The organism is Streptococcus oralis (genome assembly GCF_023611505.1).
GTDB lineage: Bacteria > Bacillota > Bacilli > Lactobacillales > Streptococcaceae > Streptococcus > Streptococcus oralis_CT.
This window is the reverse complement of record NZ_CP097843.1, coordinates 748970-806640: the sequence shown is the minus strand read 5'-3', so window position 1 is coordinate 806640 and position 57671 is coordinate 748970. Positions and strand designations below refer to the sequence as shown.

Annotated in this window: 57 protein-coding genes and 1 other annotated feature (2 of these 58 running past the window's edge); of the genes, 5 read left to right on the top strand and 52 right to left on the bottom strand. The window is 38.5% G+C overall.

The genetic code is table 11. From position 1 onward, the window contains the following. The 7 genes from pezT to M9H69_RS04195 all read right to left on the bottom strand — a co-directional run. Positions 1–758 carry the 5' portion of a type II toxin-antitoxin system toxin PezT gene (gene pezT / locus M9H69_RS04225; RefSeq protein ID WP_250316008.1) on the bottom strand. Its footprint begins 1 nt before the window's first position, so only the first 758 of its 759 coding nucleotides appear in the window; it begins with the start codon at positions 756–758; only part of the stop codon is in view: it crosses the left edge, with 2 bases visible at positions 1–2. After that, positions 758–1234 carry a type II toxin-antitoxin system antitoxin PezA gene (gene pezA, locus M9H69_RS04220; protein WP_000579606.1) on the bottom strand — a complete coding sequence of 159 codons (477 nt, stop codon included), beginning with the start codon at positions 1232–1234 and terminating at the stop codon, positions 758–760. Before pezA ends, pezT begins: the two co-directional genes overlap by 1 nt. Positions 1235–1303: 69 nt before the next feature. Beyond that, positions 1304–1576, bottom strand: coding sequence for a hypothetical protein (locus M9H69_RS04215; RefSeq protein ID WP_000495440.1), 273 nt, complete (start codon positions 1574–1576; stop codon positions 1304–1306). A 37-nt stretch (positions 1577–1613) separates the two neighbouring features. Next, the gene (locus M9H69_RS04210) at positions 1614–1997 is read right to left on the bottom strand and encodes a DUF5945 family protein (protein ID WP_250316007.1); all 384 of its coding nucleotides are present in this window, start codon (positions 1995–1997) and stop codon (positions 1614–1616) included. Continuing rightward, on the bottom strand, positions 1994–2227 hold the full coding sequence (locus tag M9H69_RS04205) for a DUF5965 family protein (protein ID WP_000152421.1): 234 nt from the start codon (positions 2225–2227) through the stop codon (positions 1994–1996). The genes M9H69_RS04210 and M9H69_RS04205 overlap by 4 nt, the downstream gene beginning before the upstream one ends. A gap of 50 nt (positions 2228–2277) precedes the next feature. Continuing rightward, complete coding sequence (locus tag M9H69_RS04200) at positions 2278–3363, bottom strand: toprim domain-containing protein (protein WP_250316006.1); 1086 nt, start codon at positions 3361–3363, stop codon at positions 2278–2280. Between the two features lie 9 nt (positions 3364–3372). Continuing rightward, on the bottom strand, positions 3373–4014 hold the full coding sequence (locus M9H69_RS04195; RefSeq protein ID WP_084889489.1) for a peptidylprolyl isomerase: 642 nt from the start codon (positions 4012–4014) through the stop codon (positions 3373–3375). Between the two features lie 159 nt (positions 4015–4173). On the opposite strand from M9H69_RS04195, the gene M9H69_RS04190 reads away from it, so the two are divergent. Then, complete coding sequence (locus tag M9H69_RS04190; protein ID WP_212576400.1) at positions 4174–4371, top strand: hypothetical protein; 198 nt, start codon at positions 4174–4176, stop codon at positions 4369–4371. A gap of 13 nt (positions 4372–4384) precedes the next feature. Here M9H69_RS04190 and M9H69_RS04185 read toward each other — a convergent pair whose 3' ends face one another. From M9H69_RS04185 to M9H69_RS04160, 6 genes are all read right to left on the bottom strand, one after another. Further along, a complete protein-coding gene (locus M9H69_RS04185; protein WP_000998893.1) occupies positions 4385–4681 on the bottom strand; it encodes a DUF5966 family protein in 297 nt (98 codons plus the stop codon). 13 nt (positions 4682–4694) lie between these two features. Then, positions 4695–4979, bottom strand: a complete 285-nt coding sequence (locus tag M9H69_RS04180) for a DUF5962 family protein (RefSeq protein ID WP_250316005.1) — start codon at positions 4977–4979, stop codon at positions 4695–4697. A gap of 74 nt (positions 4980–5053) precedes the next feature. Beyond that, on the bottom strand, positions 5054–11278 hold the full coding sequence (locus M9H69_RS04175) for a DEAD/DEAH box helicase family protein (RefSeq protein ID WP_250316004.1): 6225 nt from the start codon (positions 11276–11278) through the stop codon (positions 5054–5056). Between the two features lie 47 nt (positions 11279–11325). Beyond that, on the bottom strand, positions 11326–11736 hold the full coding sequence (locus M9H69_RS04170; protein ID WP_250316003.1) for a thrombospondin type 3 repeat-containing protein: 411 nt from the start codon (positions 11734–11736) through the stop codon (positions 11326–11328). Positions 11737–11934: 198 nt separating this feature from the next. Further along, a complete protein-coding gene (locus M9H69_RS04165; protein WP_049525946.1) occupies positions 11935–12576 on the bottom strand; it encodes an ABC transporter ATP-binding protein in 642 nt (213 codons plus the stop codon). A gap of 1 nt (position 12577) precedes the next feature. Beyond that, entirely contained in the window at positions 12578–14599 is a 2022-nt protein-coding gene (locus M9H69_RS04160; RefSeq protein ID WP_250316002.1) for a bacteriocin-associated integral membrane family protein, read from the bottom strand. Between the two features lie 297 nt (positions 14600–14896). On the opposite strand from M9H69_RS04160, the gene M9H69_RS04155 reads away from it, so the two are divergent. Genes M9H69_RS04155 through M9H69_RS04145 form a run of 3 tightly spaced genes read left to right on the top strand, consistent with a single transcriptional unit; the run spans position 14897 to position 15990 of the window. Then, a complete protein-coding gene (locus M9H69_RS04155) occupies positions 14897–15160 on the top strand; it encodes a hypothetical protein (RefSeq protein WP_250316001.1) in 264 nt (87 codons plus the stop codon). 55 nt (positions 15161–15215) lie between these two features. Next, positions 15216–15380, top strand: a complete 165-nt coding sequence (locus tag M9H69_RS04150) for a hypothetical protein (protein ID WP_000201399.1) — start codon at positions 15216–15218, stop codon at positions 15378–15380. Position 15381: 1 nt separating this feature from the next. Next, a complete protein-coding gene (locus tag M9H69_RS04145; RefSeq protein ID WP_250316000.1) occupies positions 15382–15990 on the top strand; it encodes a hypothetical protein in 609 nt (202 codons plus the stop codon). A 34-nt stretch (positions 15991–16024) separates the two neighbouring features. Here M9H69_RS04145 and M9H69_RS04140 read toward each other — a convergent pair whose 3' ends face one another. The 27 genes from M9H69_RS04140 to mecA all read right to left on the bottom strand — a co-directional run bounded on the left by M9H69_RS04140 (position 16025) and on the right by mecA (position 41764). Further along, positions 16025–18838: a phage tail tip lysozyme gene (locus M9H69_RS04140; RefSeq protein WP_250315999.1), complete on the bottom strand. Its 2814-nt coding sequence runs from the start codon at positions 18836–18838 to the stop codon at positions 16025–16027. Positions 18839–18849: 11 nt separating this feature from the next. Then, entirely contained in the window at positions 18850–21207 is a 2358-nt protein-coding gene (locus M9H69_RS04135) for a VirB4-like conjugal transfer ATPase, CD1110 family (protein WP_250315998.1), read from the bottom strand. Then, a complete protein-coding gene (locus tag M9H69_RS04130; protein WP_050078386.1) occupies positions 21158–21517 on the bottom strand; it encodes a PrgI family protein in 360 nt (119 codons plus the stop codon). Before M9H69_RS04130 ends, M9H69_RS04135 begins: the two co-directional genes overlap by 50 nt. 53 nt (positions 21518–21570) lie before the next feature. Then, positions 21571–22431: a conjugal transfer protein TrbL gene (locus M9H69_RS04125; protein ID WP_250315997.1), complete on the bottom strand. Its 861-nt coding sequence runs from the start codon at positions 22429–22431 to the stop codon at positions 21571–21573. Positions 22432–22447: 16 nt separating this feature from the next. Further along, positions 22448–22690, bottom strand: a complete 243-nt coding sequence (locus M9H69_RS04120; protein WP_000627865.1) for a hypothetical protein — start codon at positions 22688–22690, stop codon at positions 22448–22450. Positions 22691–22710: 20 nt separating this feature from the next. Next, a complete protein-coding gene (locus M9H69_RS04115; RefSeq protein ID WP_250316169.1) occupies positions 22711–24588 on the bottom strand; it encodes a VirD4-like conjugal transfer protein, CD1115 family in 1878 nt (625 codons plus the stop codon). After that, complete coding sequence (locus M9H69_RS04110; RefSeq protein WP_250315996.1) at positions 24588–25076, bottom strand: hypothetical protein; 489 nt, start codon at positions 25074–25076, stop codon at positions 24588–24590. The genes M9H69_RS04115 and M9H69_RS04110 overlap by 1 nt, the downstream gene beginning before the upstream one ends. Beyond that, positions 25066–25365 (bottom strand): hypothetical protein, encoded by a 300-nt coding sequence (locus tag M9H69_RS04105; protein ID WP_003042486.1) that lies wholly within the window; start codon positions 25363–25365, stop codon positions 25066–25068. Before M9H69_RS04105 ends, M9H69_RS04110 begins: the two co-directional genes overlap by 11 nt. A gap of 282 nt (positions 25366–25647) precedes the next feature. Further along, positions 25648–26484: a nucleotidyl transferase AbiEii/AbiGii toxin family protein gene (locus M9H69_RS04100; RefSeq protein WP_250315995.1), complete on the bottom strand. Its 837-nt coding sequence runs from the start codon at positions 26482–26484 to the stop codon at positions 25648–25650. Continuing rightward, the gene (locus M9H69_RS04095; protein ID WP_250315994.1) at positions 26484–27074 is read right to left on the bottom strand and encodes a type IV toxin-antitoxin system AbiEi family antitoxin domain-containing protein; all 591 of its coding nucleotides are present in this window, start codon (positions 27072–27074) and stop codon (positions 26484–26486) included. The genes M9H69_RS04100 and M9H69_RS04095 overlap by 1 nt, the downstream gene beginning before the upstream one ends. A 129-nt stretch (positions 27075–27203) precedes the next feature. Beyond that, positions 27204–27791: a CPBP family intramembrane glutamic endopeptidase gene (locus tag M9H69_RS04090; protein WP_250315993.1), complete on the bottom strand. Its 588-nt coding sequence runs from the start codon at positions 27789–27791 to the stop codon at positions 27204–27206. Positions 27792–27793: 2 nt separating this feature from the next. After that, positions 27794–28027, bottom strand: coding sequence for a hypothetical protein (locus tag M9H69_RS04085; protein ID WP_000840776.1), 234 nt, complete (start codon positions 28025–28027; stop codon positions 27794–27796). A gap of 12 nt (positions 28028–28039) precedes the next feature. Next, complete coding sequence (locus M9H69_RS04080) at positions 28040–28420, bottom strand: arsenate reductase (protein WP_048789104.1); 381 nt, start codon at positions 28418–28420, stop codon at positions 28040–28042. After that, a complete protein-coding gene (locus M9H69_RS04075; RefSeq protein ID WP_250315992.1) occupies positions 28413–28862 on the bottom strand; it encodes a hypothetical protein in 450 nt (149 codons plus the stop codon). Before M9H69_RS04075 ends, M9H69_RS04080 begins: the two co-directional genes overlap by 8 nt. Then, a complete protein-coding gene (dcm, locus tag M9H69_RS04070; RefSeq protein WP_250315991.1) occupies positions 28846–30204 on the bottom strand; it encodes a DNA (cytosine-5-)-methyltransferase in 1359 nt (452 codons plus the stop codon). The genes M9H69_RS04075 and dcm overlap by 17 nt, the downstream gene beginning before the upstream one ends. A gap of 98 nt (positions 30205–30302) precedes the next feature. Next, entirely contained in the window at positions 30303–31082 is a 780-nt protein-coding gene (locus M9H69_RS04065) for a replication initiator protein A (RefSeq protein WP_250315990.1), read from the bottom strand. After that, entirely contained in the window at positions 31079–31252 is a 174-nt protein-coding gene (locus M9H69_RS04060) for a hypothetical protein (RefSeq protein WP_000159607.1), read from the bottom strand. The genes M9H69_RS04065 and M9H69_RS04060 overlap by 4 nt, the downstream gene beginning before the upstream one ends. Positions 31253–31453: 201 nt before the next feature. After that, positions 31454–31822: a 50S ribosomal protein L7/L12 gene (rplL, locus tag M9H69_RS04055; RefSeq protein WP_250315989.1), complete on the bottom strand. Its 369-nt coding sequence runs from the start codon at positions 31820–31822 to the stop codon at positions 31454–31456. Positions 31823–31896: 74 nt separating this feature from the next. After that, positions 31897–32397, bottom strand: a complete 501-nt coding sequence (gene rplJ / locus M9H69_RS04050; protein ID WP_001287266.1) for a 50S ribosomal protein L10 — start codon at positions 32395–32397, stop codon at positions 31897–31899. 38 nt (positions 32398–32435) lie between these two features. Next, positions 32436–32571: a sequence feature (ribosomal protein L10 leader region), on the bottom strand. A gap of 62 nt (positions 32572–32633) precedes the next feature. Then, complete coding sequence (locus tag M9H69_RS04045; RefSeq protein WP_250315988.1) at positions 32634–33893, bottom strand: TRZ/ATZ family protein; 1260 nt, start codon at positions 33891–33893, stop codon at positions 32634–32636. Between the two features lie 101 nt (positions 33894–33994). Continuing rightward, positions 33995–35743: an ABC transporter ATP-binding protein gene (locus M9H69_RS04040; protein ID WP_250315987.1), complete on the bottom strand. Its 1749-nt coding sequence runs from the start codon at positions 35741–35743 to the stop codon at positions 33995–33997. A 1-nt stretch (position 35744) separates the two neighbouring features. Beyond that, positions 35745–37469 (bottom strand): ABC transporter ATP-binding protein, encoded by a 1725-nt coding sequence (locus M9H69_RS04035; RefSeq protein ID WP_250315986.1) that lies wholly within the window; start codon positions 37467–37469, stop codon positions 35745–35747. 59 nt (positions 37470–37528) lie between these two features. Then, positions 37529–38467, bottom strand: a complete 939-nt coding sequence (gene msrB / locus M9H69_RS04030; protein WP_250315985.1) for a peptide-methionine (R)-S-oxide reductase MsrB — start codon at positions 38465–38467, stop codon at positions 37529–37531. Positions 38468–38495: 28 nt separating this feature from the next. Further along, positions 38496–38642 carry a hypothetical protein gene (locus M9H69_RS04025; RefSeq protein ID WP_250315984.1) on the bottom strand — a complete coding sequence of 49 codons (147 nt, stop codon included), beginning with the start codon at positions 38640–38642 and terminating at the stop codon, positions 38496–38498. 76 nt (positions 38643–38718) lie between these two features. Further along, positions 38719–39588 carry a homoserine kinase gene (gene thrB / locus M9H69_RS04020; RefSeq protein WP_250315983.1) on the bottom strand — a complete coding sequence of 290 codons (870 nt, stop codon included), beginning with the start codon at positions 39586–39588 and terminating at the stop codon, positions 38719–38721. Between the two features lies 1 nt (position 39589). Continuing rightward, positions 39590–40876, bottom strand: coding sequence for a homoserine dehydrogenase (locus M9H69_RS04015; RefSeq protein WP_250315982.1), 1287 nt, complete (start codon positions 40874–40876; stop codon positions 39590–39592). Positions 40877–41023: 147 nt separating this feature from the next. Next, positions 41024–41764, bottom strand: coding sequence for an adaptor protein MecA (mecA, locus tag M9H69_RS04010; protein ID WP_250316168.1), 741 nt, complete (start codon positions 41762–41764; stop codon positions 41024–41026). Between the two features lie 122 nt (positions 41765–41886). Here mecA and M9H69_RS04005 point away from each other — a divergent pair, with 122 nt between their 5' ends. Beyond that, positions 41887–43365 carry an oligosaccharide flippase family protein gene (locus M9H69_RS04005; protein WP_000789709.1) on the top strand — a complete coding sequence of 493 codons (1479 nt, stop codon included), beginning with the start codon at positions 41887–41889 and terminating at the stop codon, positions 43363–43365. 45 nt (positions 43366–43410) lie between these two features. Here M9H69_RS04005 and M9H69_RS04000 read toward each other — a convergent pair whose 3' ends face one another. The 12 genes from M9H69_RS04000 to aroC form a co-directional block, all read right to left on the bottom strand. Next, positions 43411–46119 (bottom strand): MBL fold metallo-hydrolase, encoded by a 2709-nt coding sequence (locus M9H69_RS04000; RefSeq protein ID WP_250315981.1) that lies wholly within the window; start codon positions 46117–46119, stop codon positions 43411–43413. Between the two features lie 44 nt (positions 46120–46163). Then, positions 46164–46976: a LicD family protein gene (locus M9H69_RS03995; protein ID WP_250315980.1), complete on the bottom strand. Its 813-nt coding sequence runs from the start codon at positions 46974–46976 to the stop codon at positions 46164–46166. Between the two features lie 57 nt (positions 46977–47033). Next, complete coding sequence (locus M9H69_RS03990; RefSeq protein ID WP_250315979.1) at positions 47034–49193, bottom strand: LicD family protein; 2160 nt, start codon at positions 49191–49193, stop codon at positions 47034–47036. A 21-nt stretch (positions 49194–49214) separates the two neighbouring features. Beyond that, positions 49215–50183: a glycosyltransferase family 2 protein gene (locus tag M9H69_RS03985; RefSeq protein ID WP_250315978.1), complete on the bottom strand. Its 969-nt coding sequence runs from the start codon at positions 50181–50183 to the stop codon at positions 49215–49217. Beyond that, a complete protein-coding gene (locus M9H69_RS03980; protein ID WP_001281440.1) occupies positions 50180–51016 on the bottom strand; it encodes a LicD family protein in 837 nt (278 codons plus the stop codon). The genes M9H69_RS03985 and M9H69_RS03980 overlap by 4 nt, the downstream gene beginning before the upstream one ends. Before the next feature lie 145 nt (positions 51017–51161). Continuing rightward, complete coding sequence (locus M9H69_RS03975; RefSeq protein WP_250315977.1) at positions 51162–52457, bottom strand: LCP family protein; 1296 nt, start codon at positions 52455–52457, stop codon at positions 51162–51164. Next, entirely contained in the window at positions 52454–53302 is an 849-nt protein-coding gene (gene pheA / locus M9H69_RS03970) for a prephenate dehydratase (protein ID WP_250315976.1), read from the bottom strand. Before pheA ends, M9H69_RS03975 begins: the two co-directional genes overlap by 4 nt. Then, the gene (locus M9H69_RS03965; protein ID WP_250315975.1) at positions 53299–53775 is read right to left on the bottom strand and encodes a shikimate kinase; all 477 of its coding nucleotides are present in this window, start codon (positions 53773–53775) and stop codon (positions 53299–53301) included. Before M9H69_RS03965 ends, pheA begins: the two co-directional genes overlap by 4 nt. Beyond that, a complete protein-coding gene (aroA, locus tag M9H69_RS03960) occupies positions 53768–55051 on the bottom strand; it encodes a 3-phosphoshikimate 1-carboxyvinyltransferase (protein ID WP_250315974.1) in 1284 nt (427 codons plus the stop codon). Before aroA ends, M9H69_RS03965 begins: the two co-directional genes overlap by 8 nt. A 90-nt stretch (positions 55052–55141) precedes the next feature. Continuing rightward, a complete protein-coding gene (locus M9H69_RS03955; protein ID WP_000065973.1) occupies positions 55142–55480 on the bottom strand; it encodes a YlbF/YmcA family competence regulator in 339 nt (112 codons plus the stop codon). 10 nt (positions 55481–55490) lie between these two features. Next, positions 55491–56594, bottom strand: a complete 1104-nt coding sequence (locus tag M9H69_RS03950) for a prephenate dehydrogenase (RefSeq protein ID WP_250315973.1) — start codon at positions 56592–56594, stop codon at positions 55491–55493. 9 nt (positions 56595–56603) lie between these two features. Continuing rightward, on the bottom strand, positions 56604–57671 hold the 3' portion of the coding sequence (gene aroC / locus M9H69_RS03945; RefSeq protein ID WP_250315972.1) for a chorismate synthase. 99 nt of this gene lie beyond the right edge of the window; 1068 of the gene's 1167 nt are visible here — the last part of the coding sequence; its start codon lies off the right edge, out of view; its stop codon occupies positions 56604–56606.

Here is a 57671-nt window from a genome sequence, read left to right as displayed (position 1 = left end):
CAATTAGTTAAATCTTTCAATCTTTCTTCTCCAGATTTAAGCATCTCTTTCTCCACTTGATTCCATTCTCCAAATAGTAAATCATGAAGAACGGTTGCTGCTGAAGTTGTATTTTCTTTTGAATCATATACACAACTTCTATCTCGTTGGTAAATTTGAATTCTTTCAAAGATAGCTAGTTCTTCCAATTGCCGTGTATTATCAACTAGATGATTTACAATGAAATCATGATGTTCTTTTGGAGTTGCACGTGCTTGATTTGGATTGATAGCGTATAGTTCTTCATATCGGATAAGGGTGCTCAGATAGGACAGCTTAGGCTTTGTCGCAATCAAGGCTAATTGTACTTCATATCCCCTACTTTTCAAGAGTTGTGCTGTTTTCTTTGGAACATCAATCGTTCGTAAAGTTCCCTCTATCAAAAGATTGTATCCCAAATGACTCAATTCTGTTACTAAAGACTCTACCATTTTCCCTGCAAAATCTTTGGTGTATTCTACACTATCTTTGCCATATTCTTGCTGCAGTCCTGAATAGTGTGGATGCTGAGAACGAAAACTATCACCATCTAAGATAACAATATTTCCTTGAAATTCTTTCTGTTTAATACGATGAATTGTAGTCTTACCAGCACCACTTTGCCCTCCAAGCAAAATTGCTATAGGTTGCTTACTGGACTTTTTTCCTCTTGTCAGTGAACGAAGATTCCGTGCTAGAGCATGTTTGAATTCACTACCAGTATAATCTTGGATTTCCATTAGGCTACCATCCGTTTTTCAGACATCTCTAACATACGTTCAATTCCATCCAAATAGCCGCTATACCTCTCAATTTCATCAAAATTTTCTACTAAATAGATATTCGTATGAATCAAGTCAGATAGATCATCACTCATTAAAATCCAAGGATTAGATTCATCATCAATACTAATTCCCTGACTATCTTGATAACGATAGAGTCGAGATAATAGATTAGCACCTCTTTCTTTCACAATTTCAATTTTTAAAGTCAATTCATAATCTTCAACAGGATTGAGCATTTTATCTTCTCCTACAATATCGACATAAGATACATTAAACTTCTGACAAATGATGTCTATTAATTCGGTAGAGACTGAACTCGTTCCATTTTCATAACGACTCAGACTATTTCGTGAAATACCTACAATCCGTGCAAATTCGAGTTGTGTTAAGTCATGTGTTTTACGTAAGGATTTTATGTTCTTTCCAATCATGGCAAACTCCTTTCATTTGATAACACCATTATAACATTTAGAAAAAGTAAATGCACCATTTTTGGTGCATTATTTATTGTTTTTTCTAAATCTCTCTAAATTCTTCTCCAATTGTTCCTTATGAAGTTGATTCTTAGCTTCCTTTAATGTGTCGTCCAATGTTTCTTCCCTATAAATTGATTCTGTTTTTACTTGTTCTGATTCTTGATCTGGAGTGAAAATGATATCTAGCAGTCGGTCTATTTTTTCAAGATCTTGGACAGACATATCAGATAGTCTATGAATTAGCTTCTTAAATACATCACTATTGTCGTGATTTTTCTTAAAAAATGTTGTAAACATCTATAACCTCTCAAAAAAAGCAGCCTATCAGGACTGCTTAGTGTAATTCGGAAATCGCATCATAAATGGACTGCAATTTCTTATTGTCTTTATTCTTAGTGTCAATCAAAGTATGTAGCTCTTCAATTTTCTTTTGACTGCTTTGAATATCACTATTGTTATCCGCAATAAGTCTTTTAAGATGTTGCTGATAACTTGTAGTGATATCTGTCTCTTTTCCTGTTCTAACCTCTGTAACTTTGGGTTTAAAACTAGGATTTGATTCCGTTACAGGTGCTTGTTTGCGCTTTTGAAAAGCTGCTTCATAATTTACATCATTACCTCCTTGATGATTTCCAAATAAGGCCGCAATTTTATCTGGATATTCTTGATTTTCTGATTTACTTTCTAATGGTTGATTAAAATTCCAATCTTTTGTCATTCACTCATTTCATCCTTTCTAGATTCAGAATCATCGAATTGTCTTTCTTTACCAAAGGCATGGTCAAGAGCTTCTTCAAAACTCATGTGACTGATGCTTTGACGCCTTTTGAACGTCGCAAACATCGCTGTCTCCAGTTGTTCTTTGTAAGCAGCTAGTTTTTCTGTCTCTCTTGCTACCTTACTTTCTTGCCTAGTGACCTTTTCTTCTAAGCGTTCGATTATGGTCATATACGATCCTCCTTCATTTTAATATTAGCTAAAACATCTTGATTTTGTTATCACAATTCTAAACATTGAGAGGTTTGTCTTACTGGCTGATTCCCAAATGTCTCTTTTGCAGACTCAAGCATCAATTGTAAATCTGATTTGTTTTCTCTAAGGACATCATTCCAGTCTCGTTTTTCTTTCCCAGATTCATTATCAGGCAAATCCAGTAAAACAGGAAATCCTGATTGAGATAACTTATCAGAAAATTCTTTACCTGCATCATCACAATCTACCGCAAGTGTCAATAAATCAGGATGATTATCAAAATAGCTGGTGGTATCACGAATTGTATTGATTAAAGGCAATAACTTTGAAGGTATTACTGTATCCAAAAATTCCAACTTCTGATTTTCTTCAGCTATCAGTCGTAAAGTTTGATAAGCAACAATAGACCTTTTTAATCCTTCCATAGATACCAAACGAACATCAGATAGACTTTGTTGATGAAGCTCGTAATAGCTCATCAAGTCGACGAACGATTCACAAAAGACCAGTCTATTTGGTTTACCAATATCAAAGGATATTCCAATATGTCCATGGCTTCCTTTTAGAATCGTTTTCAGCCTCTCTCTAGGAAGAGAGTGATTCTTATAAATCCCTTGTAGGCTTGCCGCCTGCAGTTTGTGACGATGATCCAAACTTTTAAAAACAATAACAGGTTCAACTGTTTCATTTGTTTTCCAACTGGCTTGTGTAATCAGACCTTGTTGAATCATCTTTTGTACGATTTCTTCTGAGATTCCTCTACATTCTGTTAAGTAATATCTGGTCAAACGACAGTCAGAATCTTCTATTGACTTTAAAGGATAATAAAATGGTCTCTCTCTTTTTTCTTGAACAATGCCTTTTTGAAAAGGTTCTTCAGAAAGAAAAGATAGAGCTTCTCTAAAAGAAATTCCTTTAACTAGGCGAACAAAATCAATAACATCACCTTGAATATCTCTTGAAAACCATTTAAAAGTATTAGTAGTTGAAAAAATCCGAAATGAATCGTGTTCAGGATGTTCATATACACTGCTCGAAACTTGTTTAAAGGAGATACCTAAACGATTGGCTACATCAAGAATTGAAATTTGCTTACATTCTTCTATTTCCATGCAATATCATCATTTTGTCGTAGTATTTGGCAGTGATGGTATTGATGATGATTCTTCTAGAGTTTTGGGAGTGGCCTTATCTAAATCATCTAACCCAGATTTCCAAACCTGTACTTGATTGACCAATAACTTACCAGGTAGTTTAGAATAGGACAATTTAACCGTTCTGGTTTCTGTCTGATTGGTCTTTGATTGGTTGGCATTCTTTAAATCGGATACATAGGTTACATTATAAGAGACCATGGCAATGGCTTGATTCGTAGTCTGATTGACAAAGATATCAGCTTTTTCAAAATGATAATCTAAAATATAATCCTTATACACTTGGTTCATGGCATCATTTTGACTTGACAATTCTTGAGAATAAGCCGATTCAGTCATATAGGGTTGAATACGTGTATTATTTTCCCCTAGCTTTTCTTTCGTATAGTACTGAGTCAAAAATTCTTTTACTGTATCCGATGACAAAATGCTGGTTTTATCTTCTGCTTGTTTATCCTCTACAAGTTTAGCTGCAGCCAATTCAATCTCTTTACGACTTTGTTTAGCAGTAGAATGTTGACCAACAGTATATCCCATCATGAGAATAAAGCTAGTTGCGGCTACTGCTCCAACACTAATTAAGGCTTTAGTTTTGACTTTATTTAACATCTTAGACCTTCTTTCTATAAAAACTAGGTCAAGAATAACAAAAAGGACTTGTAAGTTTTATCACACCATAATAAAAGGTGATTCCTACATTTAGGAAGCAAAATCGTACAGTTAAGAGAAAAATATCAAAACTATCTGTCTTCAGCTTATAATGTAACTATGAAAAATTTAAAAGAAGAAAATTTGAGAAGAGCTCTTTCTCATATTGAACGACATAAACAAGCCATAAATACAAGTAATAACAGTGAGGATAATGATTTTCATAAATTACTGCTCCAATTTAGCTATGAAGTATATGAAAGAATCAAGACTAATAAAAAACCTTATCCGAATTTAGATTCAGATAAAGTTTTTTAACCATCTAACAAGTTTACATACTTTCCTTAGTTTTGGAGTTTATGAAACGCCAACTGAATCCTAGAACCAACATCAGATTGATGAAAAGGTACACAGCCGTAAAACTAGTTAAACCATGTTGTCTGATATCATCAAAGTATAAAGTCGGTTCAGTAAAGAATAGATAAATTCCATAGACCTCCACGAAAATAAGAAAACTGATAAAACCAATAAGGAAAAGTCCACTGGCAATAAGAAAGAGTCTCCATAAAAGAATGAGAATTCCTCCTACTGCTAAAAAAATTACTGGGATAAGGAGTAAATCATTCATGACTTTCTCCTTTCTAGTCAATCAATTGACGATAATGGGTGGCAAGAGAGGAATCAAACTCTTCTAATTTTTGAACTAAGTCCAAATATTCCTCTTTCTCATGTTCTTCAAAGTCCACACCTCGATGATTCTGAAGAGCGATTTCCAATTGACTAGTAAATTCTCGTATAGAAAAGCTGTAATCGCCTGTCACTTCCTCATAATGTTCCTTTAACTCCTTGTAGGCTTGGTATTCTTCAGGTGTTTGAAATCCCTGTACCAAAGACTCTTCTAATTGATAATAGGTATCTTCCATCATAATCGTTACCTCGTTTCTTTCTATCTTTATTCTACCGCGCTTTTCTTTTCTTGTCCGCTATTTATATATATTTTTTAATCTAATTCAAAAGAAAGTTGTTCTTGCTTTTCTTTTCCTTTTTCGTGGAATTGTCGTAAGGCCTGATCAATAATATCTAAATCCGTTTCTGTTTCAATCAATGGCGCGAGTACATCGTATTCGGCCTTTTTAGTTTGATAATCCTCTTCCTTTGGAAAATTTTTCTCAATTTCTACCTTAGCAGTAGTCCATTTATCCTTTAATTCATCCAATAAGTTCTGAGTTTTCACTTGATCCTCCTTAATGTGATCAATCGTATATTGGAGCCTTTGAATCGTTCCCAAAGAAGAATACAAATCTAAACTGACAGAATACTGGTTTTCTCCTACAATCTTAACAGAGAAGGTTTCAGGAAGAGGTTGGTTTGTTGGAAGACTAAGCATTTTAATGTCAAATCCTCGATAACTTGCTAGGGTACGGAATTCTTTGCTGTCAGCTTGATTATGACGGATAAGACGGTGTAGGGATTCCCCTGCTTCAGCTCGTTGATCAAAAGCTTGCTTACCTACCGTCATAGAAAATGCCTGGTCTTTCGATATTTCAGACTGTTGAATATCGCCTTCATACTTGCTTAATCGTTTCTCTAGAATGGGTACATTTTCTTCACAGTAAGATATTGTATGACGATAGTGATCCTTGCTGCGTTGAAAGGCGCGTCTTTGATTTTCTAATAGGGTTAGATCATTCTCTAGTTCCATCTTATATTTGAGATAAGGATTACCTGTTGCTAGTGCCTTAAAATCAGAAGCTGTCATGGTCTGCTCATCAATGTCTTCTGCAGCACGAATCGGCTCCTTAGAAGTCATAATCTGCTTAATATAACGGAGTTTGTTCTCCTGAGTTGCCCATAGATAATTATCAAATGAACCTTTTGTAATGTAGTGGTAAATATCCACTTCCTTGTTTTCATTTCCCTGTCGGATAATACGTCCATTGCGTTGCTGAATATCACTTGGTCTCCACGGTACATCCAGGTGATGAACTGCTTTCATCTTGCTCTGAACATTTAAACCTGTTCCTCCTTTTTCAGTTGAGGCAAGGAGAATCCGCACCTCTCCTGCATTGACCTTTCGAGACAAACTATTCTTCTTTTCATCACTATTGGCATCATGTACAAAGGCAATTTCCTTACTAGGGATTCCTCTATCAACTAATAAAGCCTTAATCTCAGAATAGACATCAAAGCCATTATCCTTTTTCTTAGGTGTGCCAATATCTGAAAAAATCATCTGAGTAGCCTTATTTTCCATTCCTTCACGATAAATTCTCTCAACATTATCCACTACCTGAAGCAGTTTATGATTGTCTGCTAGACTATAACTAGAGTCCAATAAACGCATATCAATTGCTAGTTTTCGTGCCTCACCCGTAATCTTTAACATGTTATCCTTGCTCGGATCAACTGTTCCACATTTGACCGCATCTGACCTCATAACCAATTCTTCTAAATAGAGTTTCTGGTTTTCAGTTAACTCACTCTCAATAGGGATAATATGAGCTTCTGGAACAGGTAAATCCAACATATCTTGTGTTTGAATGTCGGCTGTTTCTTTATAGATTTTCATCAACTCAGGTAGATTGACAAACTTTTTAAATCGTTTCTTAGGTTGGTACTTATCCCCTGTAGGAGCTAATTCCATAGAGTTTTGAATTTCTCCAAAAGCACCTACCCAAGAGTCAAAATAATCAACTTGATAGCGTTTTAAGATATCTGGTTGAATATAGTTCATCATAGTATATAACTCACTAATAGAATTGGAAACAGGTGTTCCTGTCGCAAAGACAATGTTTTTAAAATCATGCTCTTCCTGAATCTGTCGAACCTTCATTTCCATATCCACGTTCTTCTTAGAGGTTGTATTGGTAATACCTGCTACATTTCCAAGTCCAGTAATTGGACGAATATTTTTAAAGTGATGTGCTTCATCCACAAAAAGAAAATCAATCCCTAGGTTCTCAAAATCAATAAAACTATCACGATTAAAGCGTTGGAGTTCTTCCAATTGTTTCTCTAGACCACTTATTGATTGCTCTGCTTCTTTAACGGTATACTTATTTTCAGAATGTGTTTTAATCTCTCGTAGTTCATTGAGTTTATCCTCTATATAGTTCATCTGTCTTTCCTTACTGACAGGGATTTTTTCAAATTGAGAATCCCCAATGACAATAGCATCGTAATCTCCTGTAATAATACGTGACACAAATTGTTTTCTTCTCGCCTTCACAAAATCTTTCTTAGTGGTCACAAAGACCTTTTTAGTAGGGAAAAATTTCATGATTTCTTGGCCAAATTGAGCAGACAAACTAGAGGGCACCACATACAAGGGCTTATGAACCATTCCCAACTCCTTTAATTTAAAACCAGCACCAAGCATGGTCAAGGTCTTTCCTGAACCTACCTCATGAGCTAATAAGGCTCTTTTTTCTTCTACGATTCTTTGAATAGCATTCTCTTGGTGAGGACGAAGACTGATGTTTTGTGCCAAGCCATCAATGACTAGATGGCTACCGTCATACTCTCGACTAACCGTTCGATTATAAAGACGATTATAGCTTTCCTCAATGACTTGTTGGACTTCTGGATACCGTGAGACAAAGTCTTGAAAGAGCTCTTGTAAATGCTGCTCTTTTGCTCTTAGAACAGAGGTTTTTTCCAAATCTGTGATAGTCTTTTTCTTTTCTCCTTCCGTAACAGTCATTGTAATCGTCGGTTGGTTCGAATTAAGTAAATTCTCAAAAATCTTTCTTCCTGTATCATAACGTGACCCACTGACTCCAAGACTACTATCTTTGGCACTTGGATAGCGATAAGCAAATGATGTCCTTAAATGAACCTGGCCATCGACAGGATTCACTTCAATGACTTGTTCAACATCTGGCGAAGACAATTCAAATTCACGATTGGTAAAACATTCAAAAGCAAATTTACCATAAACGGATTGAGGAATCCAACGTGACCCTATTTTAAACTCAATATCTGCCAGATGAATCCTTGGAGGGCGAACTGATTCTAACAAATCTAAAGCATGGTTCCAATCACATTCTTGATTGTTTTCCTCCACTAATAGTTGAACTACTTCTATCTTGTTGAGAATGTCTCCTGATAAAAACTGGTTCTTAGAAAGATATTTTCTTTCTCCTCTTAAATAGCTTTCTGGATCCATTAAAACCTGGTCTCCTAACTCATCCAAAATAGCAGCTTGGCTATGTTCAGGATAAATTGATACCATATAGCCTAAATCAACCCCTCTACCATCCGATAAACTGGAGTTTAAGGCATCTAAAGCCGTTGAAACTCTTGCAATCACTCTCTCCGGCCTAACCAATGCTTTCTCAAAGGCTAAAGATTTTTTATATTTTACTTTCTGATCTTTAGAGTCAATGTATTCATCTTCTAAACTTGCTAGTAAAGAATACTTATCGTCATTATCAAATAAGTTCCGGTTAACGGAGGCATTCAAGTATCCAAATTGACTTACAAAGCGGTCATAGTCACGATTGAGTTTACTAAGTAATACCTGAAAATCTGTCCGACTATAATCTTGATGACGTTGAATTTCAATTAAGGATTGATAGGTCTCTCTCAAATCAACCATACCCTTAATACGACTAATATCCTTATCCGATAAGGGACTTTCATAAAAGACAGTTTTTTTGAACAGTCCCTTATATTTCCCTCTTTTACTCGCTTCTTCTGTCTTGTATACATCTAGTGCTTCCTCATCTGTCAAATGAAGTTGCACGAATCGGTCTATTTTATGTTCAGACAAAGAACTGTCCCAAGCTTTAAAATCTCCCTTCTCATCTACATAATAACTAATTTCGTCTACTTTTGAACTTTTCCGAATGCCATGCGTATCTCGGTAATAAATTTGATTTCCCTCATATCCAAAAGAATAGAGCGCTAAGTCCTCACGTATACGACTTGGGATAGAATTATCTACTTCTTTTTGGATAAAAACAGGTGCTTTCAAAGAATTGTCAATTTGTTTAGGTGCTTCCACATTCTCTAATGCTTTCATTATGTCAGTAGCTAATGTTTCTGATTCCCCCTTAACATTGAGGGTTCCTCCATTAAAATTACGTACCTCATATTCACCCAAAACTTGTGTGTTGTATTTCCCATCAAAATAAGGATTGATCCAGACACGCTTATCCTCCTCAAAGGGAATAGAACCACTAAAAACAAGTTCCTCTTCATTAAGATTCTTTGCTTGATCCTTTTGAAAGAAGAGGAGGTCTGTGGTCACTCGGGTACCTGCAATGCTTTTAAAAGCCGTATCCGGCAAACGAACTCCCCCTAAAAAATGAGTGTTGGTTTTAATCTCTTGTAAGACATTATCTGTCCGCTTATCCATTGTCCCGATAGATGAGATAATCGACACTTGTCCTCCGTCTCTTACTAAATCAAGTGAGTGTTTGACAAAGTAATCATGAATCATATAAGGTTTATCATAGTTTTTATCGGCAATGCGAAAATTTCCAAAAGGAACATTCGTTAAGACTAAATCAAAACTATTATTTTGATAGGGAACTTCTTCAAATCCTCGCACTTCAATATGGGTATTGGGGTGGAGTTGTTTTGCGATTGTGCCTGTCACACTGTCTAATTCAACCCCATAGAGTTCTGATTTCTCTCGTATGCTTCTAGGCATCGCCGCAAAGAAGTTCCCAGTCCCCATAGAAGGATCTAATATCCTTCCTCCCTCAAAACCATCATCCAGTAATTTTTGCCAAATCTGGCGAATAATCATTGGGTCTGTATAATAGGCTGTAAGAGAACTTTGTTTCATGGTGGAGTATTCTGATTTACTTACTAAACTCTTAAGAGTTAAACGTTCTGCTTCATACTTTGGATTGAGTTCATCAAAAAATTCATTGGCAAGACCACCCCAACCGACATACTTGGCTAGTAGCTCTTGTTCTTCTGGATTCGCTTGTCGTCCCTCTTTTTCTAATCTTTTGACAAGTTCAATAGCTGCGATATTCGTTTCAATCTTTTCTCGATTTGTCTTAGGATAAAAGTCCTCTAAATCATCTGGAAAAACAAAATCTTGAACAGGGACATCCGTCTCTTCTATGCCTACAATAAGCGTTTCTGTTTCCTTATCCTTTTCCTTTTCATTTTCCTCTTCCAGGTAGGAAAACAAATCTATTTCCTGATTTTCACTTGATGAATCAATCTCAATCTCTGAATCTTCTTTTTCAAGTTCTACGAGAGACAATACTTGTTCAATCTCTTCTAAACTGTTCAAGTATAAGATAGGATTTTCTTCAAATAACTGGTTGGAATCATTGAATAGCTCTAGGCGAACTAAGTCATTTAACTGTGCATTTTCAATCGAAACCAACTGAAATACTTGTCCTTTATAACTTAATTGTGAACCAATCGGATATTCCCTCAAAGCTTCTTCTACAATTTTATCTACTTTAGATAGGGAATGAACTTCCACATTTTCTTCTACCTGCTCAATATTATCAAAAGGTAAGACTGCTTCCTCTACTTGCTTAGACTTTTCTCTTATAGCCTTTACTTCATCAAAATGAGTAATAATCTTCAGCTTTTGTGTCAGTGGGAGTTGTTGGTAGTTTTCTTCATGATGGACAAGATCCGTAACGGTATCTAAAATAGCCATCAATTCCGAACCCAAATAGGCTAGAACATCTCCCTCTTTTTCTTCAAAATGAATCTCAAGAACCTCTTTTTTTAGTTCTTTGGAATCAACCATTAGAAGAAACTCCTCTATATCTCTACTAATGCGGTCAGATAGATTATTCGCAACCCGATAGACATTGACTAAATTGACATCCTGATTCTGATGAAATACAAGCTCACTTAGTTGTTCTAGTTCTTCTTTTTCAGATTGAATGTGAAATCGAGTGGAAAGGTTATAGGTTGCGACTTCTAGAACCAAGTTTTTCTCCCAATTGCTTAATTGAGATAATTTACTTAGACCTGCTTGTCCAAAATTTCTTGTGTAACTTTCTAGATCTTGGTCATTATCTTCAGAACTGGCCTCTAGAAAAGAAACAATGTCTTGATGAAACGAATAGACATGAGGTATCTCTTCTATCTTGCCCTCTTCAGTCAAAAAACTCTCTACCAAATCCTGCCATTTCTCATCAAAATGTTGCGCTTGATAACGAAGAAATAGGTCCATTTTCTCCCTATCTTTTGGAATTGTTCCACGAAACATAGCCAATAATTGCATTACTTCCATACTCGCTCCTTTCATCTATACGAAAATAGGAGAATCACATGATTCCCCTACAACTCTATCTCCATTTCAACCTCTTGAGGACTGGTTTCTAAATCACTAGACAAAAGAGAAACGGCATCTGTTCTCATGTAGTAAGTATATAAGTCTTCAAGGTCTTGTTGGTTTTCAATCCCTGTTTCAATACTAATAAGAGCCTGTATAAATTCCTTGTAGTGACTCTCCATCATATCTGAAATCTTTTGTTTCATTTCCATAAATACTGAAGACGGTTCAGTGATACTTGTTTGGTCTATGTCTTGTAAATCCTTTTCTAAGGGATTGGTTCCTTCTTCTATTTCCACTAAATCTGAACGTCCATCACCATCAGAATCCGCGCTAAGAGGATTGGTTCCTAGCGCCAATTCTTGAGCATCAGTTAGTCCATCTTGATCCGAATCACGTTGATAAATGTCTTCCATATACTTCCTTCTTTCCTAGTTAATCTTTTTTCACTCCAATCCTACCAAATATTCCTTGAAAGAAGTATCACAACAAAAAAAGAGAACGAGCCAAAACTGCGTTCTCAAATAATATTGTGATTATAAACAAGTACTCCAGATTTTCGAAATTTATGCTGTATATAATCAAAAACTTTCTTATTGCTGAATCTTGCCATATCATCTATGTGATAAATCGGTAACTCGAATGACTTGGTCCACTTGCTCCCAAATAAGAGGATTGTGGGTCGCAATAATAATCGTTCGATTCGGATTTTTTAAAGATTCTAGGATAGAGAGTAATTCCTCAGAGTTTTTGGGGTCTAGCGAAGCGGTTGGTTCATCTGCAAGAATCAAAGGCGGATCCTTTAAAATTATCTTCGCTAGTGCAACACGTTGTGCTTCTCCTCCTGATAACTCAAATATAGGTTGCTTTAAATCCAAATAAGAGAGGTTTACACGGTTTAGAGCTTGTTTCATCAAAGAGAGTTTCTCTTTTTCTTTCAACTTTTTACCAACTAAACCCAGATTGAGATTCTCTTTGACGGTTTGGCTTTCAATTAAGCCAAAATCTTGAAATAAATATCCCAAGTAATCTCTAAAGAAAACAGAGGGCTTAATGTCTTTAAGAGAGGTGCCATCATAGATGATTTGCCCTTTGTCATATGGCTCTAATCGTCCAATCATATTCAAGAGTGTTGTCTTACCACAGCCACTTGTACCGATTAAGGCATAAATTTTCCCACCTTCAAAATGAAGATTAATATCTGAAAATAGCTGACGGCTTCCAAATTTTTTAGATATATTCTTTAGTTCAATCATCCTATTTTCCTTTCATAATGGTCATAGAAACACGAGATTCTTTCTGTGCTTGACGGTAGAGAGTCAGTATAGCAATAACGAGGAAGATTAATAAAGTTACCAATCCAATCATCAAATCCCGACTACGCCAAATAAAGAGACTCGCACCGAATACAAAACTAGCAAATTGACTAATCATATACTGAGCGTGTGTTTCAAAAAATCGCAAACCAGAAATTCGTTTAATCAAAATCTCACGACGGAATTGTTCAAAATAAAGAAGATTCACAGAATAAAAGAGAAGCAAAGAACTCGCGATTCCAATAATAGCTCCTAAAATAAGGGTTAGAGTTTCTGTTTGAACCTCATAGTAACGTGCGAGGTAAACACTTCGTCCCTCCTTGAGATAGGAGACTTGATCATAAATTTCTGCATTTTTCAAGAGTTTAATCCCATCTTCATATCCTTTGACAAAAATATTCTTACCAGCATTGATAGACCAGCTAGATAAGGATGTAAAACTATCACCTGTAGAAGTCGGCGTGAATACCACTAAAATCGGATCAGTCAAATACTGAGTGGATACGGGATTCTCACCGTTATTATAAACAAACCGCTTTTCTCCCATTGAAAGATAACTAACGTGCGCTTTCATCTCATAATCCAAAGGAGCACTTGCCTCCTCACCAGATTTTCCATAATAACTCAATCTTTCTTCAAAGATTTTTTTTAGTTCTGCTTCTCGAGAGCGCAAATGTTCTGGGAGCAAGAGAATAAACTCACCTTTTTGGAGATGGGCTAACTTCTGTTTGGTCTCAGCATCTACCACGACCTTTTCCTTCTCCAAATAACTGGGACTAACATAGAGCGTATTAGCATCCGGACTATAGGTATCCAATGTCTCTCCCTGTTCATTTTTTCCTTGTGGATTGGCAAAATGGAACAGATTATCCTTTACATAAAGGGCTTGTTCTTCTTCGATTGCTTCCTTGGCAAAGGCATACCACTTGCTCTGATTTTCCGCATTTTTTCCTCTATCACCGATCCCAAAGGAAATTTGGTAATAATCTGCTCGATCTTCCCAAGCTTGCTTGGATAGCTGGAGTTCCTGTAAACGCTGGTAAGAAGTCAAGCCAGTCTTGACTGCATAACCTACTGTAAAGACAGCAACCAACTGACATAGCAAGGTCAAGGTCATCAAACGTTTGAGGGGCAAACGTCCTTTTAACACAGGAACCAAAGCCTTGTAGCTCAAGCTCATCAAGTAGAGCAGGCTCAGTACGAGCGAAATTCCCAATAAAAAGAGAAGATAAAGCCCCACTCCGATACTAAAGGTTGCTAAAAGAACGGAATAAAAGAGCCCTTGGCCGAGGAGTACAGCACCTCCCACTATAAGGGATCCCCCCCCAGCTAAGCAAAGCCACTTGACGTCATCGTATAAGGCGCTTCCTATAATGGACAAGAGGGTCTGTCCTGAAAAGAGCTGAAGCCCTGCAGCCCGCATCTCCTTAATCCGAGTGATAATCACCATAGCAAAGAAAGCTAATCCAAATATAGCTAAACTAATCAACAACAACGGATTTAAAGCAATCCAAAAAGCTAAAAGATACGGAGGAGTTTTGCGGTCTGCAATCGCTTTATAACCTAAATCATCTAATTTTGCAGCTAATTTTTCCTTGGTCAATGAACCAGATAAGAGAAGGTAGCTATTGAGAGGATCGCTCCGTTCTCGGCTTTCTTGGCTGGCCACTTGAAACTCTTTTGGCAAGCTTCCCTGACCATAGGTCGCATAGGTGAAGTTGGTGCTTCCATCCTTACTCGGCTCTACTATCCGTCTGGCAATCAAACTCTGTTCTGAGTTTGCAAAATTCTCTAATTCCTGTTCAAATACCTCACGCGTTGGTTCCTGAGTATCCTTTTTGACACGAAGTAAGGAGACGGAATCATAGCTTGCATATAAATATTGTGGCGCACGTAAGACAATAATCCAAACAAAGAAAAAGCTGAGAAAAAAAGTTGATAGTAATATGAATAGTTTCTTCATTGTAGACTCCTTGTATAAGAGAATAACCCTATAGAACAAAGATTTTATGTTTTATAAATTCTTAGAATTATTTTCCTAGTTTAATCCATTACACCCTGAGCACCAAGACAACAAATTTAATCCTTCTTCATTTTGAAAACGGTTTCTTATAACTTAAGTATAACACTTTCTATGTAATCTATCAACATATTTTACTAAAATATTATTAGTAATAGAATTTTACATTTTCCTTAAAAATAGATGTCATTAACGAATTTTATTCAAGTTTTTCCCATTCATATTATCCAAGAAAAAAAGATGACTTACAGAACCTGTAAGCCACCTAGTCAGTCGGTTTATTCTGGTGTCTGCCACCGCTTGGCCCTTACGTCCAAGATTGCTATCGGATTTTGTTCTGGTGTCCGCCACCGCTTGGCCCTTATGTCCAAGATTACTATCATATTGACCATGAGCCAACCACTCATCTACACCATTATTCTAACGAATATGAGCTACAAATGCAAGAGAAAAACTTATTTTGGATTTATACACTATAGAAAACATACACTATCTTCAGATTGAACTTTTGTTCAAAATAAGCTATAATGAATTTAAGTAGAAACAGGAGGTAGAACAAATGGCTACAATCAGTTTAACACGTGATATAAAACTAACAAACGAAGATGCTCTAAAAATTCTTAATCATAAACCATCTAAAAAGCTACAAGCCGTCTTGAAATCTATTGAATCACAGGACGCTACCGCTCCAACGAAAAATAAACTCATTTCAAAGTATCTGTAAGATGACAATTCAAGTAACACCACTTAAGCAATATCTTGAAAATATTCAAGTGCTAGCTCCTGATAAAACTGAGAAACAAGTTCAGGAGCTATTTAAAACTATCATTTTAGAAAATGTTGATTTCAACGGTAATGAAGAGATGTTGACTTATCTATCTGATAAAGCTCCCAATTTTGAAAAACAACATCGTTCTCGTAATTTTATCGTTGAAGAAACTGAAACAAATAACATCATAGGATTCTTTAGTTTATCTCTCAAAGTTGTTGATATTTCTGATTTAGAGGAATCCTTAAAAAAGAAACTCGTCCTAAAAGGGAAAAGTCCCAAAAATATTGATTATCTTCCTGTGATACTTATCGGTCAATTCGGCAAAAACACAAAGCTAAATAAACTATCAGGACAAGAGTTATTTGAAATTGTAATTCAAAAAATTGAAGAATTTCGAGCAATTGTAGGAACTCAGATGGTATTTTTAGATAGTATCAATCATCCTAAAGTCATTCAATTTTATGAACAGTTCGGATTTGTTGCTTACAGTCAATTGATTAAAGACGATCATCAAGTAAGTTATCAACCTATGGCATTAAATATGTCACTCTATAAAAAATAAGAATCATGTCACCTAAACTGATGACATGATTCTTTTATTTCACCGTATAAGCAAAACTGATGGCGCTATCTGCTTGCGAGATTTTTCTAAAGGTATAGTTAGGATTGCCACCATAGTTGGTTTCAGACACAAGGAAAGAACCATCATCATATACTTTCTCGACAAAAGCCACATGACCATAGATGGCTGGTGTGCCATGTGTACCTCCCACAAAAGAAACAATGGCACCTGCTCTTGGTGTAGAGCCAGTTTCCCCACCAAGACTTGAAGCTGTCGCAACCCAGTCCTGACCATTTCCCATGGTATTAATGATTGAAATCTTTTCTCCATTTCTACCTTTTAATTTTAAGCCTAACTGGTTCATACGAGCCGCAACACCCCATGTACATTGTCCATAAGCATAGGCCATACCATCTCCACCACCAGGAACAGAATGATCATACAAGTCCCCACTAACCCCTTCAAGGGATTGTGGATCACTTTTTGCCTGTCCTCCATTTGTTTGACTAAAGCCTTTTTCAATTTGGTAATACCATTCCGTTGCTCTGGTTTGTCTTTCCAGTAGTTTGTCACCAGAATTTCCCTCCCAATAGGTAAGGAAGAGTTGGGCCAGATTGGCTGCACTGCCTGTATTTTTAAAGAAATCCTTTAACCAACTTTGATAGTAAGGACTATCCCCATGAAGCATAAAATCAAGTTGTAGGTCTAAATCATACCATTTCTTATTTTGGGTGTGTGCATAATTTAACAAGGCTGTATGCCGTGTTGACCCATCTGCGGTATCTGTCCATTGCCCTAAACCTAGACCTCTATGAAGAATATTAGGATAAGCACCACTATAAATGGCTGGACCTCCAATCGCTAACCAGCTTTCATCATCCCATGAGGAATCGGTAGCGCCAACAGGAGGAGATAAATAATCTCCTTCAGCTCGTTTAGGATTAATAGAAGACTCTACCGACCAATTTCCTAAAATTGCCGCAATGGCTTGGGGACTTGCCCCTTGAGATTTCAAAAACTCATAAATATGTTTTGCTCGTTCAAACTCATCCCCACCAAACTGACCAATGGCTGGTAAGATAGTGGTCTGAAGTTGAATGACTTTTGGAAAATAAAATTGCGGATTGACATACACCAATTTTTCTTTCTTGTTCTTATATTTTTGATAGGAAACTTTCAAACCTGTATCATCTGGTGTTTCACCAATAACATCACCCGTTAGGACTCTTGTCCCCTCAATCGCACGGCCATTATGAATGGAATATAAGGTTAAGCGACTCTCATTCTCTCCTTTTCCGTTAGTGAGAATAACATTGTCACCGTCTAGAGATACAACTCCATCCATTGGTGCGACAATTGTTTGGTGAGCCTTCGCTTCTAGTAGAATATACTCCTGAAGGGTAGGTTTTCCATCTAAATCATAGTATCCATAACGATAAGTCATGGTTAGACTATCTTCGTTGCTTTTCCCCTCAAATGGATTGTCCAATTCCTGCATGGAAGCATAGACACCCTCTTCTTTTAGTTCCTTTATTTCCTCTTGATCGTCTTTCGAGAGTTTATACTTAGGAGTTTCATAGAGGTCTTGCATGGATTTCAAATCATCCCCATCGTTTAAATCATGCCACAAAGTAGACAGATAATCCTTGTAAGTTTCTGAACTAAATAAGTGAACTGGTTTGTGTAACTCATAGTCATGGAATTTAAAGTTCATATACCCCATCACATCATCAACTTTTGTGTAATAAGTTATTCCTTTGTCATTTGTGCGAGTATGTTCTGCATCTTCCCAAGTTAGATGGGTATAAGCTTTTGTTAATTCAAATTCATCTTGTTGAATCAAACTAGCAGATGAAAATCCTAAAAAGAAGCTCATTATAAGTAAAAGAAGAAAGACTATTCCTCCAACTATCCAGGTTACAGGATTTCCAGCCGCAAATGTAAAGAAGGAAAAGGCTACTTTTAGTTTTTGATAGATATTTCGGACAGTTGTAAGACCTTGTTTCTTTAATTTTCGAAACCGATTTTTAAGGGAACTTGGGTTATCTTTCGATAGTTTCCATCCTTTTCCATCCCTAAAATGATGGTATCGCTCTTTTGTGTTGGTCAGTCTTTTCTTGGTAAAACGACCTGTTGCTTGTCCTGTTTTGACACTAGCTTTTCCAAGGTTATAAGAAAGGCGACTGTAGCGTTTTCCTTTTCTAATTGTCTCTTGAAGTGTGCGATAGCCTTCTAAATTTTCATTATCTGAAGCTAACTCTCCACCTTCACGTCCAAGGACATAAAGAAAAGTTTTGGCTTTCCTACTGACTTTTTTGGACTTATAGGCTTGTTTAGTAGATTTTAGATTCTCTTTTGCGGCCTTGACTTCTTTCTTAGCTTTTAATTCTTCTAAACTCTTCCCTTGAAAGAAAAAATTAGATTTATGTTTCGATTCCTGACCGTAGAAAAATTTTTGATTGGTTTTTCTTTCTTTACGACTCTCTTTTCTTTCTTCTTTTGCTTCTACCTTGGCTTCCTTAAATTGCTTCTTGGCTATTTTCAATCGTTTCCTAGCATGAGGCAATCGTCTGTCTCTTAGTTCTTTGCGATTTAAAAGAGATGGAGGACTATTTTGAAGAATATGATTGTAGTCTTCATTTGCTTGTTTTACTCTAGCCTTTGAAGCTTCTCTCATCTCCTCTAACTTTTCCTTTATCTCTTTTTTCCATCTTTTTTCATCCAGTACAGCGGAATCTTTTTTCTGTTTCTTCACCTCCTTCTTTCCTTTTTTCAAGAATATCTTCTCATCTTTTAGACTTCTTCTAAATGCCTTTCGGGCACGTATGATTTCTCTTTTATCCTTCATTTACCTTCCCCTTAGTTAGAAGCCATTTTATCAGGATCTGTACTCATGATATCAAACAATTGAGTACCTTGAGGAATCTTATTTTTAAAGGGAACTACAACGGAACCAGCTTTTATTAGTCCTGCCCCTTTTTCTGGATTGATTAGGTATTTTTCAAGTTCTTTTGACAAACCTAAGAGTTGAACCAGTTCTTCTCGGTCATTTTTTGCTTGCTTGAGAAGAATCATAAATTCACTATTTGCAATAATCCGTCTACCATTTGGGTCTAACAATAAGGTTTCGACGTTTTGAGTTATTCCAGTCGGACTGGCTCCATATTTTCTGACACGACTCCACAATTTAAAGAAGAAATCACTGGCATATTTATCTAATAAGAGAAGCTGCATTTCATCAAAATAAATCCAGGTCTTCTTCCCTAATTTTTGGTTCCGAACGACACGATTCCATATCTGATCAAAAACAACCATAAGAGCGATTTGTTTCAGCTCATCTCCTAACTTTTTAACGTTATAGATTAAGAAGTTAGATCCTGTCTGAATATTGGTCTTATGAGAAAAAATATCAAGAGAACCTTCGACATACAGTTCCATATCAAGTGCCAAATTCTGCGCTTCTTCTTCTGGTTGTTGACTCAATACAAAGACCCATTCTTCCAAAGAAGGCTCTTTAAATGACTGATAGGTGAGTCTTGTAACTCGGTCAATAATCGATTTTTCTCTTCCATCCATTTTTCTATCCAATAACTTGCCGATAAAGGATAAAAGAAATTCTGATTTTACCTTTACAGGATCTTCATCCATATTTTCCTCAGACAAGTCAAGGACATTGAGATAGGTTTGGGAATCAGGCGCAATATCAATCATTTCTCCCCCAAAAGTCCGTCCAATGACACTGTACTCTGCTTCTGGATCCACGATGATAATTTCAGTATTTTCACCAGATTCCTTGATTTTGGTCGTGATAATTTCATGCTTGGTTGCCATCCCTTTCCCAGCTCCAGATGTTCCTAAAATCAGACCAGACGGTGTATTTAATAGGCTGCGATCAATGGTAATAATATTACTTGATATTTGATTGATACCGTAATATTTCCCACTACGGTCTTGTAAGTCTACTGAAGTCCAAGGTGAGTTCACTGCTATATTGGACGTTAATAAACTCCGTGATACTCCCTCTAAAAAATCACAACCAAATGGCAGCAAACTATTAAAGGCTGCTTCTTGCATATATGGAAGTTTATCAATCATTAGATCATTTGAGCCGGCGACTTGTTGGATAGTGTCTAGGGCTTGTTTGAGTTCTTCTTCATCCTGACCAAAGACCCCAATCAAAAAGACTGTCTGAAATAGTTTATCTCCTGTCTCGGTCATGGTTTTTAAGAGTTCCTCAGCTTCATCGATATTGCTTTCTAATACATGACCTACTTTTTCCAAATAGATACCTGTACGAGCTAGTTTTTGTTGTTCCCCAATCTTTTGGGATTCCATCAAGGTCTTCTTTGTGCGTAGTTTCTTCATAGCATCCGCCTTAGTCGAACTTTGAGCATGAAGGCTCACTATCAATTCCAGATCTCCTTGCATGAGGTCTCGAATAAACTGATCACCTAATTCCATACCGTAGTCTCTCACATAGACAATCTGTAATAAGCGGTCATTGATTTGTAGGTAATTCTTATTTTTAAAATCCAAGAGATTAGGTGCTATGAAGTGACGAGTTGTCTGACCCGATTTCGTTAAATCACGGTAAGAAAAAGGAAGATGGTGTTCTCCTCTAAGCATATCCGCCAACAAGTTGACACGCTCTTCACCAGCCAAGGATTCAAATCGTGCATCAATTTCTGAGAAACCACTCTTGAAATATTCTCCAATTTGAGACAAGGAACGATAGGCTTGTTTGGGATTAGTATCCTTTCTTCCAAAGCTAATCAGTTTCACAGCTGAAAAGTTATTTTCACCACTGTCTAAATTCTGATTCATCATCCGATTCAATTCTTTACGATAGGTATCATATCCATCTTCTTTTTCCTCATACAAAACACTTTGTCTAAACTTTTCTAAATTCAATCTTTTATTAAAGATAGTCAATTGGAAGTTGGTTTGATCATCTAGAGAGTTAATCAAATCAGAATACTTCTCAATGATTGCACCCTTATCTTCTAAACCAACGGTCTGGTAATTGACATCACCAAGTAAATAGCTTTGTGAAAAATAATCTTCTTTTACCTGCATCAGACCATTTTGATACAAGGCTTGATAGGAAAGAGTATTAGCCGTTGATGGTAACACTTCCTCTTTTTTATCTTTAACTTCTTCCTTTTTATTAGTCGTTGAAGTTTTTTGTTTCTTTAATGTATTTGATTTTCTTTTCATGTTCAAGTCCTTTCTTTCCTGAAATTGTGCGTAGGGGTATCGTTAGTTCAAAATGAAGACGGTATTTCAAATAATGTTCAAAATATAAATCATTGGGTTTATAGACTCCAAAAAGCATGAGGGGGATGGTAAAGGCAAACACAAAACCGTAAACAAACCAATCTCCAAATTGCCAGAAAAAGAGATTCAAGCCCAAAACAATAATTGTGACAATAAAGGCTGGTAAAACAAAGATGATTTGTCTTGTGGTGAAACCTAACCAAGCCCTGTGTTGGTATTTTGAGATGTCTTTAAAGACACGTGTATTCATGACTTTCCTTTCTAAAAAGGCTAAGAAGCAATCACTTCCTAGCCTTTATCTAATTACATACCTAAAATTGAGCGAGCCGTACGTTGAGAACCAACGAGGGCAATAATCAGTAAGATAGCTTGTACCAAACTACCAAACATAATCGCAAGTGATTGCAAGACTCCTGCACCATTTGAAACAGCTATTTTCCCAGCAGATTCAAACAAAGGAACAAGAGAAACAATCAGAAAAATGAGAACCCCTTGTACCGCATAAACCATAATATTTTTTAAATAGCCAATACCAATAGACTTCCATTCATCACTTAAAAATGTTGGAATCGTAAGAGGGGCAAATGGAATCATAAGGTAGAGTTGAATAAATCGAATAGATACCAAAAGATTAACCATGGCTGCACTTACTATCCGAACAAGCCAAATGAGGAGGGCGAAAAAGCCCACAATCATCCGGCCAATAAATCCTGAACCTTTTAATCCAGAGAGTGTATCATACTTTGCCCCACCGTGACCGTGAGCCACAATCGAGGCCACTTGTTCAATGGCGTGACTCGCAATACCGATGATAGCTTCTACAATAACGGTAGTATTGGTAATTACAACTGCGACCATAATATAACTAATCAACATCGGCGCTAATGCTTCAAAGGTCATCGCTCCACCTGAGTTAGCAATTTTCTTTGCCATCTTCGAAAATTCTAAGATGAGAACAACTGATAAAATCGCAACTCCAAGAGGCTGCATGACACTTTTAGTAATACTAGACATATAAGTCCAAACAGTTGGATTGTAGCTAGATAGAGATTTAATCAGATCTACCGTAGATTGTAAATCTACATTAAATCCTTCAAATAAATTTTCAGCTGATATTTTTTCAGATGCAAGGTAAACAAAGGGTGAGACTAAACTAAGATTCATGTCATTGTTTATCCTCCTAAATTGAAATCTGGGTTACAAAGGCTCCAGCAGCCCCTACCATAACTCCACCGACAATTTCAAGAATGGCATTCCGAACACCTGGTCCACCATCTTTAATGTTGGTTGCAAGGTTGACAATCCCCACAACAACGAGAAAGGCACCAACCGCAATCAATCCCTTCTGTAACAAAGACATAGCTTGTGCAAACATAGCACTTGCGTCTACTCCATAAACAAAACCTTTAAAATGCGTAATCATCTATTTCCTCTTTTCTATTTTTATTTTAAACTAGATTCAAAAGTTAAATCACGAATTCTAAGGCCTTCAAGATGATTTTCTTGTCTTTGATTCAAAGGATTGATTTGATAGTTCCACCACCTTTCATCTGTTTCTTGATTGGCTAGGTACTTCCAGTTTGGATGCTTAGTGGAATTGTATTTTTTGCTTTTAAAGACAGGCATATTGGCAATTCGAACCAAGCATTCATGCCGTTTCATATTTCCGACTTCATCAGGTGTCATTAAATCACGAGCAATCTTTTGATGAGAAAGGGATCCTGAACCTGTCTGGCCAAAGGAACGACTAGTATTTCGAACATCAATGGTTTGTTTACCGAGTAAGCCACTCATAAATTTAAAGGTATCTTCATCATTCCCACCTAAGTAGACTAAGCTATCACAGTTCCCAAGAATGGTTTTCCAAGCTTCTTTTTCTTTATAGAGTCCTTGAAGTTGGGCAATATTTTGAAGAATGGGAACGAGACTCATATTACGAGAACGAACTGTTGAGGTTTGTTCAGCAAAATCTGGGATTTCTCCGATATTTGCGAATTCATCTAAGTAGACTCTCACATGAAGAGGTAATTTACCCTTAAAATCAATATCTGCTTGTCTTGTTAGAGTTTGAAATACTGTTGAAAAAAAGAGGGCTGAAAGAAAGCGAAAGGTACTGTCGTTATCTGGGATAACTAGGTAAACCATTGATTTTTCCTTGCCCCATGTCTTCATATCAAGGGTATCTCTTTTGGTCAAATCCATGACACTTTGAATATTGAAGAGGGCAAATTTAGCAGTGGTTACAGCTATAACAGAATCCAGAGTCTTATCCTTATAATTTTGAAAATCTGCCCAATTTCGCATGGTAAAATTTTCAGTTCCATACTTTTTAGCATAATTTTCAAATAGAATTTCTAAGACACTTTTTTCTTGGTTTTCACCCTTGGATAGGTGTTTAATGAGTTTTGAGATTTCAGCAAAACTTGGATAACGCCCTCGTTTTTTTCGCTCTTCCACTTCTTTTTTTTGACGTTTCAACAAGTTTTGGTATTCTTTTTGACTTAAACGACTTTCTTCTATGAGCTGTTCTCTTGTTTTAGGTGGGTTATAGAAATCGACCAAGTAGGAGGCTAAAGCTCGTACCAAAGTCATAGAAGCTTCATCCCAAAATGGATCACTACGGGAGCCAGAGCCTTTGGTGTTATTGAAATAAACTGTCAGCATGCGATTCAAATCATTTTCTGTCTCTATATAGCGAAAAGGATTGAAGCCATCTGAGTTCTTCATATTGACTAAATCTAACACCTTTACTTGGTAGCCATGTTCTAAAAAGAGTTTGCCTGTTTTTTCGGCCAAGTGATCTTTAGGATCCACTACAATATTAGAACTATTCATCTGAATAAGATTGGGTTTCACAAAGCGAAATGTCTTCCCACTTCCTGAACCTCCAATCACCGCAATATTCTTATTCCTATCATATTGGGCTGGTTTTTTATCTAATAATGTCAGACGAACATCTTGTGCTAAGATCGTATCATGAGAAAATTCCTTACCGTAAAAGAGCTTCTTTTCTTTTAGAGTTCCAAAACGGGCGCTGCCGTATTCTACCCCTTCTCGGTATTGTTTTTTTCCAGTCTCTAAATAGAGATAAACCAGCAGCATCATAACAAAGCCTAGTAGAAAAAAAGCACTTGATTTTCCAGTAAAGGAAACATTCCATGGCGACTGAAGAACTTTATCTTGACCTTCCATTAGAAGATGAGTCCATTTATCTAAGCTATTTCCAGTATAGGAATCATATAAAAGCGTCAAACGATGAAAAAGATAGCCTAGTAAGATACCTAACAGTGAGAATAGTAGGAATTTCTTTCCACTGTACATCATCTCACCATCTCTTTCTGTTTGACGGCTCCTTCTTGTCTAAAGGTAATTTGGGATTTAGCCTCATCAATTGCATCGTCTAATGACTTATCCATGGTAAAATCAGCTAATTTCTCCGGATCATTAACCATTTTTTCTAACAGATGGTCTAAATGATTGTCTAGAATCGAACGGTCTTTCGTGTAGAAATGCAGAGAATCCCCTTGCCAAGCGATGGCTAAAGGAATCTCTTCTTTTTCTAAAAAAGCTTTAAATTTCTCTATATCAATTGGTTTGTCTAAAAAATCTTTATTCAGATTAATCGTATCAATCGAATAAGGAGATTGTAGCATTTCTTCTAATTTCTGTACTCCTATCTTATAGGCAGAATCCTGTGCTAAAGCCTGACGTCTAGACCATTCTAGAATCTTTAAGAGACTTCTTACAGTAAATAAAAGACTACGCTCAGCATATTGAACTGCCATTCGTTCCTGTTGTTCAGAGGACATCTGATGCCTCCTTCTTCACAAATAGCAGTTTTCCTTCTTTATAACGATAAGCTATCAATTTCTGATGTTGCTTAATCGACTTGACAACCTGCAGTAGATCTCTCGAATAAGGTTCTCGAAGAGTGACTTCTACTGCCTTCCCATCAAAGATACCAACTCGTTTAAATTCAATGTAGTCTTTTTTGAGATGTCCTAAACCCATACCAAAGGGAAAGTGATGAATCAATTGGATGGTACAACCACCCTTATTTCCCATTTGTTTCAAATCATACAAGTTTACAACCTTCATGATTAACTCCTTTATCTAGTTTGTCGCATCGTTTAAGTCTGGTAACGATAAACTCCGTGTCTGTTAGAAAATTCTCACACACGTCTTGTGCCAGTTGCCCTTCACAGGGAAATACTCTCAGTCCCTACTTACACAGGCACGCTAATCAAGACGGAGTGGATTCAATTTTCAAAGAACAGGTAACTTTATTATAGATAAGAGTAGTTGAAATTTTTATCACATTTTTGGAGTTATTGGAATAAAAAAAGCAACTCACTGCTTTACTAATAAGTTACTTTTGTACTAAAATATTTGTTGCATAATTTCCCTAATAACATAAACAGAGTTATCAAATGAGATATCTTTAGCATACTTAAATTGGCGTTGATAACGAATCCATAGCTCTTTCTGATAATCAGAAATTTCAATTCCTCTCACTTGTTCTTCCCAATTATAAATAGTATCTTTACTTTTACGTTTTTCTGCCGTATTCTCAAGTGCATTTTTTAATACTTCTAGATTAATCTCTTCTTTTCTAAGTTTATACAAGGTGAAAAGATCATATCGATCACGTGGGCGTGTCGAAGACAATCCCCTACTGATGATCGTTTCTAACTTTTCAGCAAGTACAGTCTCTAGATTATATGTCCATATCTTGATGCTTTCATTAGTAAAGATAGAAGTCATTGAATAAGTAATTTCTCTTGGTGTGATTTTATCACCAGTAGTAATATCAATAAAAACAACCTCTTTTAATGTATCAAAAGTTGCATTTAATTTTAATGAAAATCCTCCATATTCATCATCTTGGCGAATAGGTTCTAGCTTATCTACTGAAAATGAAAATCCATCAGTTTTAGAACAAAGAATCTCTTCAAAGATATGAATCAAATTTTCTCTGCTCATTTCGGTTCCCCTCAGAGTGACATCTAAATCCATTGTGGTTCGCTTATCTAGTCCGATCATTTGACCTATTAGATACCCTCCTTTTACAATGAAGGAATCTCTATAAGAACTAGTAGAAATCAGCTTTAACACTTGCTCAATTAAATAATGTTGTTGTACTTGTTGAGCTGGAATTCCCTTATCTTTTGAAATGTTTTTGATTTTTGCTTTAAAGCTATTCGCATTTGAAAACATTAAGATAGTACCTCCGTATAAGATTGTAACTTATCAGTTACTTTAAATAGCTGGGCATAATAAAATAATTTGTGTAAATGAATTTGATTCTGTTGAAAATATTTCTTAAACGCTGGTGCAATAATTTGAAGATCCACCTGATGAACTGGTCTTAGACACTCAACCAAAACTCGTTCAACTTCATAAACTTTAATAAATTGGCCAGGAAGACGCTCTATTTCAATAATTCCTTCACTATAGTGAGAGCGTAAAATAATAGGACGTATATCTGCTTCCTTAATGTTTTTGGTATTCGTACCATAAGGAAAACTCATCATCATGTTAAAAGGGATAGTCAAAGATAAACCATGTAACCAAAGTGCTGTCTCCAAAGAAAAGATTCCCTTTGGAAATCGATACTGAAGAACAAACCACTCATCTAAATAAATATCAGGTAAGCGATATAAGCCTTTTTCTTCAGCATCGATTTTTCCTTCTGCAACCATTTTTAATAAGGTTTTGTAGTGTAAATTTTCATCTATTACTTGTTTAAAAGTTAAAAAACCATACTGATTGAAAGAGTTCATCAGTTTCTCTCTTTTATCAACCATATCATTCTCCTTTCTTAGAAATAAAATGCTAACACCTGCTATATATGTTAGCATTTTATTTCTTTAAAATCAATTCATTTAGTTTATTTATTTCAAAATTAATCCATGCTTAAGACAGACCAGCTATTATTAAAGAAAAAATAAGACATAGACTGATAGGTTCCACACCAAATGTAGCCCCATACTGCCCCATAAGTCCGATTTGTAGCGTACAAGCCCTAAAAACATCCCAAGTGAAACATATAAACACCAAGCTAGAATGGTTCCTGGATGATGTGCTAAGGCAAATAAAACACTTGTCAAAGCAACTCGAATATCTAATTTTCTAACCAAGTTCCATAAAATTTCTCGATACAGAAATTCTTCAACCATACTCGCATTGATTAAGAACAATAAAAATGAAAACCAAGGGACTTGATGTTGAAGGCCAATTAAGTTTGCTTGATTCGTAGTTCCTCGAGCATGGATTAGGCTAAAACATAGACTTATAATCAGTAGGCTAACGAATCCAATACCAAGCCATTTCATCCTAGATTTCATATTGACCTTATGAGCTTGTTTACGTTGGCCATACATCCATAAAAAAGAAATGAGTGACGAACCATAGAGAATCTGTAGTATAGTTAACTCACCGATACAAAGAAATTTCAGTAAGTATAGAGATACCAATAAGACATTTACTTGTTGGAATATATAAACTGGAATTATTCTTTTCATAGTTACCTCCGAAATAAATCTTCATAATCTAAATCTAATACCTGCACAATCCTTTCTACCCATGGACTTTGAGGCATTCGTTGTTCCATCTTATAGTGGCGAATCTTTTGATACAAACGATTCAATTCACTTGGATAGTGAAACTCTCCCGCAAACATTTTTCTGGTTAACTCAATCCAGCTGATATTTCTTTCAGCCAAAATAATGGACAAGTTCTCCCAAAATCGTTCAGCCATATTGCTTCTCCTTTAACTAGATAAATAATGTGTTTGTTCCATGTAAATCAATTGTTTCGTATCTCTTGGCAATAAAGCTCTAGCCTCCTCTAGATTCAGATTTGGATAAACTCTCTTATTTGAAACCGCAAGAGGAAGTCTGATAGTTAGTTCAGGATTTTTTAATATCATTTCGATGAAATCCGTTAATCTTAGATTGTCACGATTCTTAAATCGTAATAAATTGGGAGATAAAAACTCGAAACAATCTGAAGAATAGCTCATCATCTCAATTAATTTGTCCTTTGTCATTTCAGAAATCGAATGACAAGATACCTCTATTCCGTAGTTTTGAAAGAAATCTAAAAGAATTTGATTTCTATGGTTATTTTTACTTAGATAGAGATCAATCATGGGAGACCTCCCAAAGATTCGGTTCCATTTGATATTCTGAGACGATTAAAGAATCTAATAAATTTGAGAAGTTAATCGGTTTCTTGTCTTCATCATAAGCTTTTACAGTTACTTGGGTTGTAAGTATTCCCTCTTTTCCCTCGGCTCGATAGCCTTGTCCATATAAAACAAAAACAAGATTTTGATGATCATCTACAAAGGCATCAACCCCATTCTTTATGTCTTGACTTTCAAGGAATTCCATCACGTTTTGAAGATAGGACTCGTAAAATAGTGGGTAGTTGTGTTTTTTATGGTATACATCTAAAAATGTTACTTCAAACTCACATGGATAATTGGGTATCAAAAATAATTGTTCATCCAGCTGTTTGATTTCTGCATCATGTAATTCTGTTTCTAATTCATCACAATCTAGTATTGATTCTTTATTTAATGCTTTCATCTTTTTCCTCTATTTCTTTTAATTCCTTTGCGATTGCGGCAATCACAGGAACGGTTACACTATTACCAGCTTGTTTATAGAGCTGACTATTACTAGAGACTTTTCTAGCAGCTTCAAAAGCCCAATCAGGAAAGCCCTGCAAGCGAAAACACTCTTTAGGAGTGATTCGTCGTATCCTCAGACGATAAAATTGTCCATCTATTAATACACCGGCTACATGATAAACTTGTTTATCTTCTCCTTCATAACTAGCAACTACTACTCCCATTTGTCCACTAGTTGTTAACGTATTAGCTATACCCTTTCCAACTCTACCACGACGATACTGAGAACTTGGTCTTTCCAAATTGATTGAATCTCCTATTTCTGCTTGAGCGTATCCTTTTTTCGTTGCTTCCCGTACTTTTAGAAATTTGATTGGTTCTGGAATTAGTATTTTGGGAATTTTATCTCCACCTTGCATTGTAGTCAGTGTTGGAGATAACCCCTCACTTCCATAAACTCGACCAGTTTCCTTAAAGCTAGTTGGTAAATCTCCAACAACGACAATACCATGGCGATCTTGAGTATTTAAAGTAAACATCGCCTCTTGGTTTTCCTTAAAGCGTCTACCATTTTGTCTCTTGTCTAATCTATCTGGTGTAATGCAAGGAATCGCAATCTTAAATCCTTCTCCTTTTCCACGAACTAAGGTTGGCGCAAGACCTTCTGAATAATAGACTTTACCGCTCATTCCACTTTTTGATGGATTCAAATTCCCTAATGTTTTAAAAATCTCAGAGTTAGTTGCTTGACCTTCTCGTCTGAAAGGAAATAAGAGTCTGGTACTTTTCTTTCTAGAATGTCCGATAATAAACACCCTCTCTCTGTTTTGGGGAACGCCGAAATCCTTACTGTTAAGCACCTGCCACTCAACATCAAACCCCAACTCATCAAGTGTGGTAAGGATTGTGGTGAACGTCCGTCCCTTATCGTGATTGAGTAGGCCTTTAACATTTTCAAGAAAAAGAAAACGTGGTTGGATTTGTTTGGCCGCCCGAGCAATTTCAAAGAACAAAGTTCCTCTAGTATCTTCAAATCCCAATCGTCTTCCTGCGATTGAAAATGCTTGACAAGGGAATCCCCCACAGATGATATCGACTTTCCCTCTAAGTTTATTAAATTTGTCATCTGAAACATCTCGTATGTCATGAAATTCAATTTCTCCTTTCGTTTGAAAAATGGACTTATAAGATTCTCTAGCAAATTTATCAATCTCACAAAATCCAATACACTCGTGTCCAACACTTTCCATTCCAAGCCGAAATCCACCGATACCTGAAAATAAATCAATAAATCTCATTTCTTGATTACCCCTTTCTGATTGACAATCAATGTCCAAAGAGTCATACCACTTGAAATTAAAATGATCATAACTAATATCCACTCGATTGGCGACATTTAACCACCTCCTTTTCTAACACGGTTATTCCAAACAGAATACAAGCCGTTAAACACAAATTCAGCCAAAACTTCCGCTCGTCTAACAAAGCGAACATTGTCAAGAGAATACTGGTAGATTCTCTCAAAATCAGTCATAGCAATTTCACTGGCTGTTTCAGAAAAACCCTCTCGTCTAAATTGATCTTGCACCAATCCCCAAATATAATCTCGATCATATTTTGTGACCTTTTCTACTTTTCTTTTCAAGATAGGATGAGTATTCCTATCCTCCTCATCCTCAATAAATAAAGAATCAGTCTCACTATATTTAGTCTCACTAACTTCAGTCTCACTAGGGGCTGAATGTGAGACGGGGGCCGTTTCATTTTCAACCTGCCCTAGTCTTTTTTTAATACTAGGCCTGTTCGAACTAGCTACTGGGGTAGGAGACAACTCCCCTAAATAAATCTTATTAGCTAGTCTCCCTTTCTCACTTGAAGACTGTTGGACTTCATCAATTAAGTCATATTCTTTAAGAGTTTTTTTGATGGACAGTAATTTTGACTTCGAACAACCTAATAGCTTCATCAGTTTAGAATTAGAAAATACTAAATAAACCGCTCCTTCTTCATCTATCCAACCACGATTGAGAGATAATTCTAAACGATCTTTTAAAATTGAATAAGCCACCTTTACTTCTAGTTTCATATCCATATATTTCTCATCTTCAAAAAGAATTTTAGGTAATTTATAATACCTTTCTGAAGTTTGGTATTGATTTGCGGTAATTCGTTTCATAGCGCTCCTCCAAGTTCTTTGAGTATTAAATCTCCACTTGATTCCAATCGAACCAAGCCACTTTTTTCTAATTCAGCCATAAGAGATATGGCTTCAACAATGTCAATTCCCATTTCACGTACTAAAAATGAAATGACAATATAACGTGATGATTGTAATTCTTTTGTCATTTTCCCTCCAGAAAATAAAAAAAGGAGAACAATATTCAACTGTTCTCCAAAATAATTTTATTAAAAAGAAAAACCCTGCCAAATTAATTTTTGGTAGGGTTTTTGGCAGGAAACTAAATTAATTTATCAGTTTCTAAAATGTGTTCACGATTCTAAAAGGCTGATACTATAGTATTCCGAATTCTAATTGGTATATGCCTCTTATTTAAGAGTAACTGAAGCTCCAGCTTCTTCCAATTTAGCTTTGATTTCTTCAGCTTCTGCAGTTGGAACGCCTTCTTTGATGACACCTGGTGCACCATCAACAAGTTCTTTAGCTTCTTTAAGTCCAAGACCAGTGATTTCACGTACAGCTTTGATAACGCCAACTTTTTTGTCACCAGCAGCTGTCAATTCAACGTCAAATGAATCTTTAGCAGCACCAGCGTCAGCAGCACCAGCTGTAGCTACAGCTACAGGAGCAGCTGCAGTTACACCAAATTCTTCTTCGATAGCTTTTACAAGGTCGTTCAATTCAAGGATTGAAGCTTCTTTAATTTCAGCAATAATGTTTTCAATGTTCAATGCCATTGTTATTTCCTCCAAATAAGTTTTTAATTATATAATAGTTTTTTCGTAGCTATGCTACGCTGCGTAGCTTAAGATTAAGCTGCGTCTTCTTTGTTGTCTGCAACCGCTTTGACTGCAAGAGCAACGTTGCGCACTGGCGCTTGAAGTACAGAAAGGAGCATAGAAAGAAGTCCTTCGCGGTTTGGAAGAGTTGCAAGAGCAACGATTTCTTCTTTAGATGCGACAGCGCCTTCGATTGCACCACCTTTAATTTCAAGTGCTTCAGCGTTTTTAGCAAAGTCGTTCAAGATTTTCGCTGGTGCGATAACATCTTCGTTAGAAAATGCTACTGCAGATGGTCCAACAAAAACAGATGCAAGGTCTTCAAGACCAGCTTTTTCAGCTGCACGACGCAAGATTGAGTTTTTAATGACTTTATACTCAACTTCGCTTCCACGAAGCTCACGACGAAGAACTGTATCTTGATCAACTGTCAAACCACGAGCGTCTACAACGACAATAGATGCAGCAGCTTTCATTTTTTCAGCTACTACGTCAACTAGTTCCGCTTTTTTAGCAATAATTGCTTCACTCATTAGTGTGTTCACCTCCGTAATTATTTTGCTTGGGGAATTTTTTCAAAAGAAAAACGCGCCCAAACCTAGACACGAAAGTACAATACGCTTCTTTTTACATGATACGTTTTGTCCTCGGTAGGATCTTTATGAGTCGAGCTCCCCTACTGTCTTAGGCAGTTTTTTCAAACCGTATATAAGTATAGCATAGACAAAAAAAGAATGCAAGATTTTTGCAAACTTTTTTTGAAATTTTTTTAAATCTCTACCGTCAAAACTTTGCCTTGCTTGACAACCTGTTCTCCAGCAATATAGACATCATCAACATCACTGGATTTGACTGCGTATACGAGGTGAGAGAGCATATTTTCCTGAGGTTGAAGATGGATTTTTCCTTGAGGATTAATGACCAGAAAATCTGCCTGCTTACCAACTTCCAGACTTCCTATCTGATCTTCCATTCCAAGAACCTTAGCACCTTCTATCGTTAGAGCTTTGAGAGCTGTTTCGATAGGAAATTGGCTGGCATCTCCACTCTTCATTTTCTGAAGGAGGGCTGCTGTCCGTCCTTCCTCAAACATATCTAGATTGTTATTGGAAGCAACCGAGTCAGTCGCAATCCCCACTGCTACTCCTGCTTTTTGGAGTTGGATGATTGGAGCGATTCCTGAGGCCAGTTTTAGATTACTGATAGGATTGTGGGCGATAGCCACTTGAGAGGTTGCCAAGCGTTCAATTTCTTGTTCGTTTAGTTCGACCCCATGAGCAAAAACAGACGGATGATCTAAGTAACCCAGTTCTTCTAGAAAGGCAAGGGGACGTTTGCCATAGCGTTTGAGGATAATTCCTGATTCCTCCTTGGTCTCCGCCACATGGATATGGAGAGGAATATTCAGCTCTTTTGCCATATCTAAGCTCTCTTCCAGCAAATCTTTACTACAGCTGTAGGGAGAATGTGGGGCTACCATAACCTTGAAATTTGGATTTTCATATCCTAAGATTTCCTCTATGATGGCTCGTGTTCTGCTTATAGTTTCAGCAGTTGTCTCTGCCTCTGAAGAAAAGAGGGTCGGTGAGAAATAACAACGCATCTTAGACGCCTTGACTGCCTGATAAATTTGCTCAATATCCACTCCATTGGGATTATACATATCATTGAAGCTTGTTGTCCCTGACTGGAGCATCTCCGTCAGAGCTTCTTTGACTGCCTTGGTAGTCATATCGGGAGTAAATCCTGCTTCTGCTGGCCAGATATAGTCATTGAGCCATTCGTGGAGATTACTGTCATCCTGAATTCCTCGCAAACCTGTCATAGCAGAATGGGTGTGGCAATTGACCAATCCAGGCATGATCCAGGCTCCCTGATAGTCTATCATCTGCTCAGCTTGCTCTAAAATCTCTGGCTCCTCTTGGCCGACATAGACGATTTGAGAGTCCTTAACGGCTAAGATACCATCCAAATAAACATGGAAATCTTGGTCACAAGTCACGGTATTTACATGCTGATAGACTTTCATTGTTTTCTCCTTCTAAGACCCTGATTTTTTCTAGCTATTGTAACAAAAAAGTCACCCAAAGGCAACTTTTTTTTGTCCATAAGATTTCAAAATAGAAAGGATTATTCAGAGCTAAAAGCTGCAGCTTTTTGCATCTGGTAATACTTGCCCTTTCTAGCCATGAGGTCATGATGGTTACCATGCTCAACAATATCACCATCTACCAAGACAAGAATCAAATCCGCATCCTGAATGGTTGACAAACGATGAGCAATGATAAAGCTTGTGCGCCCCTTCATGAGTTTAGCAAAGGCATCCTGAACTAACACTTCTGTCCGTGTATCGATGGAGGAAGTCGCCTCGTCTAAGATAAGAATCTTTGGAATAGCCAGAAAGACTCGGGCGATGGTTAAGAGCTGGGCTTGGCCGACAGAGAGAGATTCTCCTGCATTTTCCAACTTAGTATCGTATCCCTGTGGCAACTGTTGGATGAAAAAGTCTGCATTGGCTGCTTTAGCAGCAGCAATCACCTGCTCCCGACTGGCTTCAGGATTTCCAAAGGCAATATTGTCATGAATAGTCCCTTGCTTGAGCCAGGTTTCTTGGAGCACCATCCCAAACTGCTGTCTCAATGACGCTCGGGTATAGTTGTAAATGGAACGACCGTCCAGCAAGATATCTCCTGAGTTAATAGGGTAAAAACACATGAGGAGATTGATAAGAGTTGACTTACCAGCACCTGTCGGACCAACAATGGCTACCTTGCTACCAGCTGGGATATCTATAGACAAGTCCTTAATCAAGATCTTCTCAGGATGGTAGCCAAAAGAGACATGTTTAAAGGAAATAGCTCCCTTGACTTGGTCACTGGTCAAGATTTCCTTACCTGTTTCAACCACCTCTGGACTTTCTAAGACAGCATAGACACGCTCTGCGCAAGCGAGAGCACTTTGCAATTCGGCTAGAACTGAAGAAATATCGTTAAAGGGCTTAGTGTACTGTTGGACATAGTTCAAAAAAGTCACTAAACGTCCAATGGTCAGTGTGGATCCCATCATGATACGATAAGCTCCCACTCCAGCTAGAAGGGCATAAATGAGCGAATTTACAAATCGAGTCGAAGGATTGACCGTTGAAGAATAAAAGATAGCTGACTGAGAATAGTCTGCGTAGTTATCATTAGCCTCATGCAATCTTTGGATAAACTCTCCTTGAGCATTAAAGGACTGGATAATGGTCTGTTGGCTAAGCGATTCTTCAATTAATTGTGTCTGAATCCCCCTTGTCTCTGTTTGCTTCTGGAAGAGGTGATAAGATCTCTTGGCAATAAAGCGTGAAATCACCATGGACAGTGGCGTCAACAGCAAGACCAAGAGGGTCATGAGGAGGTGGATTTGAAGCATAGCTAGAATACTAACCAAAATCATCAAGACACCAATGAAAAATTGATTAAAAATCATGGTCAAGCCAGCTGCCAACTGTTCGATGTCTGTGGTCACACGACTAACCATCTCTCCACTGCCCTGTCGATCCACAAAAGCAATCGGTAACCGATGGAGTTTATGGATGATTCGCTCTCGCAAGTCTTTGGTATAAGAGAAGATTAGACGATTATAGAGGAGAGGATTGGCCCATTGTACCAGAGTATTTCCTATTACCACCAAGAGCATCTGGAGAAAAATCTGCCAAAAAACTGGTGATGATCCAGCCACCAGGACTTGGTCAATGACCTGCCCAATCAAAATAGGAAGATAAATTGATAAACCAACTTGGGCAATCGTTCCTAGAAAGGCTAGGAAAAGGAGGAAAGGATGGCTTGCTAAATCTACGGCTAAACGTTTGAGCGTCTGGTTTGCAGTTTGTCGTTTCATTCTAGTCCTCCTTTCCATGTTGGGATGCATTGATTTCGCGATAGACTTGGCTAGTCTTCATCAAGTCATCGTGCTTGCCAACAGCTAGTAACTCACCTTTTTCCAAAAGGAGAATCTGGTCAGCCATCTGAAGCGTCGAAGTCCGTTGAGAAATCAAGATTAAGCTCGTGTTTGGCAAATTTTCTCGAATAGATTTCAAGAGCTTGGACTCTGTGATGGTGTCGAGAGCTGAGGTCGCATCATCTAGGATGAGAAACGGAGCTTGGCGCAAGACTGCTCTGGCGATAGACAACCTTTGTTTTTGCCCGCCTGAGAAATTTCGCCCTCCTGCCTCAACTTGGGCATCTAAGAGTCCTTCCTTTTCACTGACAAAATCCTTTGCTTGCGAAATTTCCAAGGCCTGCCAGAGTTCTTGATCAGTTACTTCTTGATGCAAACCTAGAGTCAAGTTGGAACGAATGGTTCCCTTAAAGAGTTCGACTTTTTGGGGCACATAGGCAATCCAAGACCGCCACTGCTCCAAATTAAGAGGACTATGTCCATTTCGATAAAGGTCAATGCTTCCCTTGTCTGCTGGATAAAGTCCAAGTAAGACTTGCACCAAGCTTGATTTACCAGAACCCGTTCCCCCAATGATACCAAGTATTTGTCCTTGCTTCATATCAAAGGAAATGTCTCTCAGAGAAGGCTGGGCCGCATCAGGATAGGTAAAGGTTAATTCTTGGACTTGTAAAACCTGATTACTGGTAGCTTGCTTTTGTTCTAACTCTGAGTGGATGTCTTCGGGAGCCTCAGCAAAGACCTCCTCGATTCTCTTGGCTGAGATGTAGGACTGGTTGAGGGAATTGATCAGCATGGCAAGCTTGACCAATTCCACCAAGATCTGCAAGAGGTAGTTGATAAGGGCAATCAGGGCACCTTGGCTAAGTAAACCTCCTTGAATGGAAATATAACCCTGCCAGATGATAACTAGGAGAGTTCCATTGACAATCAGATAGGTCAGAGGTGTTAATAAACTAGACCAGAAACCTGTCTTTTCTTGTAATCTAGCATAAACTTGATTTAGGGTTTGAAAAATCTGTAACTCTCGTTTTTCCTGACCAAAAGCACGAATAACTCGCATCCCTTGCAATTGCTGACGTGTTTCCTGAACCAGTTGGTCCGTTTTCTTTCTGAGACTGCTGTAGAGAGGATTGACCAGCCGAGAGAACCCTACAATAACGATTGTCAAAATGACAACCATAACTAAAAACCAGAAAGTCAGCTCAGCCGAGATGCGATAGGCCATAAAGATAGCCCCAAAAACGATAATAGGTGCTCGCAAAAAGAGGCGCAGGAATTGATTGATACCAGTCTGTATCTGGTAAGTATCCGAAGTCAAGCGAGTCACCAAGCTAGAAGTTGTCAGACGGTCTCTGCTGTTCTTGGGTAAGGAAAGAATATGACGATAAAGGTCGTCTGTCAGTTCTTTGGTAAACCCCACCGCTGCCTTGGCTGAGTAAAACTGGGCTACCAAGGCCACTAAAACGCCAATCACTGCAAAGATAAGGAGCAGGCCAATCTGCATCCAAAGGTGTCCTTGATCTCTCTGAGGCAAGGACTGGTCAACAATCCCAGCAATCACCATGGGAACCAAGAGTTCAAAAACAGCTTCTAGCAGCTTGAACAAGGGTGCCAAAATTGATTCTTTGATATAGGGTTTGAAGTAAGATAGTAAGTGTTTCATAAATCCCTTCTATTCTTATTCTGGAAATGAAGAAAGTGGGAAGCCCCACCCTCTCAGTTTTATTTGTTTAAGTAAGGTAATAGATAGCCATATCCTTCTTCTTCCATCTCATCCTTGGCTACAAAGCGCAAGGAGGCAGAATTAATACAGTAACGGAGGCCACCTAATTCCTGAGGACCATCTGTGAAAACATGACCCAAGTGAGCATTTCCTGACCGAGAACGAACCTCGATTCGCTCCATCCCATGGCTCATATCCTTGTAATAATGAATCAATTCCTTAGAAATCGGACGACTGAAACTTGGCCAACCACAACCTGAAGCAAACTTATCCTTAGCAAAAAAGAGTGGCTCACCAGTCGTGATATCTACATAAATCCCTTCTTCAAAAGTTTGGTCATAGGCATTGGTAAATGGAGCCTCTGTAGCAGCTTCTTGGGTGACACGATAGGACTCTTCAGTTAAGCTTTCCTTTAACACCTCCTGACTAGGCTTTTCATAGTTAGAGGCATCAATCAATGGCTTATCAGCATCGGTCACATCGATATGACAGTAACCTGAAGGATTCTTCTTAAGATAGTCTTGGTGATAGTCTTCTGCCAGAATGTAGTGGCGAAGTTGCTCCACTTCTACTGCAATCTTTCGACCAAGCATGCGTTCTTGATCCTGCACCACTGTATAGATAGCTGGCAAGTCTGTTTCATCTTGGTAATAAATACCAGTACGATATTGGCGACCACGGTCATTCCCCTGCTGGTTAATAGACAAGGGATCAATAACACGGAAATAATAAAGTAAAATTTCTCTAAGTGACACTGCCTTCTCATCGTAAATCACTTGAACCGTTTCTGCATGGTCTGTTTCCTCAATCAGCTGGTAATTGGTCGTTTCGACTTGCCCATTAGCGTAGCCAACACTGGTTGCTAATACGCCTGAAATTCGGGAAAAATACTCCTCTAGGCCCCAAAAACAACCACCTGCTAGATAAATTTCTGCCATCTTTATTTCTCCTTTATCAAGTTTTTAACTAATACTCTTTGAAAATCTCTTCAAACCACATCAGCATCGCCTTACCGTAGGTATGGTTACTGACTTCGTCAGTTTCATCTACAACCTCAAAACCATGTTTTGAGCAACCTGCGGCTAGCTTCCTAGTTTGCTCTTTGATTTTCATTGAGTATAAACTTCTTTTCAAAAAAAGGACAGGAAGCCCTCTAGTCGAGACTTTCCCCATCCTGTCTTTTATTTCTTTATTTTGCTTGGACACGGACACCTTGGGTATCCACTTTCAAATCATGAAGTTTGCCTTTGAAAGACTGCTTTTGCAATTCCGCCTTAATCGCCGGCATCTTGTCATGAGAAGCCAAGACCATAACTGTTGGCCCAGCGCCAGAAAGATAGGTTGCATAGGCACCATTCTCTTTGGCTACTTGCTTAATCGTCGCAAATTCTCTCACCAGATCCTGACGGTAGCGCTCGTGGAAGAGGTCTCCCTCGATTGCTTGTCCAGCTGTCACCATGTCACCTGCCAACAAGGCTGCAATAGCCACATTGGCGATAGAGCTGGCAGCAACAGCTTCCTTGTAGGACAATTTTTTAGGCAAGACACCGCGGCTGTCACGAGTACGCAATTCATAGTTGGGAATATAAGCTAAAAAATCACACTCTGGGAAATCTGCCACAATCGCCGAAACCTGCCCTTCAACGGAACTTGCAATAACCAGATTACCATAAATGGCTGGGGCCACATTGTCTGGATGCCCTTCAATCTTGGTCGCCAGCTGCAATTTGTCGTGGTTGGATAAGTTGAGCTTGCCCAGTTGGTTGGCCAGTTCAATCCCAGCAACGATAACCGAGCTAGAAGAACCCAAACCACGCGCCAGGGGAACATCACTGATCATTTTCAAGCGTCTCGGTTGCAAGTCAGGAGCAATTTGTAAAGCAATCTTGAGTAAAAGGTTGCGCTCATCATGGGGAATCCATTTGCCGATCTGATGTTCAATCAACCACTCATCTCGTTCTTCACAGACCTCAATTTGAAGATACTTGGTTACAGCTACACCGACCGAATCAAAACCTGGCCCGATATTGGCACTTGTTGCAGGTACAATAATCTTCATCCTAGTCTCCTAACACCTTGAATGTATTCAAGAGGTCAAATTCTGAAGCTTTGGCCAACCCAGCTGAAACATTCTCAAGTTGTGCTTTATTGATCTTATGTGTAATAATCACTACACGCGCCTTGTCACCCTCTTTGCCATCTTGGAGGATTTGCTTGAAGGAAATATCTTGAGCATTAAAGATTTCAGCAAGTTTCAAGACCTGACCTTTTGAATCTGGTGCCAAGATTGAGAAATAGTAGTTTGCTTTAACATCTTCTGGATTTGCCAAAACCAAGTCACGGCTGTATTCGTTGAAGTCTTTTCCAATTGTTCCATCATTCAAACGACGAACGATACGGACAATATCCGCCACAACACTTGTTGCAGTTGGTTTTTGACCCGCACCTGGTCCGTAGTACATAGACTCACCGATGCCAATAGATTCTACAAAGACTGCGTTCATTACCCCATTGACACTAGCAAGTGGATGTGCTTTGGGAAGGAAGGTTGGAGTTACTTCCGCAGCAATACCCGAAGGAGTTTCCTCGATAGAACCTACCAATTTCACTACATAGCCCAGGTCTTGGGCTACAGCTACGTCTTCTGGTGTGATGTTGCGGATTCCCTTGTGGGCTACATCGTCAAAGGCAACCTTCATCCCAAAGGCAAATTGGCTCAAAATCACCATCTTGTAGGCTGCATCAATCCCATCCACGTCATTTGTAGGGTCGCTTTCTGCAAATCCAAGTCTTTGAGCTTCAGCCAGAGCATCATCATAAGACCAGCCTTCTTCGACCATTTTGGTCATCATAAAGTTAGAAGTTCCGTTAACGACACCAAGAACGCGCGTGATTTTATCAGAAGCCAATGAATTTGCTAGAGTGCGAAGAATTGGAATCCCACCAGCAACTGCTGCTTCGTAGTAAAGTGCTACATTATGCACTTTAGCGATTTCTAGCAATTCTGTACCATGAACAGCCAAAAGGTCCTTGTTAGCAGTAACAACGTGTTTCCCAGCTTCTAAGGCACGAGTGATAAAGGTCTTAGCTGGTTCGATACGCCCCATCAATTCCACTACGATTGTAATGTCTTGATCTGACAAAATATCATCTACATTGGTCACAAAGTTAAAGTCATTCCCTGCTGCAAGCAAGCGGTTCTTTTCATCTTCATCCTTGACCAATACCTTGGCTACTTCAATCTCTGAATGAGCTGACTGAACGATTTTTTCTCCATTTTCCTTTAGGAGGAAAGGCACACCACTTGCAACGGTACCAAATCCAAGTAAAGCAATTTTAACTGTCATGTTTGTCTCCTAGAAATTTTCTGATATAGCCATTATAACAGAATTTTGTGAAAATTCCTATTATAGTAAATCACTATTTCAGCCTAGAAAAGAAAAAACGAATCCCATGATTCGTCTTTCTTGATAAGTGAAAATGATTTTCAAAATTTATGAACTAATCTTTTGCAGACCGATAACTGCGTCGTGATTGATCAAGATTTGCCCATACTCTTGCAAGACTGAGCGACTGATGTCACTATCATCTGCAAATTCGCGCATACGGGCCAAGAGCCAGGCTGGATATGGACTAGGATGATTTTCCACATCGACTAAAATCGTCAAGTAGTAATGTCCATTCATCTTATAGAGTTCAGATGTTTCCATCTGGTAGTTAACAGTCTTTGCAAAAGCAACTAGGTCAGAAAGGCTTGCAAAACGCAAGATATAGTAGATATAAGGTTCCTTCTTGATCTCAGTCTCCTTATCTGCCTGTTCTTGCTCCTCTTCTTTAGCCTCGACCTGTTCTAGGGACTGGATAGCCTCAATATCGTCCTTGGTCTTGTCTGCAATGCTCTTTTCTAAGGTTTTGAGGAATTCATCTGGTGACATTTGGGCTAATTCTTCCATATCGGGTAAATCCGCCAAATCTTCAAAATCCAGATTTTGGTCAATCTTGGACTTGGTCACAAAGACGTCCACCTTATCTGGTTTTGGAGTCACACGGAAACTCAACATGCCACTATCCAAGAAATTGTCTGGCATTTCTAATTCATCTAAAATAGCATAGAAAAACTCTTCGGTTTTTTCCTGAGGAACGAGAAAGTCTGCAATCTCCATTCCCCGATCCATCAAATCATCTAAAGTCATCGTGATTTTTAGTGTTGTATCACTAATTTGTTTCATCTTCATATCTAGTAACCTCATACTTTCAGTCTATCTATTATACTAGATTTTTACGATTTTATCAAAAGAATGAAGCGAGAATGTGATATAATACTAGATATGATTTTAGATTTAAGAAAGAAAGTTCAATGAAAAATATAAAAGTAAATGCCTTAGCCAGCCTGCTGGTCAATATTCTCAATATCGTTTTCCCACTGATAACAAATCCTTATCTGACGCGGATTCTCAGCAAATCCAATTACGGTTATTTCAATACGGCCAATACCTGGGCAAGTTTCGTTATTCCACTAGCTGCCTTTGGAATATACAACTACGGGATTCGAGCTATCAGTAAGGTCAAGGATGACAAGAATAAAATCAACTACGTCTTTTCTAAGTTGTTTTATATCTCGGTTTTCACTTCTCTCCTGACGACTGGTATCTACTTCCTCATTATCTTCTTTGACACCAGCATTGAGAATCTGAAAGTCCTCTACTACATCCTAGGGGCCCAAGCACTCTTCCAATTTCTCAATATCGAATGGATGAACGAGGCTTATGAAAACTATGCCTTCATCCTCTACAAAACGTTAATTATTCGAATTACCATGCTGGTCGCTATCTTCGCCTTCGTTAAAACGGCAGATGATATCGTTCCTTATGCTATCGTTATGACAGCGACCACTATCCTCAACTACCTGCTTAGTTTTCTTTGGATTAAGAGAGAAGTTTCTTTTGTTAAAATTGGATTCGTCGAATTAGCTAAAGCTTCTAAACCGCTCTTCACTATGCTTCTCTTAGCAAACGCTAATATGCTTTATACCTTGCTAGATAGAATGTTTATCACCAAGGGACCGGATGAAAACTATATTTCCTATTATACAATTGCCTATAGTATCGTCATGCTAATTGCCAGTGTCTTGAGTGGAGCTATCAACGTAAGTATTCCGCGCCTTGGCTACTATCTCGGTAAAAAGGATTACAAGTCCTACAATTATCTCGTGAATCAAGCGGCATCCTTATTCTATTTCCTTATGGTTCCAACTAGTATCGGGATTATGATATTGGGACGGTACGCAACTGTTATTTATTCTTCTGAAAAGTATCTTGAAGCAGGTATCGTAACCAGCGTCTTCGCTTTTCGTACCATCATCTGGGCTATTGAATTGATTCTTGGTAAACAGATTATCTTTATCAACGACCATGAAAATCGCTTAACTGCCTTTTACTTCCTCGGTGGTGGCGCCAATATACTATTAAATAGCATCTTGTATTTCAATAATATTTTTGCACCTGAGTATTACATCGCTACGACCATTATCGCAGAAACTATCGTAGTTTTACTTGAAATTCATTTTATCAAGAAACATCAACTGATTAGTTTAAAAGAAATTTTTATAACCTTAACACGTTACAGCCTCATATCCCTTGGTTTTATCCCAATCTTCTATATTTTCAAAATGATTTTCCAAATCAATTCCTACACAGTAAACTTCAATATGATTCTCATGGTTCTTTCTACCGTAGCAACTTGTGGTATCTATTATCTCTTGACCCTCTTTATCACCAAAGACAAAACACTCCACTATGCACTGAATCTTGTACTTGCTAAATTAAAACGAAATTAAAAAATCCCCTACTGATAAATTAGTTGCCAGTAGGGGATTTCTTCTTTATTCTTTTTCTTTCTTTTCAGAAGCGTTGGCTTCTAGGTTTGAATCTTGTTTAGGTTGTTCAACAATAGAGGAATTAGCTTCTTGTTTCTGTTCTGGCTTAACTGCCTCGCTATTTACAGCAGCAACAGCCTGTTTCCAGATTCCTTCTTCGTTTACTTTGTAACCATCAGGTGTTGTTGCGTTCTTCAATAAAGAACCATCAGCTTGGAAATAGTACCAATTACCATCAAGCTGTTTCCAACCTGTTTGCATAGCTCCTGATTCATCAAAGTAATAATGATCACCATTTACTTTATGAAGACCAACCAACATGATACCATCTTCAGGATTTAGATAATACCAAACGCCTTTGTCTTTTATCCAACCAGTTTTCATGGCACCGTTTGATTCAAAGTAACGGTAATGATTATCAGACCATTTCCAGCCTGTTTGCATGGCTCCAGATCTGCTAAAGTAATATTGCTTACCATCTACTTGATGAAGGCCGACCAGCATAATGCCTTCTTTTCCTTCAAGATAGTACCAAGCATCACCATCTTTCAACCAACCAGTTTGGACTGCGCCAGACGTAGCGTAATAATGCCAAGAATCATTTGACCACTGCCATCCAACTTGCATGATGCCTGAGGATTTGAAGAAATAGTTCTTACCGTCAATTTCTTTAGAGCCTACAGCCATGATGCCTGTTTCTGGATCCAAATAATACCATGATTCATTATCTTTCAACCAACCAGTTTTCATAACTCCAGAACTTGCAAAATAGTTCCAGTGACCATCAACAAAGGCCCAGCCTGTTTGCATGGCACCACTGGCATTCAAATAGTAACGGACACCATTGATATCTTGGTTTCCAGTTAACATGATGCCATCTTTATCCAAATAATACCATGTTTCCTGATCCTTGACCCAACCAGTTTTCATAGCTCCAGAACTTGCAAAATAGTTCCAGTGACCATCAACAAAGGCCCAGCCTGTTTGCATGGCACCACTAGCATTCAAATAGTAACGAACACCATTTATATCTTGTCTGCCAGTTAACATGATGCCATCTTTATCCAGATAATACCATGTTTCCTGATCCTTGACCCAACCAGTTTTCATAGCTCCAGAACTTGCAAAATAGTTCCAGTGACCATCAACAAAGGTCCAGCCAGTTTGCATGACACCTTCTTGATTAAAGTAGTACGTGCTTCCATTAATATTCTTTTTACCGACAGTCTTTAGCCCATCCTCATCATAGAAATACCAATCTGAATCAATCTTTTGCCAAGTTGAAGGCTTACCTGCTGCTTGGAGTGCACCACTTTCGCTAAAGAACATCTTCTTGCCATTATAGACTTGATGTCCTGTTAGCATCTTCCCATCTGCCGCAAAGAGATACTTTTTCCCTCCAATTTCAGAGAGCTCGCTAAATCGTCTAGCACCATTTGATTGGATATAATACCAAGAGTCATCTAGTTTGAACCAACCACCAGTTTGCATTTTACCATTTTGGTTCAGATAGTAATCATTCCCTTTGGCATTTTCTCCCCAGTCGTCGTTAAGGTGAAGCCAGCGACCTGCTTGCATTTGTCCTTTTCCATTAAAGAAGTAAGTGGCTCCGCCAATCTCTCTCCAGCCGATAGCCATTTCTCCGTCAGTCAAACGATATTTCCAATAGCCATCTTCTTGATACCATTTTTCGTCAACTACAGGGATATCAGGGAAGGTATTTGAAACATTAGCAAATCCTTTATCGCTAATATCAAAAACGGTAGCATCTTGAGTTTGGCTAGCAGCATGAAGAACCTGAATATTTTTCTTCTGAAGGTATTCTCTGGTTGAAGCAACATTAATATCTCCACCAGTTGTCTGAATAACCATTTTTGGTGATAAGTTTTCAAGGAAATTAATCGTATTTGAAATTGTCGCATCATAATGGTGGTTCCATTTCATCATATCAACCTTGCCGATAACTGGACCTAACTTATCTTCTGCTCCCTCGGCATTATCCAAATCTCCACCAAGATAGATTCTCTTTCCTGCCACAGTCACCACTGAAACAATGGAGTTGGAGTTATCATCTCGAACTCTTTTCAGATTCCCATCAGCATCATATTCATTCTTATAGTTATAGAGTTGGATATCCATATCACCTAATTTAAAGTGACTATCCTCATCTGTAATATTCTGAATAAGAGTAACCCCTCGTTTTTGAGCCGCTCTCAAAGCATTATCATAATTAAAAAGATTATCCCAAAGTCCCCAGTGTGAGGTGATCCGATCATCTGAATATTTTTTCAGATAAAACTTATCAACTTGATAACGATTAAGTATCTCATCTGCTCCGCCGATATGATCACTATGGACATGAGTTCCTAGAATAAAATCTAATTTTTTTACACCTATTTGATCCAGGTGGCGAATCAAGCGATCTTCCAATACTTGATTATTTCTCATGGAAATTCCCCAGCGGCTTGGATAGCGTGGGTCACTCCCATCAGGGAAATCATAGTCTTCTCCCATATCAATCAAAGCATAATGGCCATTACTTTCCAGAAGGATGGCATCACTTCCAGATTTTGCTTTAGTATTTATGAAATGGATACGATTGCCCGAACCTGCAGAGATAGTATCTGCATCTACTCCTTGCGATAACTGAATCAGTAATAGAAAGAATGCGAGAACACTATATCTAACTGATTTTAATAACCATTTATTTTTCACCTTGAACACTCCTTTATCTTAAACAATAAGCAACTTTTACTAATCTAATCAATCCAGTAGTTTTTATCCCCTCCTGAAACTTGTTGCTCAATAGGGGGTGGAGTCATATAGTTTTCTCCAAATTCGTAGACAAGTATTTCATGGTATTTTTTAGGAACCTTGACCACAATGTTTTCATAAGGTATATCAATCAAATCATAGAGCCATTCTTTTTTTATACCATCTGGATAATAAGGGTCATAGATTGTACAAGTAAGATCTGTTGATTGATCCACACTATACCTCAAAGCAAGACTCTCTAATTTTTGATTCCATAGCTGAGGGGAAGTTAAGCGGAAAATAGCTGATCCCATATAACGAGGGAGGTTTTTAAGTCCACCATTCTCAGACTTGATCCCTTTAAAATTCAAAGAAGAAAGTCGAACGAAATATTTGTAGAGTTTCATTTTCTTACGGTCACATTCCTGTGTTACAACACCATCATATGGAAAAATGTCAACGCAAGTTCCCAATACGACCGTTGGGTCTACGAGGTTAGCATCTCGACGTGTCCTTACATCATAGACTCTCATATAACTGTATGGATATCCCTTTGTTTCTCTGAATGAAATCAATTTATAGTAGGGATGATTTTCATTTTGTAAAACCTTATACAGTTTTTCAAATTCATCACGCGCTAAGGAAATATCTGTATCATCATCCCAAGGGATAAATCCTTTATGGCGTACAGCTCCTAGTAAGGTTCCAAAATCAATAAAGTATTTGATTTGATGTTGTTCACAAAGATTATGTAGATACTTTAAAATATCCAATTCTACTTGCTTGATTTCTTCAAGAGTTAAAATTCTTTCAGACATAGGTTCTATTCTCCTAAATTTGACTATATTTTTAAACGTTTCTTAATCCCAATCCTGTCATTTAGACCTTTTAACAATCTTCCATAATTTAAAATCATGATGAGATACTCTTTGTTCAACCGGTGGCAATTGCATATAGTCTCCGTAGTCTGAGGTCAAAATTTCATGATAATTTTTTGGAATGGTAAATTCCTTACCTTCAAATGTTCCAGTAGTAACTTGTTCCAGCCATTCACGTCTCCACACTGGTTTGTTCATATCTTTGTAGATAAGATAATCCACTTGCTCATAATCTGAGACTTTACGGGATTTTGCAAGCTCTTCAATCTGGGCAACGTATTTGTTCGTATTGGTAAAATAGAAAATAATAACTGACACATAGCGTAGCAGTGAATTCAGTACACTTTTCGTATTAGTAATTCCTTTAAAGGTGTAGCAACTCAATTGACGTTTCTTTATCAGTTTCGTCATCTTGTTTTTAAATTCTACGTCATCCTCGTAGCCATCTACAGGGAAAATATCTACATATATCCCCATATTTGAATCGATGCGAACATCTTCTTCCAACAAGTAGGTATGGTTATCCTGCACTTTCATGAAGGGATAGACATAGTTGAGATTATTTTTATAAGACATGACCTCGTAACGTTCATCAGGGTTAGCGATAAGGTAGTCTTGCAACTTCTCATAATCTTCTCGTAACATGCAGATGTCCATGTCATCATCCCAAGGTATAAATCCTTGATGGCGAACAGCACCAATTAGACTTCCATATGCCAAGAAATACTTAACCCCAATTTTCTGACAAACATCATGAATATACTCCATGATTCCAAGTTCCATCTGTTGAATTTCACTGACATCTGTTACTTCTTGATACCGAATTCCTTCATCCTGTTTGCAGACTACAAGTCCATAGCCAATCGCTAGCCAGAAGATGATATTAATAAAGTTGGTTGAATACATAATCTGACTTTCAAATAATTGACCAAGCAAGATACCGAAGAAAAGAATCATGATCAATTTATCAGTATTTTTCTTGGAAACAATCAAATAAGTTAAAAAGCGCTTGATGACATAAGCCAGTACAAGAAGGAAGAATGCTAAGCCTAGAACTCCCGAACTGACAAATATGGTCACAAAAATGTTATGGAAATTCCCACCGATAAGAGAGTTTTGAATCTCAAATTTACTGAAATATTCTGTGTAGTAATCTGGAACATTTCGTACACCATAACCAAAAATTGGTTTCGTACTTCCCATCTTGATGGCATTTTTCCAGATATAGGTTCTACCACTTGGTGTTGTTTCAATCAGATGGAGCTCACCGTTCTTCTTAGTGACAGACGAATCTGTTTCAGCATAGGATTGTCCTTTGTTTAAATCTAAGACAGTCGCAGTTTCAGATGAAATGTAGATTGAAGTTACATAGCTTAATCCTATATTAGTTGCAGTAATCAGCAAACCAGCAACTATAAAAGTGAGGAATCGTTTAACGATACTTCCTCTAGTAGCAAAGAAACTATAGAGTCCAATCATGAGAAGTAAAGAAAGTAAGGCTCCTCGACTTTGCATCGTAGCGAAGTAAACTAATTGAATCACATTGTTCAGTTTAAGATAAACAGAATATTTACTTCCTTTATGGATCAAATACATAGCCAAAATAATGCTAATGTATGAAAATATCGCACTAGCATTAGGATTGACAATCCCCCACAGACGTCCATTCATGACACCATAATAATAAGATTGCTCGCCAATCTTAAATAGGATAAGGACTCTACTTAGCAATAAACCAAACGCAAAAATTGCTGAAGAAAAAGATACAATTTGAACCGTATAGGCAATCCAGTCAAATAATTTTTTGAGTTGACCCGATTGTAACATGGTAAATAATAAAACATAGGTTACCATGAAGAGAATTTCAATCACATTTCCAATCAAATGTCCCGAGCGATTGAAAATAGCAGATAGCAGATGACTTCCAGCTAAGAGTCCAAATAAGGATAGAAATTTACGATCTACTGTGATTTCTTTCCACTTAAACAATAAAGTATAGCAAATATAAAGCACTACAATCGCTGACAATCCCTTATAGAGGGGATTTGCTATCTTATAAACCAGTGAACTCATACTTAAAATCGAAATGAAAACAAATAGATACGCAATCCATAGTTTTGATTTTTCAAAGTATTCATCCATTTTTGAAAAATTCATTTTCAACTCCTTCTCATGATATTAGTTTTTTAATCCAACAATTTTCTTATATAGCCATGGAGAAATGACAAGTGATAGGATAGCTATCTTGCGAAAAGTAGTGAAATAAGCATCCTTCCATATTTCGCGTCGGTGCTGAACAATCCAATTCCTCAGCTCGGCTTTCTCCTTTTGATACTCTTCACGTGAAGTAAAGATAATTTTATCGTAAACTGTAATGTACGACCAACATTCTCTATTTATTAATTCGTATTTTAAATTAGGGAAGGCTTGTGAAACTTGAGCAATTATTTGCTTATAAACTTCTATTGTATCAAATACATATCGATTAACAGATGTCGTTGCACTTCCCTCACGATGATCATAATAATAAACAGGTTTGTCAATAAATACGCAACTGCATCTTGTCTTTAGTAGCAATTCAGTTAAAAATAAGGCATCTTCAGCTAGGTGATAATTTGTATTAAACTTTTCATCCGCAAGCAGGTCTCTCTTAAACAGTTTTGCGACTGGAAAAAATGACGTTCTGGTGGTCATCAGTAGTTCCTTCATGGTTTCTTCTGTTGACCAGAGTTCTGTTTTTCCAGAATGTGGAGGTAGGTCTGTTACAATGCCGTTTTTAATATGGTGCAGAGGAGCAATTACAAAGCCTATGTTTTCCCCCTCAACTGCACTTGCTAAAGTAGCTAGGTAATCCTGGGTAACGAAATCATCGCTATCAATAAAGGTAACCCAAGAACCCGTCGCTAGCTGAATTCCCATATTTCTAGCATTTGAAACTCCAGCATTTTCGATATGATGAGCCTTAATATTCTCATACTGAGATGCTAAGTGATCACAGATTTGTCCGCTGGAATCAGTAGAACCATCGTTGATTAAGATTAACTCAAAATGGGCATAAGTCTGTTGAAGAATCGACTCCACACATCGCTCCAGATAGGCTTCTACATTGTAGACCGGAACAATAACACTTATTTTTTCTCCCATCATGCTCCATATTCTCCCTTGTATTCTGTATAAGACTTATCCATATCAGCTATGACAGCATCATGATGCGGTACTTGCTTGTCCGCTGGTGGTGGTGTCATATAGTCCCCAAAAGCAGTTCTGAGATAGGCATCATAACCGACTGGAATGGGCATCTCTGTTCCTTCAAATGGCAAGAAGAGATTGTCTTCAAAGGATGCGATTGGGTACTTGTTTCGCATGTAGCCTGGGCCCGAGCATAATTCTGTGATTCCATCGCTCTCAGCCAGACTATACTTGGTCATTTCTTTTTCAGCTTTTTTCCAAATGCGATAGCGTAGAGATTTTGGAGTCAGGCCGAGTAAGATGCGACTTCCCCATTTCATGATGGCACCATGCTTTTCTGGAACAGTTTGAGCACAAAAGAGTGAATAGATCAGGGCCCAACGAACCTGTTTCTTACGCTCAGCTGGATTTTCCGGATAATAATCTAAAGGCAAAACATCCAAGGCCAAACCGTGTGGCAAATCCAAATCCTGCTGGTAAGGTTTGATACAGGTGGTTTCCTTGTCACGAATGGTAATAAAAAGGTTACGGTCTACAAAGTCCTTGTGACTCTTTGACAAGAAATAGCGCTCATCTGCATAACGGGGCCACAGTTCTGCTAATTTTTCATAGTCCTTACGCGGCATGAAAAAGTCTAGATCATCATCCCAAGGAATAAAGCCCTTGTTACGAAGGGCGCCAATGGCTCCTCCACCACAGAGGTAGCATAACAAATCATGTTCTTTACAAAACGCGACAAAATATTCAGCCATTTCCAGACTACGAGCCTGAATCGCTTTCAAATCACTCATATCTCTCCTCTTCTGTCCAATAACGAGTTATATCATTTTATTATACCATAAAAAAGCTATAAAAATCTATCAGATAGTAAGAAAAACCAAAGCTCAGACCACGATTTCACTAGTGAATCAAACTTTGATTTTCATTTATCGCCTCTTATCTCATCCCCATTTGAGCGAGTTTGGTTTGGTATTTATTTTGATCGACAAGAAGTCCTTGCCCTCCATAGACATCATAAGCATCTACCCAATCACCAAGTTCTGGTACTGTGAGTCTTTCAATTCCATTTTGAGCACCTTCTAGGACAGATAAGCCATTGGTCAACAAAAAGCTATACGGTAGATTTGTTGAAGTCATGCCAAAAACTTTTCCAAGTGCCTCTGATCCTGTAAAGAGCTTGGTTGGATCTTTAATCTGCTCAAGAACAGCTGACATGACTTGTTGCTGACGTTTGGTACGACCGTAGTCCCCTTCATCATCATCACGGAAGCGAGCATAGTTCAGCAAGGTGGATCCATTCATCTGCTGTTTTCCAACTTTGATGGTTTGGGTTGGTGACTCAGTCTCTGTTGCATGAAGGTCATCTCCAACTGTGGCTTCTGTCAAAGGTTGACCATTCAATGTTGAAAATTGAGCGTCAATCGTTACTCCGTCAGGGAAGAGGGTATCAATAGCTGTTGCAAAGGCCTGGAAGTCAACTAGGGCATAGTACTTAATATCCAAATCAAAGTTGTCTTTTAGAACCTTGCGGACCATTTCTGCCCCTTTTTGCCCTTCTTGTTCCCCAAGTTCATAAGCAACATTTAGTTTATTATCCCTCTGTTTCTGGCCATTTACAATCTTACTATATCCGTCAATATAAACTAAGTTGTCACGCATAAAGCTAACTAGCTTGATCTTTTTATCCGATCCGCTGACATTTAGTACCATGATCGTATCGGTACGGGTTTCTGCACTATTTTGACCGATACGGCCATCTGTCCCCATGACTAGGATATTCACACCGTCTTTGGTATCCTGACCGTTAAAGACCTCTACTTGAGCTGCCTTGGCGTCAGCTGGCTTATTTGTTGGATTGGCCGCTGACTGGAACCCTCGAAGAAACATGAAAATCATCCCTGCAGCCACACATGTAATCAACAGCAAGAACCAAGTCAGTATTCGTTTGAAGCGAATTCTTCTTTTTTTCTTTTTGACTTTAGGCAGAGGAGCTACCTTTTCACTTCTCTTAGATCGACTTCTACTGCCATAAGTCGGAAGATCAATATCTCTACCCCAAGTTTCTTCTTTTTCTTCTTGGTAGAAATGGTGAACTTCCGACTTGGGACCTGTCATTTTTTGTTGCAGATAATCAAACTCCCTCCGTTCACGGTCGTTGAGGTAATGAATATTTTTGAAGAGATAGTCATAACGTAACTGCTCGTGATGACTTAAAGGATTTTCTTTGCTCATTGACTCTCCTTTTCTATATCAGTTATGGTAAAAATCGGGTAGGTTCCCAGTATCTTGTGCTGAATTCCAATGGCTTCTAGTTCTTGTCTGGCAAAATGAACCAGTTCTTTGTCACTATAGTCTATATCGATAATGAAAAAGTACTCTCCCAAGGCTGTTTTAAGGGGGCGACTTTCAATCTTTGTTAAGTCAATCCCTCTCCAAGCAAAGGTCGAAAGTGCCTTGTAAAGAGCACCAGGTAAGTTGTCTGGTAAGGTCAAGGCCAAACTCATTTTTTCAGCTTGCGAGTTCAAAGGAATCTTCGGTATCTCTGCCCCTAACACCCAAAAACGTGTGAAATTGGCTTCCATCTCCTGAATATCCTCTGCAATTAATTCCAAGCCATATTCTTCAGCTGAACTTTTAGGAGCAATAGCTGCATAAGGCTGATCTGGATGTTCTGAAATAAATCGAGCTGCATAGGCAGTACTAGCGGTTACCTCTATTTTAGCATCTGGATAGTGTGCATCAATGAACCTCTTTCCTTGAGCCAGAGCCTGAGGATGAGAAAAGATTTTCTCAATTTTTGAGTAACCTGGAACCACCATCAACTGCTGGTGAATAGGCTGGACGATTTCTGCAACTGCTTGGATACGAGCCTGATGAAAAAGGTAATCCAAGGTTTCATGAACACTACCCTCGATAGAATTTTCAACTGGCACCACAGAATAGTCCACTAAGCCCTGTTCATAGGCCTTGATAACATCTGTGATATTAGCAAAAGCCTGCAATTCCTCATGAGGAAAAGCTGTCTGCACAACATGATGCGAAAAAGATCCCTTAGGACCTAGATAGGCAATTTTCATCTCAGTTCCTCTATAATTTCCTCTGGGCTTAACTTGGTCACATCCAGAACCCGACTGGCTACTTCCTCATACCAAGCTTGTCTTTCATGGAAAATACTGGCTAGTTCTTCTTTACTTTTGTTGAGAAAAAGCGGGCGCTGGTTGTCCCTATCAGCCGAGATACGCTGATAGAGAGTTTCAAAATCTGCTTTTAGATAGATGTTATCAGGATTGGTCTTGAGCAAGTCGCGATTTCTCTGAGAAATGACAACTCCTCCGCCAGTTGACACAACTCGGTCCGTTTTTAGTAAGTCAGCTAGGACTTCTGACTCTACTTGACGAAAGGCCACTTCTCCTTTTTCAGCGAAGAAATCCGCAATGGACATGCCCAAACGTTCCTCGATTAAGGCATCCATATCGATGTAGTCTGGGTCCAATCCTCTTGCAATAGTCGATTTGCCAGCCCCCATAAAGCCTAATAACACCTTAGCCATGAATCAAGCTCTCCAAATCATCAAAGAAGCTAGGATAGCTGGTATTGATGGCTTCAGCACGGTCAAGTTCCACTTCTCCATCAGCAACCAAGAGGGCTGCGATAGCTGTCATCATTCCAATTCGGTGGTCACCAAACGTATTGACTCTAGCGCCATGAAGTCTTGATTTCCCTTTGATAATCATCCCATCTGCTGTAGGAGTGATATCCGTCCCCATGCTATTTAAAGCATCTGCCACCACCTGAATGCGGTCGGTTTCCTTAACCTTGAGTTCCTCAGCATCCTTAATAACTGTTACACCTTGGGCTTGCGTCGCTAGAAGGGCAATAATAGGCAATTCATCAATCAAACGTGGAATCAAGGATCCACCAATCTCTGTTCCTTTCAGGTCTGAAGACTCGACAGTCAAGGTTGCTGATTTAGCGACTGGATCGATTTCAGTTATTTCTAGTTTTCCTCCCATGGCACGAATGATATCAATAATACCTGTACGCGTTTCATTGATGCCCACATTCTGCAGCACCACACGAGAGTTTGGAACAATCAAACCTGCGACCAACCAAAAGGCTGCACTGGAAATATCTCCTGGAACAACTACCTTTTGTCCGATCAGTTTTTGTGGTCCTTGAACTGTGATTTTTTTGCCATCCACACTTAAATGACCACCAAATTGCTGTAGCATATCTTCGGTGTGGTTGCGAGTACATTCTTTCTCGATAATAACGGACTCCCCCTGAGCCTGCAAGCCTGCAAATATCAAGGCAGACTTAACTTGAGCAGAGGCGATTGGCAACTCATAGTGAATAGGTGTTAGATTTTTTGTTCCTTTGAGGCGAAGAGGAGGCAGGTCTCGCTCAGTTTGCCCTGAAATACTAACGCCCATTTTTTTCAATGGAATCGTCACACGATCCATAGGACGTTTGGAAAGACTATCATCTCCAAACATCTCTACTTCAAAGTCTGCACCAGCAAGGACACCTGAGATCAGGCGAATCGAGGTACCAGAATTACCCATATCAAGAGCATCTTGAGGAGCTTTTAAGCCATCCATGCCCACACCCTGAATGGTAATAACCCCATCTTTGTCCTCAATTTCAACACCAAGGTCACGAAAGACCTGCATGGTTGAGAGCACATCCTCTCCACGCAGAATATCATAAACCTTGGTCTCTCCCTCAGCCAAACTTCCAAAAATAATTGAACGGTGGCTGATAGACTTGTCACCTGGAACCCGGATACTGCCATGTAAGTGGCGAATGTTTGTTTTTAGTTTCATAGTTGACCTCATACTTGCAATACTTTTTCTTATTTTATCACAAAAAAGCCAGAAATTCCTGAAATTTCTGGCTTTTATACAGATAAAATACTATTTTAATAATTCTGAAACAGGTTCAAAGACAATTTTTTCAATGTCCGAAAGGTAAATGGACAATTGTTGCTGTTTGGCAAAGAAATCTGACAAAAGAGCGTTCTCTTGGATTTGCTTACTGAAAGACTGCATCTTTTCTTGGAAAGAGGCGTCTGGCATTTGTCCAGTTTGCGCCATGACTTGGATTTCTTGCTGGAAAGCGAGATAGTCTGCAAAAATCTTGCTAGCTTGTTCATCAGCTTGGATGGCATCTTTTGCTGCCTTGACCGCCTTGTATTCTGGTAATTCGCGTAACCCACGACTGAGTTCATTTGCACTATCGTAAATATTTGACATGATTTTCTCCTTATTTGATGACGACTGTGTAGTCTGTATTTTCTGTAATTAAGCGCTCAGCTCGTTCTAAATCTTGAGCATTTTTAAATGAAATTTGTAGAATCCCGTGAACATCCTCACGGTTTTCTTCGTTGATGTGGATATTAACCAAAGAAGTTCCACGAAGCAATTCCAAAATCCGCAAGATGACATCTTCTTCATCGGGAACATCGACATAGAGGTCATAAGAACTATCCACACCACCACGTTTATGGATTTCCATGGCCTGACGTTGCTCACGTGCTTGGTTGAAAAAGTTCCAAATCTGCTCTTCTTCCCCCTTACTAATAGCCTGACCAATCTCATCTAAGCGTTCCTTGAAATCCTCAATCCGCTCTAGGATGGTCTCGCGATTGGACAAGAGGATAGAAGTCCACATACCTGGTTCACTCTCTGCAATCCGGGTCATATCTCGAAAGCCACCCGCCGCAAAGCGCCTTGTCATCTCATGTTCTTGAGCATAGACAGCTGTTTGCTCCATGAGACCTGATGCCAAGATATGGGGAAAATGGCTAATCTGTGAAGTGACCCGATCGTGCTCCTTGGCATCAATTTCAATGAAACGAGCATGGAGACCAGAAAGCAGATCCTTCATTTCCTCAAGTGTGTCAGGACCTGTCAGGCTCGAAGGTGTGAAGATATAATAGGCATTTTCAAAGAGATTAACATCTGCAGAAGCAGCTCCTGTCTTGTGGCTACCAGCCATGGGATGGGCCCCGACAAATCGAATAGGCCTGTCAGCTAAATATTCCTCCGCCGCATCCACGATGGCTGACTTGGTTGAGCCCGCATCCGATATAATGACGCCTTCTTTCAAGTTCAAACCTGCCAATTCCTGAATAAAAGCAATGGTCTGTTTGATTGGCAAGGTCAGAATAATGATATCTGCCAGAGGAGCGAAACTGGCAAAATCATCCGTCGCACGGTCTATCATTCCTCGCTCTAAGGCAATGTCTCTCGAAGCCCGACTGCGATTATAACCCAAAATTTCATAATCCGAATGATCGCGCTTGATACCGAGTGCCATCGAAGCACCAATCAAACCGAGACCTGCGATATAGATGGTTTTTGCCATAAGGACTCCTTAATAGTTCTTTGTATAGTCTCGGTGCTTGGCAACTGCCTCTTTTAATTCTTCAAGATTATCTGATGAGAATTTTTCAAGGATTTCTTGCGCCAGAACCGTTGCTACAACGGCTTCCATAACTACTCCAGCCGCAGGCAGAGCGGTTGGATCACTTCTCTCCACAGTTGCCTTGTAAGGTTCGTGAGTCTCGATATCCACACTCATCAATGGTTTATAGAGAGTGGGAATGGGTTTCATGACACCTCGAACAACAATTGGTTGCCCATTGGTCATACCACCTTCGAAACCACCTAGATTATTGGTACGGCGAGTATAACCGTCTTCTTTAGACCAGAGAATTTCATCCATAACTTGGCTGCCTTTTCGGTTACCAGCTTCAAATCCAAGACCAAATTCCACTCCTTTAAAGGCATTGATAGAAACAACTGCTTGGGCCAATCGCGCATCTAATTTTCTGTCCCATTGAACATAGGATCCAAGGCCAACTGGAACGCCTCCGACGACTGTCTCAACAACCCCACCGATGGTATCACCGTCACGCTTGATTTGGTCAATATAATCCTTGATTTCTTGTTCTCGTTCTTGGTTGACAATAGAAACTTCAGACTGGGCAACTCTTTGCCTAATCTCAGCGACTGTTAGATTTTCAGGAACATCAATTTCCTTACCACCAAAGACCACAACGTGGTTGGCGATTTCTATCTCCAGTTCAGCCAAAAGGCGTTTGGCTACTGCTCCTACTGCCACCCGCATAGTTGTTTCACGAGCTGATGAGCGCTCCAAGGAATTTCGCAAATCGTCAAAGCGGTACTTGATGCCCCCAACCAAGTCGGCGTGACCTGGACGAGGATGAGTGATTTTCCGCTTGCTTTTGAGGCGGTCTTCTATGTCTTCTGCAGACATGATATCCAACCATTTCTGGTGGTCCTTATTGATGACATCCATGGTAATGGGAGCCCCTGTCGTTTTCCCGTGGCGAACGCCCGATGTAAAGACAACCTGGTCACTCTCAATCTTCATACGACCACCACGACCGTAGCCACCCTGACGGCGTTTCAGATCCTC

Coding starts and splice junctions, on each gene's coding strand:
- M9H69_RS04190 (WP_212576400.1), top strand. CDS start 4,174: ATGAAAAATTTAAAAGAAGAAAATTTGAGAAGAGCTCTTTCTCATATT.
- M9H69_RS04165 (WP_049525946.1), bottom strand. CDS start 12,576: ATGATTGAACTAAAGAATATATCTAAAAAATTTGGAAGCCGTCAGCTA.
- M9H69_RS04200 (WP_250316006.1), bottom strand. CDS start 3,363: ATGGAAATAGAAGAATGTAAGCAAATTTCAATTCTTGATGTAGCCAAT.
- M9H69_RS04110 (WP_250315996.1), bottom strand. CDS start 25,076: ATGTCCTCTGAACAACAGGAACGAATGGCAGTTCAATATGCTGAGCGT.
- msrB (WP_250315985.1), bottom strand. CDS start 38,467: ATGGCAGAAATTTATCTAGCAGGTGGTTGTTTTTGGGGCCTAGAGGAG.
- M9H69_RS04175 (WP_250316004.1), bottom strand. CDS start 11,278: ATGGAAGTAATGCAATTATTGGCTATGTTTCGTGGAACAATTCCAAAA.
- M9H69_RS03965 (WP_250315975.1), bottom strand. CDS start 53,775: ATGGCTAAGGTGTTATTAGGCTTTATGGGGGCTGGCAAATCGACTATT.
- M9H69_RS04035 (WP_250315986.1), bottom strand. CDS start 37,469: ATGAAACACTTACTATCTTACTTCAAACCCTATATCAAAGAATCAATT.
- M9H69_RS04135 (WP_250315998.1), bottom strand. CDS start 21,207: ATGAAAAGAAAATCAAATACATTAAAGAAACAAAAAACTTCAACGACT.
- M9H69_RS03950 (WP_250315973.1), bottom strand. CDS start 56,594: ATGGCAAAAACCATCTATATCGCAGGTCTCGGTTTGATTGGTGCTTCG.
- M9H69_RS03955 (WP_000065973.1), bottom strand. CDS start 55,480: ATGTCAAATATTTACGATAGTGCAAATGAACTCAGTCGTGGGTTACGC.
- mecA (WP_250316168.1), bottom strand. CDS start 41,764: ATGAAGATGAAACAAATTAGTGATACAACACTAAAAATCACGATGACT.
- M9H69_RS04060 (WP_000159607.1), bottom strand. CDS start 31,252: ATGACAAAAGAATTACAATCATCACGTTATATTGTCATTTCATTTTTA.
- rplJ (WP_001287266.1), bottom strand. CDS start 32,397: ATGAGTGAAGCAATTATTGCTAAAAAAGCGGAACTAGTTGACGTAGTA.
- M9H69_RS04145 (WP_250316000.1), top strand. CDS start 15,382: ATGACAATTCAAGTAACACCACTTAAGCAATATCTTGAAAATATTCAA.
- aroA (WP_250315974.1), bottom strand. CDS start 55,051: ATGAAACTAAAAACAAACATTCGCCACTTACATGGCAGTATCCGGGTT.
- pezA (WP_000579606.1), bottom strand. CDS start 1,234: ATGATTGGAAAGAACATAAAATCCTTACGTAAAACACATGACTTAACA.
- M9H69_RS04100 (WP_250315995.1), bottom strand. CDS start 26,484: ATGTTTTCAAATGCGAATAGCTTTAAAGCAAAAATCAAAAACATTTCA.
- M9H69_RS04125 (WP_250315997.1), bottom strand. CDS start 22,431: ATGAATCTTAGTTTAGTCTCACCCTTTGTTTACCTTGCATCTGAAAAA.
- M9H69_RS04105 (WP_003042486.1), bottom strand. CDS start 25,365: ATGAAGGTTGTAAACTTGTATGATTTGAAACAAATGGGAAATAAGGGT.
- rplL (WP_250315989.1), bottom strand. CDS start 31,822: ATGGCATTGAACATTGAAAACATTATTGCTGAAATTAAAGAAGCTTCA.
- M9H69_RS04150 (WP_000201399.1), top strand. CDS start 15,216: ATGGCTACAATCAGTTTAACACGTGATATAAAACTAACAAACGAAGAT.
- M9H69_RS04045 (WP_250315988.1), bottom strand. CDS start 33,893: ATGAAAGTCTATCAGCATGTAAATACCGTGACTTGTGACCAAGATTTC.
- M9H69_RS04205 (WP_000152421.1), bottom strand. CDS start 2,227: ATGACCATAATCGAACGCTTAGAAGAAAAGGTCACTAGGCAAGAAAGT.
- M9H69_RS04160 (WP_250316002.1), bottom strand. CDS start 14,599: ATGAAGAAACTATTCATATTACTATCAACTTTTTTTCTCAGCTTTTTC.
- M9H69_RS04005 (WP_000789709.1), top strand. CDS start 41,887: ATGAAAAATATAAAAGTAAATGCCTTAGCCAGCCTGCTGGTCAATATT.
- M9H69_RS04195 (WP_084889489.1), bottom strand. CDS start 4,014: ATGTTAAATAAAGTCAAAACTAAAGCCTTAATTAGTGTTGGAGCAGTA.
- M9H69_RS04080 (WP_048789104.1), bottom strand. CDS start 28,420: ATGATTGATCTCTATCTAAGTAAAAATAACCATAGAAATCAAATTCTT.
- M9H69_RS04170 (WP_250316003.1), bottom strand. CDS start 11,736: ATGGAAGACATTTATCAACGTGATTCGGATCAAGATGGACTAACTGAT.
- thrB (WP_250315983.1), bottom strand. CDS start 39,588: ATGAAGATTATTGTACCTGCAACAAGTGCCAATATCGGGCCAGGTTTT.
- M9H69_RS04065 (WP_250315990.1), bottom strand. CDS start 31,082: ATGAAACGAATTACCGCAAATCAATACCAAACTTCAGAAAGGTATTAT.
- M9H69_RS04180 (WP_250316005.1), bottom strand. CDS start 4,979: ATGATGGAAGATACCTATTATCAATTAGAAGAGTCTTTGGTACAGGGA.
- pheA (WP_250315976.1), bottom strand. CDS start 53,302: ATGAAAATTGCCTATCTAGGTCCTAAGGGATCTTTTTCGCATCATGTT.
- M9H69_RS03975 (WP_250315977.1), bottom strand. CDS start 52,457: ATGAGCAAAGAAAATCCTTTAAGTCATCACGAGCAGTTACGTTATGAC.
- M9H69_RS03995 (WP_250315980.1), bottom strand. CDS start 46,976: ATGTCTGAAAGAATTTTAACTCTTGAAGAAATCAAGCAAGTAGAATTG.
- M9H69_RS04075 (WP_250315992.1), bottom strand. CDS start 28,862: ATGAAAGCATTAAATAAAGAATCAATACTAGATTGTGATGAATTAGAA.
- dcm (WP_250315991.1), bottom strand. CDS start 30,204: ATGAGATTTATTGATTTATTTTCAGGTATCGGTGGATTTCGGCTTGGA.
- M9H69_RS04140 (WP_250315999.1), bottom strand. CDS start 18,838: ATGAAGGATAAAAGAGAAATCATACGTGCCCGAAAGGCATTTAGAAGA.
- M9H69_RS04185 (WP_000998893.1), bottom strand. CDS start 4,681: ATGAATGATTTACTCCTTATCCCAGTAATTTTTTTAGCAGTAGGAGGA.
- M9H69_RS04095 (WP_250315994.1), bottom strand. CDS start 27,074: ATGGTTGATAAAAGAGAGAAACTGATGAACTCTTTCAATCAGTATGGT.
- M9H69_RS04090 (WP_250315993.1), bottom strand. CDS start 27,791: ATGAAAAGAATAATTCCAGTTTATATATTCCAACAAGTAAATGTCTTA.
- M9H69_RS04025 (WP_250315984.1), bottom strand. CDS start 38,642: ATGAAAATCAAAGAGCAAACTAGGAAGCTAGCCGCAGGTTGCTCAAAA.
- M9H69_RS03985 (WP_250315978.1), bottom strand. CDS start 50,183: ATGATGGGAGAAAAAATAAGTGTTATTGTTCCGGTCTACAATGTAGAA.
- M9H69_RS04085 (WP_000840776.1), bottom strand. CDS start 28,027: ATGGCTGAACGATTTTGGGAGAACTTGTCCATTATTTTGGCTGAAAGA.
- M9H69_RS03990 (WP_250315979.1), bottom strand. CDS start 49,193: ATGAATTTTTCAAAAATGGATGAATACTTTGAAAAATCAAAACTATGG.
- M9H69_RS04210 (WP_250316007.1), bottom strand. CDS start 1,997: ATGACAAAAGATTGGAATTTTAATCAACCATTAGAAAGTAAATCAGAA.
- M9H69_RS04120 (WP_000627865.1), bottom strand. CDS start 22,690: ATGATTACGCATTTTAAAGGTTTTGTTTATGGAGTAGACGCAAGTGCT.
- M9H69_RS04040 (WP_250315987.1), bottom strand. CDS start 35,743: ATGAAACGACAAACTGCAAACCAGACGCTCAAACGTTTAGCCGTAGAT.
- M9H69_RS04015 (WP_250315982.1), bottom strand. CDS start 40,876: ATGACAGTTAAAATTGCTTTACTTGGATTTGGTACCGTTGCAAGTGGT.
- M9H69_RS04155 (WP_250316001.1), top strand. CDS start 14,897: ATGACTTACAGAACCTGTAAGCCACCTAGTCAGTCGGTTTATTCTGGT.
- M9H69_RS04115 (WP_250316169.1), bottom strand. CDS start 24,588: ATGTACAGTGGAAAGAAATTCCTACTATTCTCACTGTTAGGTATCTTA.
- M9H69_RS04215 (WP_000495440.1), bottom strand. CDS start 1,576: ATGTTTACAACATTTTTTAAGAAAAATCACGACAATAGTGATGTATTT.
- M9H69_RS03980 (WP_001281440.1), bottom strand. CDS start 51,016: ATGAGTGATTTGAAAGCGATTCAGGCTCGTAGTCTGGAAATGGCTGAA.
- M9H69_RS04130 (WP_050078386.1), bottom strand. CDS start 21,517: ATGAATACACGTGTCTTTAAAGACATCTCAAAATACCAACACAGGGCT.